Genomic DNA, 57,671 nt, shown 5'->3' with positions numbered 1-57,671 from the left:
TATCAAATGACAAATTATTCCAAATCAATTCATAACCAAGAATAGTAGTATTTTTGAAAGCGCGAAGCCCTTCCTGTGCAATTGTTGTGTGGTCCTGATGGATATCCTTTAATGATGGCATAAGAACTAAATCAAATGTATTGTTATTTCGAATTACAATCAATTCTTCAAGAATCTCCTGTCGAACATAATTTAGTTTTCTTACTTGGTAGTTAAAAATAATGAGTTGGTCAGACTTTATACCAAGATTTTCTGTAGCAGCTTTAACTTCAGTTTTAAGTACATCCTTTGGCAAATAGTTAGGTACTGACTCCTCGGCTGTAGAAAATGCAACATATGTAACTTTTGAACCTTGCTCAATTAGTTTTGCAATAAAACCTCCGGCTCCAAGTTCACCATCATCAGTATGCGGTGCAAGTACCAAAATGTTTTTGAAATTCATTAAACTGTCCTTTCAACCAGTATATCAACGATTCTTTGTGCAGCGTGACCACCACCATACAATTGATGTGTATCCTGGATTTTTCGGCCAATATTACGTGTGGCCGCGTCAATAATTTTATGTTGGTCCGCCCCAACAAGCTCATTAGCTCCTATGTTTATCAACTCTACCCACTCGGTCTGGTCACGCATAGTCACACAAGCTTTTCCGAAGAAGAAGGCTTCTTTTTGGACACCACCACTGTCGGTTAATACAAGCTCGCAATTTTCGAGAAGCCAAACCATTTCAAAATAACCCACAGGATCAATCAGATGAATATTTAGCTTCACGCCTTGCTGCGCAATTAGTTTACGAGTGCGTGGATGTAGGGGCAGAACAACAGGTGCGAGGGTAGCATGTAATTTATTCAAAGCCGCTACAATCGATGCCAAACATTCAGGGTTATCGGTATTTTCTGCACGGTGTAAGGTTGCAAGAATAAATTGTTTCGGCAGGACGCCAGCTGGCGCTGATGCTTGATTTGCAAATAGCTGAGCGGAATCTTGCATCACATCGCCCACCTGCAATACTTGAACAGACTTATTAGCGAAGCCTTCATTGTACAGGTTATCAACTGCGGCATCTGTTGGGCAAAATAAAAGGTCACTGATTTGATCGGTCAAAATTCGGTTAATTTCTTCCGGCATATGCATATTAAAACTGCGCAAGCCAGCTTCAACGTGTGCGACGGGTATGTGTAATTTTGCTGCTGCTAATGCGCCAGCAAGCGTTGAATTAGTATCTCCATACACTAGAACGAGATCGGGTTGGCAGGATACTAAAGCCTGTTCAATTTCAACCAACATACGACCAGTCATTTCGCCATGACTGCCACCATTAATTTGTAGCTGAATATCTGCCTTGGCATGTTGAGCTGATTAAAAAAAATATTAGACATATTTTCATCAAAATGCTGACCGGTATGGAGTAATATTTCATTAATTTTGTCAGTTTTACAGAATGCTCTTGAAACTACACTTGCTTTTATAAACTGAGGCCTTGCACCAATAATAGTGAAAACATTCATCTAAAAAAAACCTTTCTTATTTTCGCGAGTATAAATTTAGGAATATCAGTTAAATTATATGTCCATGTACATCTACATATAACGCATTCACTGTTATCACATAATGGAAATTTTTTATTATTTCGAATTAGATCTTTATCGATTTTGTAAAGATCACTGGCATATGCAGAAATACAATTAGCATTGCCGAACCTTCCAACCTTTAAAATTCCAGCTTTTAAATAATGACCATAAAACTTATCAAAGCCGGCACTACAACCACCAATATCTTTACGTATAAACAATTCATTTTTACCACTTTCAGATTTATAGTAAACTCTAAAAATTGAGGATATGAGAGAACGATTTGTTAAACCTAGTTCTTCTTGAACATAATGTACTGTAGTAAATCCAGGGCTATCGTCAATACAGCCGATTAGCAAACAATGAGCATTAAGATCAATAAGTTTTTTAATTGGAATGTACGAAGTGGACTGCTCGTTATGTCCTTCAAGAATATAATCAGATTTTGGGCCAATTGCTAAAAAAGAACAACATGGATGTTGGCTACGTTTACAGTTTGGGTTTCCAAGAAACATTTTTGAAAGTGCACCAGTAGTAGACGGTGTATTTTTATCAAAAACATAATCATCTTTTAAGTTCCAAAAAGAAAAAATCTTAGTGAATCCTAGCGTGACCAATGTGCCATTTTCACCAACTGACTCTAGCAAAGACTCAATTATTATATTTCGATCTGAACTTTTTAATCTACCGACCTTACTAAGCGATGCTCTAATAAAAACTGTATCACCAGATTTTATTCCAAGATTTTTTAAATCTTCAATTAACGAGTCTTTATCAATCATCGACAAAATCCTTAACCAAAATATAAAGGTCATTTTTGAATTTTATTAAACTATCCTCTCCAATATAACTATCCCAACCGTAGTTTTTAGCTGAATCAACCTCATAACCTTTTTCTCTAACCTGATCATAGTATGGTAAGTATCCAATCATTCCATTGGAGCAACCAAGTGGAAATATTTTATATGAAACAAAGTTTGAAGCCAGGTAGCTATAGTATCTACTTGAAACTTCTGCAGGAATAGAAATAAATAGTATATTATCTATTCGATGAATACTAACAAAAAATGACTTTGTAGTATGACCTGTACTCGATACAAGTGAAAGTTTTCGTTGCAAAGAAGAAATCAAGGGTTGATCATTAACATGAAGTGGCTTAATTGATTGTATCAAGTTAACTATGTCATTACAGAAGCAGGAGAATTTTTTAAAGTCCGGTTGAAGAAAAACTTTTCCATTAAATAATGCTTTGGCACAATCAATTAAACTTCTAGTTGACATAAATTTTCCCGAAGTGTCAGGTCTTAAATCCCCACTCCATCCTTGCAAAAAAATAGCACTAGATTCATTGGTATTTTGATAGTGGTTAACAATCTCTCCGGGATAGTCTGAAGAAATGATTTTAGATGTTGAAAACACAGGATGACAAGATAAACCAAAAATAGATAAAATCTCATTAGAGTTATCAAAAAAAGAAAGTTTATTTAATACAGCACCACCTTGTTCATCTATCTCAGGTAGCATTAACATTTTTTTTTGTTAGGAAAAAACTTCTAATATCTCTTCCTAGTTTCCTTCGATAAACTACAATACCATTAAGGTTTGAGGTACAGCTGAAATTTACGCGGCAGCTAGCCGTATTTTTATTCGCTTCTTCAATACATGTTTTAATGGTTTTTTTTAGTTGCTCTATGAAACCATAATCAAGCTCACCGAAAATATCATATGAAATATTTGGTGCTGAATGGGTGTGAGAAGCAACAACACATACTGACTCAGAACCAACCCCAAAAGTTTCAAATATAATATCAAATATATAATCTCTTAAATCATCTGATATATATAAAACATCAATTGAAATCAGAATAAATCTTCTATCAAAAATAATTATTCCACATTCCAGACATTTTGGACCACAGTGAATACCAGGTCGTCTTTTAGAAAATCCTGCTAAATACTTTATATTATATGTTGAATCTATAATTACTTTTTTGCAATAATTAATTTGCATATCAAGACTCACACAATAAATCTTCGTAAATAGAAATTAAGATTTTTGATTCATTACTCCAGTTAACAGTCGCATTGATTGTATTTACATTCGCTCTCATACTATCAATTACATCTTTATTACTAACAGCCGTCTCAATTGAAGAAACTAGAGAATCCGAACTACCTTCTAAAAAAGTCAAACCAACTTTATTTTTCAGAACAAACTCTGACATTTCTGTCAGATTTGAAACAATGACTGGCTTTCCCGCGGCAATATATTCAAAGAGTTTATTAGGCAAACACAAATCATGATTCAAACAAGTATTTTTTATTGCATGCAGCCCAACATCGGAACTTTTTGTATATTTAATCAAATCATCCTGAGGAACCGCACCTTTATAGTAAACATTTTTTAATTTTAAAGATAATATTGTCTTTAAAATATTTGAAGACATAGGCCCATCACCCATAAATATAAATGCTACATCATTATTATTATTAAGTTCACAGGCTGCCTGAATAATTGTATTGACACCTCTAGTTTCACTCATCAAGCCTTGGTATAAAAATATAATTCTATTTTTTTCAATACCAAATTCGTCTCTAAACAAATCATACTCTCCAGGAGAGGTGTAACTCGGTATGTTTCTAATCGTGTAAACATTTACGTTTTTAAAATAACATTTTAGATAGTTGGAAATCCCATCTGATACAGCAATGATAGCTCTAGCTCTTTTAGCGAGATTAACTTCTAACTTCTCAACGATCTTAAGAATAAAGATATTTCTTTTTTTATGATGAGCCTGGGACCACAATTCATGTGAATCATATATTAGTGGAATATTTTTTATAACAGATAAAAAATAAGCTACTGGCAAAGCATTAACATCATGTGCATGTACTAAATCTATTTTACTTCTCATGCTTTTTAGTAGCATGCTGATGCATGCTGATAAAAATAACAAGCTTCTGAATTTAGTACTTAAACCATAACGTTTAATTATCACTGAATCTCGACTTTCAGTTTTGGGTAAACCCTTACCACTAAGACAATATACGTCTACATCAAAACCATATTCAACAAGGCTAGAAGTTTCATTCCTTACGCGAGAATCTACTCTATACTCACTCATTAGTACATGTACTATTTTTGCCATTTTACCAGCTTCTCCTTACCTTTATACCACGTGATTCAATCATATTTTTTAGTTTTGTCATGATGGAATGTAACACTGTGTGTGTCTTATATTTTGTATGAGAAACTGGTTCAGACTTCAGTATTTTATCCCATTCATTTTTGGTAAAACCCAGTTTTTTAATAAAATACTCTTCGTCTCTCTCTTTTTCAGTATCAGTATCAGTATACAGATCGACTTCCAATTCTTTTAACGCTACGTCTCTTTCAATCAATCCAGCAGCAATTAAGCTAGAAAGATGGCCCTTTCTCTTATCAAATCCAAATTTTTTCGGTAAATAATATGCTTGATAAAACCGAGTAAAAACTGATTCATGATGTTTACCACCATAATCACGCCAACCATACTTATCAATTAATTCTTTTTTTGCTTCAATTGGGTTATAATTTAAATCATTCAGCATTCGATAGTTTCTCACGCCGATGACAAATGGGTAATAAATATATGAACTAAAAAATCCAAGTTTTGGAAAATTTTTCAAACTTGATTTATCGAATCGTCTATTAATATCTTTTATGTGAGATAAATCTCTTGCATCATACCCCCAAGAACTTGGCATAATAGACTCACCAGCCAGATTACCACCAGAAATAAAATCTTTGATTCCAAGTTTTGAAGCTATTTTATTGTTTACGGCAACAATAGCATGATCTTGGGGTATATCGCAGTTAGACACTGAAGCTAAAAAAAAAGCTTCGTTGTAAACTTCTCATAACCCTCCAATCTACAACTACTGTTTCAAGATCAATATCAAGATAGTCTACTAGGTTTTTGATATTACTTACTGCTATATCACTATTCCAGCCAGTATCACAATGCACGGCTAAAATACGAAGTCCATACTCTTTAGCTTTAACTAACGCATAACTACTATCAACACCACCACTTACCCCCATAATCACATCGTATTTCTTTACTTTTGTTTCTTTTTTTTATTTCTTTAACTTTCCTTATAAGTCTTTCTTGTTTACTTTCATTATTGCCTAAAAGTAATATTTTATTGATTGCTAAAGTACAGTGATTACAGACACCATTATCATCAAATACAATATCTGGATCTGTAGTATCCATAACGCAGAACGTGCATTGCTGATATTTACACATCAAATAATTTCCTAATAACTTTTTCACTTGGGTAGTTAATTAAAACAGCTTTTCTATTGCCTTGATATACAAACATATTTCCAGCAGAAACTGAATGTGCGCCTGATTTAATTGCTTCTGATGCATGCTCCATTGTGAAAATTCCACCAGCTGCCACAACAGGTATACTTAATATATTTTTTACTTTATTTATTGCAACTAAGTTAGTACCTTTCATTAATCCATCAAGCTTACATCTCTAATAATCAGTTCACCAACACCTTTTTTCTCTAGCTCTAAAGCTAACATAGCATAATACCTATTTTTTTTAATAAAAGGCGATAAACCATGTATGTAGGTACCGAAAAATTTACTTGTTATAATATCTAATGCAAAAACCAAACTTTGTTTTCCATACTTATTTGATATGTCTTCAATAAGACTAAGATTTTTTAAGGTAGAATTACCTATGATAACTTTATCAAATCCCGCTTTAAAAACTTTATCTGCATCATCAATTGTCCTTATGCCACCACCATAAGAAAGTGGCATAAAAGCCTGACTTGTTATGTCTAACATTTCAGCTACAAAGTCTTCACTAATGATTTTTTTATTTTTTCCTATATCAAAGATTATTAGTTCATCTACTTTTTTTTCATTAAATATTTTAACTGCATTAATCGGATCCCCTACATATGATGGATTTTTGAAATTCTTAGTTCTATATATTTGATTATCAATCAGTGTAAGTGAAGGGATCAATCTAGGCAACATTATCAACCTCTAAATTTTATTAAAATATTTTCTGAAAAATGTCATTCCAAATTGATGGCTTTTTTCTGGATGGAATTGAACTCCCACTAAATTCCCTTTTTTTATAGCAGATGAAAAATTAATTTCTTCATAAATGGTCGTTGCAAGGGCTTCTTGACTTTTTAATGCGTCAACATAAAATGAGTGCACAAAATAAAATCTATCTTCCTCTTCAAAAAAAACATTTTCTTCAACTTCTTTTACATAATTCCACCCCATATGTGGAACTAATATTTTATTTTTGTTATTTTCAAGTTCTGTAAATTTGATGGTTTTACTGTCAAACCAACACAGGCCTGTTTCGTCTGACTCTTCGCTAGATTGAGTCATCAACTGCATTCCCAGACATATTCCAAGAATTGGCTTATCTAGTTCAGCTCTTTTATCTAGTGCATTTCTCATTCCACTGAAATTTATATTCGACATTCCATTTTTGAAGTGGCCTACCCCAGGCAAAATAATGGAATCAAACAAAAGTACATCTTCACTACGATTTATTATTTCTGGTTTATATCCTATATATTTTATTATATTTGAAATTGATGCGATATTACCGCAACCATAATTTACAATTCCTATCTTCATAATCGACTTTTTATCCACAACCAACACCTCATTTTACTAGATATATATATGGCGAGCACTACTGTGGTAAATAAGTAAATCACAGATATTAATATTATAGAATTTAATCCATCAATTACACTTAGATATAAATACATAATTATTAAATACGAAACGAGATACGACATTCTTCTTATCAAATTTTTATATCCAAGTTGCGCTTGATGATAAACCAATAGCAGCCATGAAAAAGCAAAAAATATATTTAATAATAGATATAAATAGGCAACATTTCGACTTTCTTCCAACATTGATACTATTACAAATCCGGCTATATATATTGACAGAAAAATAAGTTCAAATATGAATACTATTTTCTGTTTTCCCAAAATATCAAAAACTCTATCCATCCAATTTATAAGAAGCATAACAAATGTCGAAACCATACACACTGCAAAAAGCGAATCATATTCGATCCACTTTTCTCCAAAAACTATACCAACAATGTATTCACTATACTTTAATAGAATCATTAGAAAAGGGAGTCCAAGCATAAATAATACACTGAGCAACCCTCCTAAAATATACTCAACACTCCTATTTATTTCTTTTTTATCTATACTAGAAAATATTACTGGTCTTAAAACTGATGAAACTAAGGTGTTAGGTGCATTTGCTACTTTTTCAAATTGTGACAAAGCTCCAGCATAAGGACTACCACCAAGAAATATATATATAGTCTTACTTCTAAGACTACTAACTAATGAGTAAAGGGTTAAATATAGCGTGTAAGATTTATAATTTTTTATAGTATTTATTGTATTTTTTATATCAAAAATAGAATCAAATTCTATTAATGCAGATTTTCTAAACACTATCAATTGTATCAACGATACAGTTAATAGAGAAAGAAAAAGCCCGAGTATTAATCCATTATATTTAACACTAAGTAAAATTTGGAATATTATTGTAAATACATTAAACAGTGCAAGCCACATTGAAGCCCTTGCGAATTTTTTTGATCTAACGTCAATAAAATAATTTACCCTAGTATTAACATAAAAGAATACTGACAATATCAACAAACCTAATGATAACCACCCTGCATTAAATGTTAAATAGTAAAATATCATTAAAAATGGTATCAGCAGTAGAGTAATTGAATACACACTAGACATTACTTTCTTCGTGTCTTGCTCTTCACATTTCACCAAACAATCCATCAATCTAAATCCGGATATGCTAGTAGCAATTACGTACACTGCCAAGTATGATGCATAGCTAGTAAAACTTTCAATAGAATACAATCTTGCCAGCACTGGCGTTGACAACAATACAATAAGTTGTGAAGCTATTAACCAGAAGCCTGAGCCTATCATCTAGTCCGTTTCCTATATGAAAGATATGAAATTGCCATTATCAGTAGAATACCTGAACTAATCAAACTGATTGGTAGAGACTTTTCAATTATCTTAAGCGCCATAAGCAAACAAACCGAAAATATAAAATAATTGGTTTCTTTTATAAATACATAATTACATATTACAACTATAGCTCCAACTATTGCAACTTCTATAAATACACCAAAAAAACCTGCATTAACAAAAGAATAAGTAATAAAATTAGTATTAGCATTCATATCCGGATCGTTAATTATTTTTTGCGAAACCAAATATGCAACATTTATTGTTCGATCTATACAATGAAATATATATAGTTTAGTATCACAATACTCATTAAATCCTATTGATTTAGCATATTGAATGTACGCATCATTAATTATTGCAGGGACAGCATAAATTCTTCGTAAGAGATGATCATTAATATAGATGCTATCAAATAAATATTTTTCAAGAATTCCCGTACAAAGTATTCCTATCAATACTAATAGTATATAAATACTACCCACACCCTTACCATTATTTTTTTTATGGAAAAAAATAATTAAATATAAAAATATGGCAAGCACAACTGTGTATCTTTCACCAAACGCACCCCAAAGAACAATAATACTTGCAAGCGACACATAAATTAAAAATCTATTTTTTTCAACCATTGAAAAAACAAAAATTACTGGAAACATCCCTTGCAAAAAAATTGAAACATAATATGATTCTAATTTACCTGGTTGGAAAATATCTTTTGATAAAATCCTTCTAATATGGTATCCATCATAGCTCAAAGAGAAATAACTTTGTGTTTTGTATAACACAAGAATTATTGCAATTATATTAAGCGCTCCAATAATAACCACAATACTTTTGTTAATTTTAAAACTCAAATAATTATTTTTTAAATTATCCACGCTATTAAAAATAGCCAACGCTGTCATAGTTAAAAACACAATTAAAATATATTCAAAATCAACATTTGAATACCTACTTACTCCATTTAGTATCACTACCGTCGGAATCAACCCTATAGTCAATATAAAAACAAGATAGTCACCAGGCTTTCTCAATAGTTTGGGTGTTATAGTTGCCGACAGAATACTAAAAAATATGCAAAAAATAACTCTCAATTCTAAATTTATTATTTTCTCAGCACCCTTGTAACTGTAAAGATCATATAGTGAATAATTATACAAAATCACTATTAAAAGGTAATAAGAAAAATACAAAAAAAAGCTATATATTTTACTCAAATCATTGTATCTCATGTAATTTTAAAAAATCAGATATGATTTTTTTAGATTCCCTTGCATAATGCACAGAACCTATTTCATTAACATGATGTCTATCACTATACACCCACTCCCTTTATAAAGCGGGATAGTGCTAAAAAAATCGATATCATTTAGAGGAATATATTCAACATTATCATACAAAGAAGCCATTTCTTCCAATTGTCGATTTGCATCAACATACTCTAAATCAATTTTTGACTTGGCATTAAAACCAATATCGTTGAATCGTCGCAATCTTGAAGGATTTGAATCAAACATTGCTATTTGTGAAGCAATGTATATTTTTACTTTTGTATTACTATTTTCAAAAAAACTGTTCATTCTAATTTTGAACTCTTCATTTTCTAGTTGATAGCTCCACATTCCAGCAATTAAAATAACATCAGCATCTTGAATATATACTTTAGCTTCTTCTATTTGGTTCAAGCATGACTGCTGAGCCCACTCTGGCAGCTTATGGTAGTCAAAATCAGTTATTGTCACACAACTACTTGCAGTTATAATTCTCGCTTTGAAGCCAAGATTATTTCCCAAATAATCGAAGTAATGATTCAACATCGCAGCATGTGAATCCCCCAAAACTAAAATTTCTTTATCACTACTCAGATCACCACGCATGCAATCACCAACGATTTGCCCGTGGCAGATAGTAGCTGGATCTGCATAACGTCGATATTCGATCGGTAACTGTTCCGGTGTAAATACCAAATTCACTTTTGCCATGACCTGGGATGTACCAAGTACACTCGCAGCCAAAAACAACACTCCTACTGCTTGTTTCTTGCTGGTACGCCTACTTCTGAAGGCCCGTTCGACACTGTAGTAAGAGATAATAGAAAGCAGCAAAGTCAGCAGGATAAACATAAAGCTGATTCCAAAACTCAGTACTTCTACCCCAGTAGAATAACGTAAAAAAGCCAAAACAGGCCAATGCCAAAGATAGAGTGAATAGGATAAAGCACCGATCCATACTAAAATCCTGCTACTAAGAAGTATACCTACCCACCCTTGTGCTGGCTGGCTGATTAATAACACACTGCCTACAACTGGTAACATTGCGGCAATCCCAGGGAAAGGACCTAATAGTGGTTGAGTGATAGTGGAGAGAATAATCAATACCAGTCCAAGTTTACCAATCCATAAACCACCTTTGTTACCTTCGGATATTTTTCTTACAAACAGTGCAGCTAGACCGCCAGCTAAAAACTCTGGCATTCTTGCATATAGGCTATAATAGGTAGCTTGCTCTACTCCCATTACACGCAGACGGTATTCTGCAATAGCTGTCAAACCAAATAATAAACTAGCAAACACCCATTTCAGCCATCTGTCTGAAAGTAACAACACAATAAAAGGAGCAATTATGTAGAATTGAATTTCTACCGCTAGCGACCAAGTATGCAACAGAGGTTGTTCATGGTTCGCCGGGGCGAAGTAATCACCAAAGTCTGCAAAGTAAGTATTGCTATTAAACCAAGCGGCTTTCTCTAAGCCTTTTTTGAATGTATTGAAGTCTTGTGGCAGGAAAAATATGGCTGCAACCAATGCAACTACTACCAGCATCACAAAATAGGCCGGTACTATGCGTTTGAAGCGGCTAGAATAAAAGTATTTCAGAGTTTTCAACAGGCTATAATCTGCCTGTGTTTTCTTCTGAAGCAAAATGCTGGTAATCAGAAAACCGGAGATCACAAGAAATACATCTACACCGATGAAACCTCCAGGAAGCCAGGCAGGGTTAAAATGAAAACCTATGACCGCAAGAACAGCGATAGCTCTTAGGCCTTGAATATCTGGGCGATAATACAAACTACTCATGCTAAAAGAGCGCGAACTACTTTCAGTTGTTCTTGTTCTTTTAAATAAGGGTGCATCGGCAAACTCATCACCTCTTCTGCAATCTCATCTCCTATTGGTAAAGCGACTTCGTTATCAGCCACTGCTGGTTGCTTATTCAATGGTATTGGATAATGTACCGCAGTTGGTATACCTGCATTTTTCAGTTTCTGTTGGATCTGCTCGCGATTCTTAACACGAATCGTGTATTGTGCCCAAGCAGAAATGTTATGACTTTCCACAAAGGGTGTTGTTTTAATACCAGCCTGGTTCAGCAAATACGTGAAGTGTGAAGCAATTTTGTTACGCAGTTCGATCTCTTCAGCAAAGATTTCAAGCTTAGGTAACAGTATAGCCGCTTGTAAGCTATCTAATCGGCTGTTAACACCGACTCGGATATGATGATAACGCCTATCTTGACCGTGTCTTGCAATTTGCCGCATAACCTTGGCCAGTTCTTCATTATTGGTAAAAATTGCACCGCCATCTCCATAACATCCCAGTGGTTTGCTTGGAAAGAAACTAGTACAAGCAATGGTGGTCAAGTTACAGGATTTTTTACCTTTATAGCTGGCACCAAAGCTTTGTGCCGCATCTTCAATCACAGGAATGTTATATTTAGATGCCATGGCATTGATGGCATCTAAATCTGCGCATTGGCCGTATAGTGAAACAGGGATAATGGCTTTGGTGCGTGGTGTGATGGCAGCTTCTAATTTTGTTGAATCCAGGTTGTATGTTTTGGCATCAATATCGACGTAAACGGGTTTGGCTCCCAATAATGCAACTGTCTCTGCAGTAGCAATATAGGTAAAGCCGGGGGTGATCACCTCGTCGCCGGGACCAATACCACATGCCATTTGTGCGATTTGCAGAGCATCGGTGCCGTTGGCCACTGTAATACAATGCTCGGCTCCGGTGAATGCAGCAAGTTTTTCTTCCAGTTCAGTAACTTCAGGGCCGAGGATATATTGCCCGTGGGCAAGAACCTTTTGGATATTGGTGTCAATTTTGTCTTTGATTCGGGCTTGTTGGGTGGCCAGGTCGATAAATTGCATTTTCTCATTCGCTCGCAGAGCGAGCTCCTACAGGTGGTATTTGTTTGGTTAGCTGGTTGCCGTTTAGGGTGTAGATGGTGCCGGTGTGTTCACAAGTGGCTTTGCCTTGCCCATTAAGAGGTAGATCCAACTGTTCACCGTGCTCGCTCATCCAGCCGATCTGTCTGGCGGGTACTCCAACCATGAGTGCATAGGGTGGTACATCTTTATTGATCACCGCACCCGCACCGATGAAGGCATATTCGCCAAGGGTGACACCGCAGACAATAGTGCAGTTGGCCCCTAGTGTTGCGCCTTTTTTGACAAGTGTGTCGCGGTATTCGTTTTTTCGTTCAATCAGGGAACGCGGGTTATATACGTTAGTGAACACCATGCTCGGGCCGCAGAACACACCCTCTTCCAGGTGTACATTGTCATAGACGGACACATTGTTTTGAATTTTACAATGATCGCCGATAGTGACTTGATTACCTACAAAAACATTTTGGCCTAGAGAGACACCCTTTCCTATTTTTGCACCACTGCATACATGAACAAAGTGCCAAATACGGCTGCCTTCACCTATTACCGCACCGGGATCGACTATTGCAGATTCGTGGACTTGATAGTTCATTTTATTTTTACTTCGCTCGCGGAGCGAGCTCCTACAGATTGTTTAAGAAGGGGTGGTAATCACCTGTTAACCCTAAGGGAGTAGCTTCACGAATATGAGAAACGGTATCTATTGCCACTCGGTTTTCTTCTAAGCCAAAACCCCTTCCTTGCAGAATCTCTTCATAGCTTCGTGTGTGTAGATCAGTAAATCCGCCGGAGAATTCAATGTCTTCACCATCACAGGTAATGGATCGGAAAGTACGTTGACCTGTAGCGCGAACCTCTGCTGGGACATCGTTAACATCGATGGATAAGAACCAACGCACACGAGCTTGTTCATATTCAAGGTAGCCAGCAGCCTTGGTATCGCTGCAATAATGCACTCGATTATCTTGTAATTCACCAAAGATAAAATGCAGCATATCGTAAAAATGCACGCCGATATTAGTTGCGATGCCACCTGATTTTTTAGTATCGCCTTTCCAAGATTGTAAATACCAATGCCCACGTGATGTGATGTAGGTTAAATCCACCTCATACTTACGATCTTTTGGACCATTCTGAACCTTGTCACGCAACGCAATAATGGCGGGATGTAAACGTAACTGCAGGATGGTGTTAACTTTTTGGCCTGTATCTTTTTCAATATCCATTAATCCATCAATATTCCATGGATTTAACACAAGCGGCTTTTCACAAATAGCGTCGGCTCCTGAGCGCAATGCAAAACGCATATGTGAATCATGTAAATAATTCGGTGAACAGATGGCTATATAACTTACTTGTCTATCACTTTTTGAGCGACGTAATTTATCAATATGTCGATCAAAGCGTTCAAACTCTGTAAAAAAATCGGCATCTGGAAAGTGGCTATCAATAATACCCACAGAATCATTGATATCGAGCGCGGCAACTAAATCATTGCCTGTATCTTTGATGGCTTTCATGTGACGCGGTGCAATGTATCCGGCCGCACCAATCATGGCGAAGTTCTTCATATGCTAATAACCCCTTTTAAAGACGTAAATCAGATTCGTGTTTAGCCAGCACGAGTTTAACATCGTAAAGAACATGCTTAGGTTTACCTAACGCCCTGATCTTCAGTTCGCCCCATTTTTTAAAGTCTGAGTGGTCCACAGCCAAGACAATCGCATCGTAGACACCATTAATGAGTTCGGTTTCTAACTTAAGGCCATATTCGTGTTCCACTTCGTATGGATCAGCCCACGGATCAAAGACATCGACATTCATATTAAAACTTTCAAGTTCTTTCACCATATCAATGATTTTGGTATTACGTACATCGGGACAATCACCTTTAAAGGTAAAACCGAGCACCAAAACACGTGCTTCATCGATATGAATTTTTTGTCGACTGACCGCTTTTACAAGCTGTGTAGCCGTATATTGTCCCATACCATCATTAATGCGACGACCTGCTAAAATGACTTCTGGTTGATAACCCACTTCTTTAGCTTTATAGGTTAAGTAATAAGGATCGACACTGATACAGTGCCCTCCTACAAGGCCTGGCTTGAATGGCAAGAAGTTCCATTTGGTTCCAGCGGCTTCAAGCACTTCTTGCGTATCGATACCCAGAATATTAAAGATTTTTGCAAACTCATTGATGATGGCAATATTTAGATCACGCTGGGTATTTTCGATCACTTTGGCCGCTTCAGCAACCTTAATGGAGCTAGCTAAATGAGTTCCTGCTGTAATGATGGACCGATAGAGTTGATCCACTAACTCGGCAATCTCAGGTGTAGAACCTGATGTAATTTTTTTGATTTTGGTTAGCGTATTGACCTTATCACCCGGGTTTATTCGTTCGGGACTGTATCCCGCGAAGAAGTCCACATTGAACTTCAAGCCTGAGCCTTTTTCAATAATTGGAATACACACTTCTTCTGTTGCGCCTGGGTAAACGGTTGACTCATAAATCACGATATCACTTTGTTTGATCACCGTAGCTAGCATCGCAGATGCTTTACGTAGTGGAGTCAAATCTGGTGCATTGCTCTCGTCAATGGGAGTGGGTACCGTAACGATGTAAACGTTGTAATCTGCAAGTGCTTTTACATCATATGCATACTTAAGATGACATGCAGTTTTAAGCTCTTCATCAGTCACTTCCAGTGTAGCATCATGACCAGAAACCAGTTCATTAATGCGTTTTTGGTTGATATCAAAACCGAGCACATCGCGGGTTTTGCCAAACTCTACGGCTAAGGGTAAACCTACGTAACCTAGACCAATGATGGCGATTCTGGTGCTTTCAAGATTGAGCATTTTATAAATCCTAGACAATAATATATATTAACTTATTCAACCGTAACCGACTTAGCCAAACTCTGTGGCTTATCCACCTCTGTATCTTTAATCAGCGGGACATGATTCCTTGTTAAATACTAAATAAAATGATCGTTTAAGACCTGATTTTCACGGCAACAAAACCTGAACCACTTTATTTTTTCGGCTATACATCGCTTCAATCTCCCCCTTCAACACCCTTCGCGCCTGTTCCTGCCCATGCACCAGTCGAATCTCACTTGGCCAGTGTTTCATGCGTTTGATGAAGTTGAGCAGGTCTTTCTGGTCTGAATGGGCGGAGTAGCCGCTGATTGTATCAACGCCAGCTTTGATGTTGTAGCACTTGCCATCCAGTTCTACCCAGCCATTTTTTGGCCCGTATTTCTGGATTTTACGGCCTGGTGTGCCGGAGGCTTGGTAGCCGACAAACAACACCTGGTGGCGTGGGTCTTCCAGCATCGCCTTAAGGTAATTAACGATACGACCACCGGCACACATGCCACTGGCGGCAATGACTATAGCGGGACGTGTGCTTTTGGCTAAATACGCCACCGTGCTTTCATGCATCGCATGGCTATCGACTGTATAAAGGTTAGCAAAGTTCAGCGGATGACGTCCGGCCTTCAGGCGCTTTTGCGCTTCCTGATCCCAGTAGGGCTTGAGTGAGCGATACACCTGGGTAAAACGTGCGGCCAAGGGTGAGTCGATGATAATTTCCAGGTCTTTCCATAGGCCGCCCTGGGTGTGAATCAGTCCTTCCAGTTCATACAGCAGTTCCTGGGTGCGCCCGATACTAAAAGCCGGAATCATTACCGTGCCGCCATTGCTTAATGCCGTTTCGATGGCCTGTTGCAAGCGCTGGGCTCTGTCTCGGCGGCTGGGGTGCAGCCGATCGCCGTAGGTACTTTCAAGAATTAAGGTGTCGGCTTTATAGGGCGACTTGGGCGCAGGTAACAGAGGTGACCAGGGGGCGCCCAGGTCACCGGAAAACACCAGGCGCTGTTTTGTTTGTGTCTGTTTGTTACATAGGGCTACTTCTACATAGCAGGAACCGAGGATATGCCCGGCTTTGTGCAGTTTAACGCGTAGGCGCTGCTGTGGCGTATCAACCAGTGTGTGCCAAGTTTTGTAATCCAACGGTTTGAGCTGCTGTTGCACCTGCTGCTGAAACTGTTCAATCAGACGTGCATCTTTGGTAAAACCTATGCGCAGGGCGTCGTCAATTACCAACGGCAGTAGCTGCGCCGAGGGGTGGCTACACAGAATTGGTCCGGTGTAACCGGCTGCCAATAAATACGGCAGACGGCCTATATGATCAATATGCACATGAGTGACAATCAGTGCTTTAATTGTGCTGATGTCGAAGCTGACTTTGAGTTGTTCAAAGCTGTCCGGCGCTTCGTCTTCACCCTGAAACAAACCGCAATCCACTAGCAGGCTGTGCTGCTCATCGATGATGAGTTGGTGGCAACTACCAGTAACGCCGGAGGCACCGCCGTGGTGGGTTAGGGTTGGTTTGTGCATGTTACGTCCTTGTTTTGGATTATTCGTCCGAAGCGAGCTGTTCGCCCGCGGAGCGGGTTGTTCGCCCGGAGACCGGGCTCCTACAATTGAATTTAATCGCTGCCGAAGAGGTCGCGGGTGTAGATTTTGGTGGCGACGTCTTGTAAGTCTTCGGACAGGCGGTTGGCGATGATTACATCGCTGATCTGTTTAAATTCTTCCAGGTCGCGTATTACGCGGGAGTTGTAGAAGCTGTCTTCTTCCATGACCGGTTCATAGATGACTACTTCAATGCCCTTGGCTTTGATGCGCTTCATAACGCCCTGGATGGCTGAGGCACGGAAGTTATCTGAGCCGGATTTCATCACCAGGCGATAGATGCCAACCACTTTGGGATTGCGTTTGATAATGGCGTTGGCAATAAAATCTTTACGGGTGGTGTTGGCATCAACGATGGCACGAATCAGGTTACTCGGAACCTCATCGTAGTTGGCCAGTAACTGTTTTGTATCTTTCGGCAAGCAGTAGCCGCCGTAGCCAAACGAGGGGTTGTTATAGTGGTTGCCAATACGCGGGTCTAAACCGACTCCTTCTATGATCTGCTTGGTGCTCAGGCCATGGCTTTCGGCATAGGTGTCCAGTTCGTTAAAGTAGGCCACGCGCATTGCCAGGTAGGTATTGGCAAAAAGTTTGATTGCCTCCGCCTCGGTCGGGTCGGTGAACAACACCTGTACATCCTGTTTGATGGCACCCTGTTTGAGCAGTCCAGCGAAGGTTTCTGCACGCGCTGAGCGCTCACCAACGATAATGCGTGACGGGTATAAGTTGTCGTAAAGTGCCCGCCCTTCGCGCAAAAATTCAGGTGAGAAGATCAGGTTGTCTGTACCCAGTTCCGCTTTAATACTCGCGGTATAGCCAACCGGGACGGTTGATTTGATCACCATGATCGCCTGTGGGTTAACTGCCATCACATCCCTGATGACCGATTCCACACTGCGGGTATTAAAGTAGTTAGTCTGCGGATCGTAATCGGTGGGTGTGGCGATGATGACAAAATCAGCATCCTGATAAGCGTCGGCTTTATCCAGCGTTGCCCTGAAGTTTAACGGCTTGTTTTGCAGGAAATCTTCAATCTCGGTATCAACGATGGGGGACTGGCGATTATTTAACAGCGCCACCTTTTCTTCAATAATGTCGACGGCAACCACTTCATTGTGTTGTGCCAGCAGCATGGCGTTGGACAGACCAACGTAACCTGTACCGGCTATGGCGATTTTCATGCGCTCTCCTTTTCTTGCGCCAGCTTATCTTCAGCAAGGCTTTGTTTAACCCGAATGATAAATTCAGCAAAAAATGCACTCATCACCCTAACATCAACCCCAGCACTATGCCAAGCGCCAGAATGAGTTTAGGACTGATACCGGGGCCTGTTGATGATTTTATAAGTGGTAACGGATTCGCTGTAGCCGCAAGACTTGTGGAAGTGACTTGAGACAGTTCTTGATTGGAGGCCTGGCCTTGTTGCTGTTTGATTTCATCTGCCAGTTGCTGATGACGCGCTATCAGTGGCTCAGCTACGGCACGATGAAATGCACTTATTGTTTCATGCTGATCCAGCTTGCCCAAGGTAATCATGCGTAAGATATTACTACCCTCCTGGTTGATGCTGCCTCGGGATTCATAGCTGATATCCAGAACCAAGTTTTCAAATTCAGGCTTGTCAATGCGCGCCTTTATACTATAGGCATCTTCTATAAGTGTATGCACAGATGCCATGGGTTCGATAAACACAGTGGGTGTTTTGTAGCCTATCGCTATCAAGGTGGTGAATGCCAGGGTTGGATTGTCGCTCAGGGGTACAGGGAGTTGTGGGCGTTTTGTCAGGGCAAATACCCCGCTCATGATAACCACCAGGGCGAATACAACAAAAAACCAAACCTTACGGGCAATCAAAATTTTAGCGAGATCCACCAGGCTGATTTCATCATCCGCATACTGAGCGTAAGCCGGATGCATGGCTTGCGGGAATTGTGCATCGGGTTTGGAGCTATCCACTTTACTCATTTGACTTGTTGTCCTTGATAATCAAATTACTAACACTCAGGCAGGCTACCGCAGGGCATGTGCATTGAGCACTACCTTGCAAAACGGGCTTGTGCATTGTATTTCCATCGTATTTCTAACATGACAGCGTTGCCCGGTACATCCTTGCACCCGTTGTCAGATCTTTACTATTGTACCCTACTCTTTAAATGCAGGGCGAACCAACCAGAGTTATCCTTTAGTGTCCAGGACAGAGCCCAGGAACACTTCACTAATTTTTTAAAACATCACTTTATGAATACTACTAACCGGCACAACCAGGCGCTGTTGATGCTGCAACAAATTAAGCAGGAGCACCACGCGTTCATCACCATCGAAGGATTCAAACATGGCTTCCAGTTCACGAAACGGTCCTTCAGTAATGCGTACTTTTTCGCCCTTTTGCAGTGAGCACAAGGTCGTTTTAGTTTCACAGCGAGTTTTAAGTGCGGCAATAAGAGCAGAATCGATCGCCAAAGGCAGGCCGCCAAAAGAGACTAACCGGGTCACCCCACGGGTTGAACGGATAGGCTGCCAATCATCGGTGAGTTGATCCAGATGAATGAACAGATAGCCAGGGAACAGGGGTTCATCAAGAGTGACACGCTTGCCTTTACGAATTTTAGCCACTCGTATAATCGGCAGGTAACAATCGTATTGTTGGTTCTGCAGGTGCTCAAATGCACGCTGGGTCTCACCCGGTTTGCACTGCACCAGATACCAGTCGCGTCCATCCATTGATACTACTCCTTGAGAAACGCGTTAAATCTGTGCCAATTGTAACGTTTGGGTAGCCGGGAGTGAAGCATTGCGTTTCCGACTTTACCATTCGCCCGGGGACCCGGCTCCTACAAATGGGGGCAACCTTAAACTGTGTGGGAGCTCACTCTGCGAGCGATAGGGTGTTCGCCCGGGGACCGGGCTCCCACAGACCGGGCTCCTACAGACCGGGCTCCTACAATTTGCCATACTTTAATTCGATACTTTCCTTAAAGATATACCCCTTTCCTCGTATGGCTTTGATCGGGCTGGCGTTAAAGCTCTCCAGCAGCTTGGTACGCAAGCGGCTGATCAGCTTTTCCAGCCGACGTTCATCGTAAAGCATGAAATCTTCACCCAGTGCGCGGATTAACTCAGCTCGTGACACATGTGAAGGGTGTTTTTTAGCCAGCTCAACCAGCAGCACAACTTCTGAGGCTGTAAGCTCAAATACTGCTCCGGTATCGGGTGCTTCTAACTGCTGACGCGCTGCATCAATTTGCCATACACCCTGCGCCCTTTTCATGCAAATGCGCCTTAGCAGGGCACTGATATGCGCCAGTAACTCATCATACTCAAAGGGTTTGGTAAGGTAGGTATCAGCACCGGCTGAAAGACCGTCGATGCGATCAGACAACTCGCCACGAGCCGTCAGCATGATAATTCCGGTTTCTTCCCTGCGAGCACTCAGTTCCCGCGCCAGATCAATGCCATCAACATCAGGCAGGCCAAGATCAAGAATCAGAATATCATAGGCCTCCTGAGTGTGTGCCAGCATGAAAGCGGCGGCTTCACCGAATGATTCGATGTGATAGCCTTCACTAATCAACAGGTAAACAAGCTCTTCTCTGAGCGCATCATTATCTTCCAATACGGCGACGCGATATATGCTCATTTTATGACTGCTCTGTTTTTTATTATGACTGTTCTGTTTGCAAACAACAGCTGAATACAGTTCCGTCATCCAGGGTCTCAACCTGAAGCGTAGCGTTATATTGCTCGGTCAACTGTTTCACAACATACAAGCCAAGCCCGAGGCCTGGAACCGATGCCCTTTCATCGGCACGAAAAAACTGCTTAAACATATGGTTTCGCACATGTTCAGTCAAGCCTGGACCACTGTCCCTGACACTCCAGCACACACCCTGAGCACCTTTTCTTACCATCACATCCACAGGGGCGTCTGCCGGGCTGTACTTGAGCGCATTATCAATCAGGTTGCGCATCACAATATGACAGGCTTTTTCCGGCAACAGGTAATGATCCGGCATCGCCGATTCTGTATAGCAAAACATGATCCGCTTGCGCTCATTCTTATTGAATTCATCGATAACGGTCCAGGTCAGCTTAATAAGATCATAGGTATCCTGCTTGCCAGCCAGGCGTTCAATATCAGCCTGCGCTTTGGAGACACTCATAGTCAACAGTTCACTGATTCTTTTGACAGACTTGCGTATACGCACATACCTCAACCGCGTGGTATTATTTTCTTCTGTCTGATCATGAATTCTGATTAAAGACTGTGCCGCTGAATCGATCACTGTCAGAGGTGTGCGTATTTCATGTGACAGCATGGCCAGGAATGTCTGCGCATCTTGTCTTCGGGCACGTTCGGAAGCGGCTTCATAGCGAGCCAACTCAGCTGCCTGCTTTGCCTCCTCGACGGCTGTTTGAGATTTGCGGATCGACAGCATAATGACGAAGTGCAGTATCAGTTGAAATGAGAGTATTGTAATTGGCGAAATAAAGGATTTAAGCCCACTGCTGCCTATGAAACCATTAACATACATGCTGTTGAGACATGCAAAAAGGCCAAAAGCAACAAAGCCCATCACCCGATATTTCTTTTCTGTGTCAAATGACCTCCAGTCAGGCAACACAATCAGCGATACAGACAAGGGCAATAAGGCTCCTATCCAATTCATATAATTCATCACTTCAACAAATCTGCCAGTGAGTGTCATATAAAATGCGTAGCAGGTATGGAGTATGCCAACAATAAAGATCAGGTCGACTATCCACTTTCGCTTGAAGCTAAAACTAATGAGGCGATATATAAAAAGCAGTGCCAAGATGGCTGATATAATTAATGACAGCTTGAATATTTGATTTTGCTCGATCATTTCCAAAGAAGGCACCAGCCTTCGGGTAAGCCCGATGGATAACGACACAGTGACCAAAAGACTGATCTCATACAGGACAAAATTAATAAACAAAGCACTTTTCAACCAGATGCTGTTTATAAGATTTATGATTAAAATTGTCAGCAGCACACCTATAAGGATTCCCTCAAACACTATACTGATATCGATATAGCTCTCTAAGTTGATTTCCGGTATCAGTTTTACAAGTAGCAGGGAGGTGCTTGTGGTTTTCAAACGAAAATACACATCAGATGTACCCACAGGAAAATACGCCTGAGCCAGATGCAGCCGACTGTGGATATCATGCTCAGGATCAGCAACCTGGTCACCAACTTGCATATGCCGGATTAACTCACCATCCTGCATGATGAATATATCGACCTGATCCAGGTAGGAAGGTGTTATGGAAACACCCCATATTCCGGATGACGCTTGCGGCCTTGTAACCTGCGTATATCCCCAGAACGCCGAGTTGCTGTAACCTTCGCTGAATGAATCTGACGTTGGCTTGAATCGCCCCAACTGTCTTAATTCGACTATTTGATCAAGCAACAGCCTTGCAGAGGTATCTTCATAAATACTCAACTGCCCGCGGTCTAACGTCAGGGTATCCTGATCCAGGATGACCATATCGGCCTCTACTCTGGCTGAAAAAAACACCATCAAGGCAAGCAGGACTATAAAAGGCAGCCTGAGGGTTAAACAAGTGCGCATCAAAACCCGGACTCCCGAATCATAATGGCAATCAGGCGCTCAAGCTGCGGCCATAACCAGCTCCGGCGCTGCCCCTCCAGCACCAGCATTCCGGGTTCACGAACGCTTCCCAGGTACTCATGATCCGCTGATTCAACCAGCCTTAGGCTAAGCCTGTAGTGTGCCGTTTCGGGAATCAGCCTCTCACCACTTTGGCGTACAGCTATGGGCCCGCCTGACATGGATCCCAACTCATGATACGCAAGGGAGGAAACTGCACCTATATCAATTTTTTCAATCACAACAGGAATGGCGGGGTGTTGTCCGGTATTACTGATAAAGAATCCAGTTGTGCTTTCCGTCACCAGATCCAGGGAGCGTTCACTCAGGAAGCCTTCAACCTTGAAGCCACCTGGTTCAAAGAGTGTCAGCAGGTACTGCCCCTCTCCTACCCACTGGCCGGAATGAAGCGTTTCCATATTCGATACGCTACCTGCAATAGCAGCCTTAACCGCAAGGGCTTCCTGTCTGGCCTGCAGGCGTGCCATTCTGGCCTGCAACTGCCCGAGTCGCTCGCGGTTAACGTCTTGCTCGGCCTTGTCTTCCAGAGAGCTGGCCAATCTGGATAAGCGCAGTTCAGCCAGGTTGAGCTCTTCCTGTGTTTGTTGAATACTGTTTTCCAGTTCAGGGGCATAGAGCTGCAGCAGCTCAGCATCTTCAGCGACGCTGTCACCCGCTGTTTTTTTAACTTCGATAATCTGTGCGGCCTCAGGTGCATACACATAGTGCAGGTTTTCAGCTCTGATCACAGCCGGCACCCTGACTTCAGATGTTAAAGGCAGCAGAGCCGCCAATAACAGAATGACGGGTATTGCCCAGCACAGGAGTCTTATTGGGGTGAATGTAAAGTCTGACCAGCGTTCCCGCCAGACCTTGAGTTCCTTAATTACCGGCATAAGAATAAACCATAAAATCTCTACAACAAATAACAGAATACCAAGCACTTTAAAAAAGAAATGGTACACAAGCAGGGCAATACCCAGAAACAATAAGAAACGGTATACCCATGTAAACCAGGCATAGAAGATCAGAGTGCGGGCCTTGGAGCGGGTCATGGGCTCCGGCATAGGGTCATCAATTCCCCAAAGCCAATAGCGCAGTTTCCAGCGTCCCAGTGCAAAGGCCCGTTGCTGCAGGTTCTCAACACCGATCAGATCCGAAAAAGCATAATAACCATCAAAGCGTAAAAAAGGACTGACATTGACCAGCAGCGAGGTTATCCAACTGGTGGTTGCAACAAAAAAGGCGGCGCTACGCAGGGTACCATCCGGTAGCACGCCCCACAGAAAACTTGCCAACATGGCCAGATAGAGCTCTGTTCTGACCCCGGCTGTGACAATGCGCAGCCGATCTTTACGCGAGCGTAGCTTCCAGGCATCGGTTGTATCTGTATACAGCACCGGAAACATGACTAAAAAGGCCACCCCCATCGATGCAACCCGACAACCCAGTCGGCATGATACCAGTGCATGCCCCAGTTCATGCGCACTTTTTACCAACACCAGTGTGATGGCATAGAGCAACATCCCTTCAAGACTAAAGAAATGCAGGAAGGTACCGGTAAAACTGTCCCACTGTCTGATAATCAGGAACAAACCGATAAGACCACTAAGCAGAACAAGTTTCTCAACCAGTCCGGTAAACAGCCAGCTCAGGTGTGGCATTACCCTGGCCAAAAGCGGATCAGGCCTTAGCAGAGGAATGCGTATAAACAGGTAGTTGTGCAGTAACCAGCTCCAGACACTTTTTTTGTTTTCCAGCTTTTGTCGATGAAAATAGTCCGATGCCTGCTCAGTACGCGCCAAAACAAGGTGATTGGCAATCAAAAAATCAGCGAATGCCCGAATCTCTTCAGGCTTGTACTCAAACCCTTTTTGATTCAGCCACGCCGACATTTCCGTTGGCGTAGTACCGGGCTGCCAGTAGCGGATCAGCTCCAGTGCCGGTTTAACAAGACTGAAATAGCGATTGCGTGCTACATCGTGCAACAGCCATCTGGGGGCTCCATCCTCATCATGCGCTCCAGGCAGCAGCTTTAGATTCTGCCTGAGTGTCGGCAAACGTGCCTCTACCATCCCACCCATTGCCTCAGACTGGTCAGAGGTCGCCGGAACAGATAAAAGAACACACTGACACGATCCCCATAAATTTTTGCCGTTCCCTTCAAGCCAATTCTGGGCGGTGTCTGATGCTGTGCATCCAGATCTGCGATGAGTCGGTAGGCCATATCCTGGGTCTCGGTTTGACGGGGTTCATAAGCGGCATGTCTCAAGCTGGCCGACCAGGCATGAATGGGGTCATTATCAAAAAACACCCGGATATCAGCACCTGACAAGAGCACTATCGAGTCTTTGACCGGCAACATGATTTCCAGCTCGACACGCTGCGGATCAGCCACCAGCATGATGCGCTCACCCACTTTCACCGGCCTTCCACGCCACTCCATCGGGTCGTCCAGAACCGCTACACCGGTTATATCCGATACAATGCGTGCCTTTTCCAGCCGGTCCACGGCACGTTCCCATTGTAACAGGCGCAGCCTGACCTGGGATTCCAGTTCAGCCAGACGTGATTTATGACGCGGGTCCATAAACCCACTTTGCTGCACCGTTTTGAGCTCTGCCTGAGTTACCAGCAGTTCCTGATGAGCTATGGATTCTTCACTGCGCAACTCACCACTCTCCAGTTGTGCCAGGGTCTCTCCCTGATTCACCATCTGATTGGGCTGCACAAGCACCTGTTCAACCACGCCATCCAGCGGTGCGGCGACCACATGGGGCTTAGCAGGAATTACCTGTACCGGTGCAAGCGTACTCAGCCGCACCGGCAGCGCCATCAAAACCACCAGGCCCAGAAGGATAGCCACTACAACCTTGCGCTGTCGTAATCTTGGCCAGAATTGACGCAGGGGTTGCTGCCGCCTTAATGCAAACAGCGCATGTCCGGCACTGCTGCCAATATGCTGGCAAACACCTCGTTCACCTTCAGACCAGCCCTGCTCACGAAACAGTAGCAGAACTCCAGCCGCCTCCCCCCGCGCGCATCAATTACCAGTGGTTGCCAGAGCAGGTAGTCTGGCGTACCGAACTCCTTCCATTCCCTGGCCAGGCTATCCGGAACCTCTGTGCGTTTCACTACCCTCTGGGATAATGCCTTTTCATCAGCAAGAAGTGCCTCACTTAAGCGTTCAATCCAGTTGATAAAGGGTGAGGTGTAGTCAACCGCGGGTATATCCGAGGCCGCTTCTACTCTGGGCCGACGCAGGTTTTCGCCGACAAGCAAAAGCGCCTGAGTATAAGGTACACAGGTATGAGTCTGGTTTACCAGGGTATAAAACAACTGCGCAAGGTCGGATGCCTTGCGCAGTTGTTGCTCCAGCCCTAACAGGGCTGCAACAGAATCACTCACGGACTCTCCTTATGCAGATTGCAGCAGGGACATCAACCGTTCTCCATACTGATTTTGAGCTGCCAGCTCGGTTTCCAGTTGCTCAGACAGTGGAATAAAACTCACATCGGCTTCGGCTTCTGGCTGCTCCTGCAGCTGTTGTCTCAGCAGTTTTTCCAGATCCAGCTTGAGCTCAAGCACCCGAATCTGACCATCGGTGCCCATGGCCTGAATCCGAATAATGACTTCCCGCTGACCTGTCGGTGGATTGTTGATCGTCACTGACCCGGTTGCCGGGTCCAACGTAATCCATCCTGGCAGGCTGCTGCCATTACCCAGACTTCCACTATACTGCTGGCTACTGGCATTAGGACTGGTATCCTGAATATCGATGACCAATTCAGTACCCGAGGTACGCATAATACTTGTGACCGCCAGGGATACAACACCAAAGGCTTCCTGCTGAATATCACTAAAGATGACTTCACCTGAATCCGTCACTATAACATCTACCGATGCTCTCAGACTGGTGTTGCCATCAGGATTACGCGTCTCGGTTACTACAGCACCTTCTTCAGAGAATACGATACGCTCTGACCCGGTATCAGCCTGCACCCGATCGGCTTGTGGCTCACTCAGCCCTTCAAGCCCATCAAATCCGGTGTTGGAATCTCCACTTGAGCCAAAATCTGTACTGGCACCCATGAAACCGCTGTTATCAGCAGGATCAGACGAGCCACCCGAACTGACAAGCGCTGCATTACCGACAAATCATTACTGATCGGCTGAGGGTCTGCATCAGGCGGTGGCAGTGGTACATCTCCCCCCCTGTCACCCCACCGTCATCGGATATGACCGCTGTAACAGTCAACTCAAACCCACTCTTAACTGTCGCACCTTCGGCATCAATCGCCGTCAATTTAATCTGGAAAATACCTGACTTCTGGGCTGCACCAGTGATAACACCGGTTTCCGGATTGTAACTCAGTCCGGCAGGCAGGCCTTCAATCAGGAAGTCGAGATCTTCACGACTCAGTGAGCTGTCCTTATCACTGAACAGCACACTGATATCCAGACGGTACTGTTCACCCATCTGTACGATAGTCTGCTCACGAGTCAGCTGCGTCGATGTCACTTCCGGCGCATCATTCGTGCCGGTCAGCGTGAAAGTCAGAACCTCTGAATGGCTGGCGTCTTGTTCATCGGTTGCGGTGACCGTGTAACTGAAGGTAATAGTGTCGTTTTTATTCAGAAAATCCAGATTCAGTGAGCTTGCATCAAACTCCCAGGCGACCTGACCGTTATTGGCAGCGTCCTGAACACCGGTGCTGAACGCACTGACCAACTGCGCAGCCAGACCATTCGGCAAGGCGCCAACAACTGAACTGTCATTGCGTGACCAGACAATATCATTGTTGGATACGTAGCTGACATCAATCAACACCTGGTTTTCATCGGCATCACTGAATGACACCGTTCCTGACTGGGTAAGTGTTTGTGCCTTGGCATCCACTGCTTCAATAAAGTCAGTTGCTGCACTGACCTGCACAACCGGCGTATCATTGCTGCCAGTTATGGTAAGTGTCAGCGTATCGGTTGCTTCCAGACCACCCGAGTCCGTTACCTTAATTGTGTAACTAAAGGTGATGGTTTCGCCCGTGGCGAGGAAGTCCAGATCGGCATCTTCTACATCATATTCCCAGCCTACTGTATCGGGGGCACTGAGGCCCGTGGTTCCGGCTGCTGAAATGAAGCTGAAACCACTCCAGAGCAGGGTTTCCAGGCCGGCATTCAGAGAGCCGCCACTCCAGACCATATTGCTGTTTTGGGTAAAGCTGAGATCGAGCAGATCAGCATTATCCATATCATCAAAGTTGATGACCCCCTGTGCCTGCAAGTGCTGGGCACTTGCATCAATGGCCTCGGCAATATTATCGGCCGCAGAAACCGCTACCTCAGGGGCATCGTTAGAGCCATTGATGGTAATTGCCAGTACGCCGACATCAAACAGTTCAGTTGAATCCTTGACCGAATAGTTGAAGTGTTCGGTCAGGGTTTCACCCGGGGCCAGTGCCTGCACATCAAGGTTGTTCTCATCCAGGGTATAGGTGAAGTTACCGGAAGCATCCATCACAATCTGACCATAGCTGCCGGTCAGAGTGAAGCTGCCAGATGCAGATGTTGCTTCAATGCCAAAGCCCTCCAGGGTTCCGGTTCGAAGGTTAGCGAGGGTCAGCGTATCGCCTGCATTCTGATCAGTATCATTATCCAGCACATTGCCACTAACCGGCGTTGATGCTGGTGTGGCATTTGCTACACCACCGGCTTCGGTCATAGTAACTGCGTCATCATTGGCAACCGGCGCTACGGCTCCCAATTGGATATCTATGGCTACTGACGTAACAGTTTCCGAATTGTTCATATCATCGGTGTAGGTTGCCTGCACCCTGACTTTATGACCCCCTTCATTGGCAGTAGACTGATAGGTGCTGAAATTGGCGCCCGATATGTTGCTCCAGTTGGTGCCTCCATCAGTGGAGACCTGCCACTGGTATGCCGGGTCAGCTGTTGTGAGACCATCCGGATCACTGAGCGTGGAGGACAAAATACCGCCCACTGCCTGAGAACCCGCCACTGTAATGCTACCCGCATCATCCACATCAGCTACCGACAGAGCATCGGAAGTCGGGTTTTCAAACACGTTGCTGTCATCGGTATAGAAGGACTGTACACGCACCTGTTTACCCGCTTCCGCCTGAGTCAGTTGCAGAGAGGCTGATTGAGCCGCTGGGCGCGCTATATCCTGCCAGGTTACACCATTGTCAGATGAAACCTGCCACTGGTAATTCGGTGTATTGTTGGTTAATCCATTGTCGTCACTGGTGGATGCAGTAAGTGTCTGCCCCTGGGTCGGTGTACCTGTGATCGTTATCTCACCGGCATCGTTGGCGCTGTAAGCGGCAACGTCCTGATCACCACTGGCTGATGCGTCATTTAGGAACAGCGTGAAGGATGTGGTCTGGGTGGTCCCCCCTCCACTTCGGTACCTCTGATCAGAATATTCAGATAGGCATAGCCGCCTGGTGGGTTACCGTTCAGGGTCAGGTTACCGGTGCCATCCTGAGCAAGTATCAGGCCGAAGTCCGAAGCCGACGTTTCCACGCCGTTTTCGTCCAGGATAACGGCCTCGTAATCTATGCCATCCACACGTGGAACATTAGCGTTCGTTTCTGAACCCGTCAGAGTGCCATCGGGATCATTAAAGGGAGCAGCAAACGTCAGGCCCAATTGAGTTCCGGCTGTAACCGTCTGATCCGCCAGAGGTGAGGTAACCAGCACAATGGCATCGTTTGGATTGGCTATTTGTAATGTCAGTGCCAGCGCAGCGGAAGTGACCGGTGAGACACCATCATCAACAGTTGCGATTACTTCTATTGAAAGATCCGTGCTGCCGTCAGGTGGGTTACCGGTAAAGGTCCCGGTTGCTGTATCAAAGTTTAGCCAGCCAGGCAAAGCATCATGATTACTCAGGAGTGCCGAATAGCTTACTGTACTGCTATTCGAAGCTTTAATATCAAAAGCGTTTGCCGGTAGTGTATAGACGCCACTGCCCGCACCATTAATAAGTGTACCCGTCACACCTCCATCTTTGGGAGTTGCTGCGGTATCTGGAGCCGTTGCATCATAAACAACCAGTTGGAACTGGGTTGACGCTGTCTGCTGAGAATAACCACCTTCCTTATCATCAGTAGCAACAATTTTTATTAACAGGTCGCTCACGCTGCCATCACCAGACAACTTCACATTGTTGTTATCAAAGATCAGTGCCGGGCCTTGCGTACCATCAATAAGGGTCTCCACGCCAGTTGCAGGATCGATGATATAGGCAGAGTAGCTCAAGCCTTCCGGACTGTCGCTATCATTGAATGTGTTGGCAGGAATCTGTAGCTCCCATGCGACTCCCCCGGCATCAATGGAAGTCCAGCTCATCTCATTGACCACTACCGGTGCCTGATTGTCAGCCGTATCGGTCAGGGTTAGAGTGAAGGCACTGGTGGCCTGTTCGGAGCCGTCATCCAACGCACGAATTTCAATAGTCAGATTCTTATCTGCCCAGGTTGCGCTTGGATCACCGGTCAATGTCCGCGAGTCGACATCAAAAGTGAGCCAGTCTGTCGCACTACCTTGGTTTTCGGTCACTGAAGCTGGTATTTCATAGGGTGTGACTGACACACCATTTTCTTCAGTTACCCAGGCGCTATAAGTAAGCCCGGTGCCTTCAGCATCGGTGAAGGTGTTGGCTGGCACTTGCCAGGTCCAGCTTCCCTTACCTGAAAAGCTCTGCCCGGTCAGCGCGTTAGCTAGCAGAGGGGTATCATTGGCGCCATTAAGGGTAATGGTAAAGTCCTGCAGAGCAACACCACCATCATCATCACTGACCTTGAACTGGAAAGTATCTGTAACAACCTGATCCTGGCGCAGCGCGTTGATTGCATCCCATTTATCTGGCGTGTAGGTCCAGCTATTGTTATCGGTGGTATCCAGCACCAGAGTGCCATAGCGACCGGACAGTTGCCAAACACCTGATGAGGTTTCTACTCCGCCTCGAATAACCAGTGCCAGCAGACTGGCATCGGTTTCAATATCACTAACCTGTAACTGGCCTGTCAGCACGCCCTGCGTCACAGTCAAAGGATTGGAGGCAGAATCTACTTCGTTGGTTTCAGTCAAGGTTGTGCTGTTCGCTGTATTTTCAAATACGGGAATATCATTGACCGAGGTAACCAAAATGGACAGATTACGTGTTTGAGTGCTTAAACCATCGATTGGCTGAGCCGATGTTGTATCATAAATCACCCGATCAGCGTCCGTTGTACCTGATGCCAATCCGGCACGCGTCTGGTCAACACCACGCAAACTCAGCGAAGCCGGTTCGCCGTGGTAATCCGTAGCCGGGTTAAAACGAATACGGGTATCCGCTGCCAGCAACAGCGCTTCTGTTTCACTGACACTGCCAATATCACGCCAGGTTGAACTTCCCGAAACCTGATATTGCCATACACCCTCAGTTGCATCGCCGGCCAGAGGATTATCGGTAATGAAAACACCACCCAGCATATCGCCGTTATCCACGTCGGAGAACACGCCACCAAACAGCTGCGTCACTGTTCGACCTTCATTCACCAACTGGTCTTCAAGTATCGTTGGCAACTGTGCATCCCCCGCCAGCGAAGACGGATCATTCACGGCGGTGATGGTCAGATTCATGGTGTCAGAATCAGTCACTCCATTGATATTTCGGGTCGTCAGTGTGATTGTTTTAGAGGTAGACGGATTATCAGATGTATTCTGATACTTCACATTCATGCCTAGGTTTGTGATGACCTCATCGGTGACAGCCGCCTTCTCAACCCGAATGTTATCTATGTACATGGAGGCACCAGCAAGGGTTCCTCCGGTACGGTCGAAGGTACCGGACACAAATACAAAGCTGTAGTTGCCATCCGTTGGAACCGCAACAAACTCGGTACCGGAACCGCGCGTTCCCCAATCAGCAAACACCAACTGAGCACTGCCGGTATCAGCATTCATCAGATAGGCAACAACATGATAGTCGTCGTTAATATTATTGGCCTGCCAGTCGAACTGCAGCACCATGCCTGCATCAGCTGCAAATACATCACTGTAAGCAGCTGGCCCATGCACAACACCATAGCTTGTTGTTGTAAGGCGTGCCTCTTCAAGCCGCAGCCTGCCCCCGTCTATCTGTACTACAGGGCTGTCATAGGTACCAAAGGTAGTACTGGAGGAGTGTCTATCGTTGTCATCCCGACCGGGAGTCTGAGATGGGTAATATTGACTGCCAGGCTCGGGGATAGTCCAGGATTTGCCATTGCTAAAGGTAAATTTAGTGGAACCCAGATCAACGTGGTTGCTAAAGGCATTCCAGCCACTATTAAATGGTTGCGAGAAGTCACCATTGGTCACCGGTGATGTACCCGGAATGGTGGCGTTATCGAAATTGATCCTCAGTGCACGACCATCCTGGCCATTGTAGAAATTATCAATATTGCCGATTTTAAGCAGCGGCTGTCCCGCTCCCATCCCGACATAAACAGTACTGCCCTGAACAGACACCTGATCTTTAACAGTCGGGTTAGCCGAACTGTCTAAACGCAGAAAATCCTCGGCCTGCTTATTGCCGGTTACTTCAAACTGGATATAGCCGGTGCCATAGTTCTGTCCATTAGTAATGGTAATACCGTCTCCTAAGGAGATTTCACCCTGTTGCTCGGTATAGGACTGGTCACTCAGACCTGTAACGGTAAGCGTGTGATTGTAGCCCTGGACCGCCCGACTCAGTGTTTCTATCACGCCACTATTGGCTTCCAGCTCCCAGTCACCTCCCTGTTGCTGAGAACCGGTCAAATCAGTAGAGGCTGCCACATCGGCACTGGTCAGTTGGGCTACCAGATCGATAAACGACTGGCCAGCATTGTCAGCGCCGACAGAGCATCCATACAGCATCAAATCACCGTCTTCGGTCAATGACTGCCCCAGTGTCGACAGCAATTCGGCATTGGCCTGCAGGTTTTCGCCATTCAGCGTCAGTGTACCCAATTGAAGTTCACCGACATCCCCGTGGCTGTATAGATGAATCGCATCAATATCGGTCTGGCCCTGCAAAGCGCTAAGCATTTGTTCCAGGCCGTTCTGACTGGTATCAAGCAGGAAAACTTCAACGTCACTACCCAGCCCTTCAACCAGTGCCTGATAATCTTCAACACCTGTATCAACAAATGCCACTTCGCGACGGGCACTTTCATTGCCGGTTGGTGCGGGTGCGGCAAAATGCACACTTTGCTCGGCGGAATCACTGTGAACGGCGTCATCCTGAAATGCTACGTCGGTGGTCATTTCAACAGTGGTGGCAACAGCCGCACCATCGAGCAATATACGTGGTTCAAGTGCTGTAATCAGTGGCTTGCGGTGAAAGCGCAGTGGACGTGAGGTTTTCTTATTCATGGTCTCATCCTTTCATTTACGGCGCAGTCAGCTGGCCGCCAGGCATCATTCATCGGGCAGGAGGAACGTCAAAATAGGCCGTTGCACTCATTCCCGGTATCAGGTTCGAATTATTATTCAGGGTTGCCCGCAACATGATTGTCTGACTAACAGTATCAATCGTCGGGCTGATAGCGGTGATCTCTGCATCGGCAGACACCGAAAGTTCATCCACTCGTAAACGCATAGGTAGCCCTGGTTCAAGCCATGTTAACCAGGCTGCCGGTACAACAACTTCCGCTTCAAGCTGGTGATCACCCACCACCTCTATCAGTTCCTGTTGCTGGCGGATGTTCTCATGGGCATTGGTCATCAAACTCACCACACGGCCATCCCAGGGCGCACGGATCTCACATCTGGCCGTATTCAGATCTGCAATTCGCAGCTCAGCCAGAGCCTGGGCGTATTCTGATTGAGCCAATACCACATCAAGCTCTCCAATGGAGTTAAGTGTACTCAGCTCTCTGGCATTTTCATGTTTGATTCGAGCAGCACGGGTTTCTGCGCTGACCTTGGCTTTTTGTGCCTCATACAGCTCACAATCAAGCTCGACCAGAAGGTCGCCTTTGACAAAGCGATCCCCTGGCCGTAGTGGTAGCTGGATAACTTTTGCAGCTAACTCACCGGAGATCACCGCACGGTCGACTGCCTTTATCACCGCCATCGCTTCATGTGTATGTTCAGAAGCGAAAGCAGAGGCAGCCGATGCAGTCACTACACCCACCGCTATTAGTTTGATCAATGGTCGTAATGACTGTAGCCGCATCAGATCACCTTACCCTGTTGATCTTCAACCTCAGGCAGCCCCGCTTCTGTCTGTTCATCAGCCGGTATGGCAGGCAGGTTAATGATGCCATCTTCCCACTGCTTGAAACGTATACCTACCTGCTCGCTGAGATCGTGTAAGGACTGCATTGAGTAGTCCTCCGGCAGCAAATCCATACCCATGGATACGTAAACACGACCATAACTGTTTTGCAGATCGGCGTAAGCAACGTCGCGACGCAGCTCCGCCAGCACTGTATTCAGCGACTCACGGATAAGATCCAATTTGGAGGTGCGGTTCATACGCGCGGCATTCTGTGTTTGTTCACTGATACGCTGAGCAACTTCAAGATAATCACCTGCCAGATCGAAGCCTTTGCGTGCCTGCTCATAGCGAATACGTGATAGATGCACCTGTGTCAGAACGACCATGGAAGAGGCAAGTCGCTGCTCCTCTGCCAGGGCCTCACGTGTTTTAGCCATTTTGCGTTCAGTGCTGACTTTAAATACATCGAACAGATTCCAGCTAATCTGGGCACCAAAACTGGTCCAGTCCTGATGTAACAGGTAGTCGCTGCTATCATTGTAAATACCTGCAGTCAGATTAATTCCCGGCAGCATGTCGATAATCGCTGCACGAGCCTCAGCGGCTGATATACGCTTTTGATAGTGAGTTTCTATCAACTCAGGACGTTGCTGCAGGGCAAGCTCTTCCATTTCCCCGATGCCAAGCATCAGCTCGGGAACATGGAAAGAAGGGGTATCTACGTCAGCAAGATTGAATTCAACACCAGGCTTCAACCCCATCAGGCCTGCCAGTTCTGTCTTGGCACCCATTAAATCCTGACGCAAGGACTGCAGTGCCCGTAAAATATCCAGTAATTCCCGCTGGTAGTACAAGGCTTCCAAAGGCGGCTGCAAGCGCTTGCTTTCAACCTGACGTGAATCACGCAATGCACCGGCAGCATCATCAATCAAAGGATTGATTTTACCCAGCAGGCGCTCTGCTGATACCGCTCTCCAATAAGCAGCACGCACATCCTGGGTAATATTATGCAGTACCTTGCGCTCGCGTTCTTTGCTGATTAAGTATCGATCGGCATATTGGCCGGCACGCACATACGAAAGCCCGAAATCCAGTATATTCCAGGTAAAGGCTACATCGTGTGTACCACGCTCCTTATCCTGTGAAACAGAATAGCTACCACTGGCAGGCGTCAGTTCGCCGGTTACCGGATCAAGCGTTGCACTCTGTGATGCCGCAAACTCATCCCGCTTGGAGTAGCCCGCTGATGCGGTAAGGCTAGGTAGCATTTGGTGCCATGCAAGATCTACCTGGCCCTGTGCCAATGCAGCTTCCAGTGCTTTCAATTTCTTATCACGATTATTGAGAACAGCACGTGCGATGGCTTCATCCAACGTCACAGAGCCCTCAACAGCCTGATCACGAGACAGCAACTGAATATCTGTCTGAGCAGTAGTCACCAGTTGATCAGAAGGAATTTTATTTGGAGTTACCGAACACCCACTGATTACGAGGGCAAGAGAAGTGGCAAGCAGAGTCTTTTTATACATTGTACATCTGTCCTTTACACCGAACTGAGAAGGGAACAATTATTAGCTATGTTTTATATCAGAATTTATCGGTGCAAAGCTGACCAAAGCTGACATTTTCCAGCTATTTCCATAAAACAGCGAAAAAGATGCACCTAACTGAAAAGTCTGGATTCTGGTTGGTAAATTTAAACAGGCCAGGCAGGATTTTCCATTTAATTTGCTCGCCTGTAGGAGCTCGCTCCGCGAGCGATAGGGCTTTCGCCCGGGGGACCGGGCTCCTACAAATTACAAAACGTGTAGGAGCTCAATGAGAAATCCAAGGGAAGAGGGCTCGACGCTCCTCGTCATTCAATTCCCCAACACGTCGGATATTGCGTTCAGGTATGCCTTCAGCATCAGGATGGCGCTCAATCGCATCAGCAACACTTGCTTCTCTGAGCAGATGAAGTAGTGGAAAAGGCGCTCTGTTTGTCAGATTTTCGGAATCATCAGACTGCGTGCCACCAAACTGATAGTGCGGATGAAAACTGGCAACCTGATACTGATCTACACGATCAATTGACACCAGGCACGCATCCGCCAAATCCAGAAAATCATTGTAATCAAGAAAGTCTGGCCAGAGGTTCGGAAATGCCAGAATGGTCGTTTCCAACGTTTCAGGCTGGCTTGCTTCAAGACCTTGCAACTCTTCAACCATAAGCGCCAGCGCCTCTTCCTCTGTTGTAACCGTGCTGACCCGTATGCGTATCAGCCTTCCCGATAAGGCTTGTGTGCAAATGGACATAGATTAAGACCTATCACCACCTGCTCCAGCCATTGCCGCACAAGCTCGGTCGCTTGCGGGATATCCTGCGTTGATACTGTCATGTCGAGAAAAGACCTCTGCATTGATAATAAAGATATTGTAACTTAAATTGCATTTATAAAGGCACCGTTTTGACGTACAATTATTTCATGTTTTTTACATCGAGGGTATTTAGCATGAATGTAGCCACAGATACCAAACAAGACCGTATCAATCTCCGCTTGAAACCCAGTGCCAAGAAGACGCTAGAGCGTGCTGCGAGCTTTGAAGGAAAGACCGTCAGCAATTTCATCCTGACCAGTGCGTTGGCTCATGCCGAAAAAACCATTCATGAGCATGAAGTCATGAACTTGAATAGCCTAGACTCTGAAGCCTTCTTCGATGCATTGGTCAAGCCAGTCCGCTTCAATAAAAAACTGGCTGCCGCCTTCGAGGAGCATGAGCAGCGTGTCACCAGCAAATGACCGATTGTTCAAGTTTGATAATACGACCACTGGATGGCGATCACGACAGATCTGGATTCCATTGTGGTGTAGCCTCACTGGATGACTACATTCAAAAGCAGGCCCGCCAAGATGTGAAGCGCCGTATCAGCCGGGTATTTGTGGCAACTACGATGGAGCAGCCGAATAGTATTGTGGGCTATTACACGCTCTCCACCCTGTCGATTGAACTCAGTCAGTTGCCTCAAGCCCTCGCTCGAAAACTCCCACGACATCCTGTTCCAGCAGCCTTACTTGGCAGGTTAGCGGTAAATCAAGCAGCTCAGAGCCATGGGGTGGGACAAATGTTGTTGGTCGATGCCATCAAGCGAACGCTAGCCGTCAGCGATGAGATTGCCATTTACGCCATGGTAGTCGATGCCATTGATGAGCGAGCACAGCACTTTTATGAACAATTCGGTTTCTCGCTTCTCAGCTCAGGAAACCAACGCCTATTCCTTCCACTAAAATTCATCTAAATCTGTGAAACGATATGATCGATATGAAACACCTGTTCCCGATTTGGGAAGCCTTTCGTACCGCCACCGACATAGCCCTATCCGCAACGAAACGCACTATGCTCGAATGACCGAAATGCTTGAAGCCTTGTTAGACGAAGCCCAGGGTGACGAAAGCCACCCTGCCATGGAGCTGGTTGACATAGTGGGGGATTTGATCAAGAACTACGAAGCTGAGCACCACCCGCTGCCTGAGGCAACAGGCGTTCAAGCCCTAAAATTTTTAATGGAACAAAAGGGCCTCAGGCAAAGCGATCTCACTGAAATAGGTACGTATCAGAGATTCTTACCGGCAAGCGCGAGCTCAATATTCGGCAAGTACGCGCACTAAGCGAGCGCTTTGGAGTTTCGGCAGCGACCTTTGTGTAACGAGCAAGCGATAGAGTGTTCGCCCGGAGACCGGGCTCCTACAATATTGGATAATCCCCACCTGTAGGAGCTCGCTCTGCGAGCGAAATCTTTAGGAAGGAGAATTCGATGAAAAAATATAAGGAAATTGGTCGGGACGGCAGGATTTGAACCTGCGACCCCTTGCACCCCATAAATAAATTTCTTAATTTCATGGTATCCCAGCAAATCCCACAACAATTCATAAGGAATATATAGTTCAATAACTTAACTTATATTTTTCTTTTTTTAAATCCCAAGACTTTCCAATAAATACCAGTTAAGCTAATCTCAAACGGTCACGGAACGGTCACGGGGAAAGAGGAAAAATGGCAACCATTACGGATCGACAGATCAATGCAAAACCTGATACCAAAGATCGCTGGTTAAATGAAACAGTCGTCAGAGGTCATGGTGTATTAGTCGCTCGGATTACACCGTCCGGCTCAAGGTCATTCTATTTCCGCTACACCGATAGTCATGGCAAACGTGACCGCATGCCAATAGGAAATTATAGCCGAGACGAAAAACCTGGCTGCATGACATTAACGCAAGCACGCTTAAGAGCAAAAGAGCTTGCTGGGCTGCATAAGAAGGGCATAACCGACATACGGCAACACTTCGAAGCCGAAGAGCAGATGCAAAAGGCCAAGCTTGAAGCCAAATACATCAAACTAGAACGGGAAAACCAACTTCACAGAAGCCGGATGACGGTGAGTGACCTCTTCACACATTGGTTAAGCGTAGATCTAATCAGACGCAAAGACCAAGGTGCTGAAATGAGACGCTTATTCACCAGGGACATACTACCTAAGATAGGGAACCTGGCTGCTGAGGATGTACGGCGCCGACATATCACTGAAATAACGGATGTCTTTTTAGCCAGAAACACTCCACGCATGGCCAAAGTGGCTTTCGCAAGTATCAGGCAGATGTTCAAATTTGCCGTTGTAAGGGAAATTGTAGATGCTGATCCAACAGCTGCCATTAGCAAATTCAATATAGGTGGTCAGAGTGTTGAACGCGATAGAGTCCTATCTGAGGATGAACTGAAGTTACTTGTTAAACTCCTGCCTGAGTCAGGGCTGGCGCTAACAACAAAGACCGCCGTATGGATAGCCCTATCCACCGGCTGTAGAGTTGGTGAGTTGATGACGGCTGAGTGGTCAAACATAGACTTGGATCGGCGCGAATGGTTTATGCCAACCACTAAAAACGGAAAATCACACACAGTACAGTTATCAGCATTCGCCGTAGAGCAGTTTCAATTTTTGTATGAGATTACAGGAACTAGCCAGTGGTGTTTTCCAAACAGACACGATACAGGGTCACTTTGCCCAAAGACTATAAACAAGCAACTGCAAGACAGGCAACGACAGCCTGATCAGACTAAATTAAAAGGACGCACTCAGAACAGCCAAGCACTTCGGCTACCTGGTGGAAAGTGGACACCGCATGATCTACGAAGAACGGCTGCAACGATGATGGTTGAATCCGGAATATTGCCAGAAGTGGCGGATCGCTGCCTAAACCATACGGAGCAAAACAAGATCAAAAGAACGTACCAGCGATACTCATATACTAAGGAAATGCGGCATGCTTGGGAGCTGCTGGGTGATAGGCTGGAAAAGATAATTGAAGCTGTCTGAACGATTTTGAGTGAGTCTCGACTTGATCTTTAACATCTGCTACATGTACATGCTGTGAGCTGAAAGATACAAAAATTCAAACTGTTACAATCAATACAGTGAGTATACCCAACCTGAAAAGCACTGGGCATAAAGATGGAAAAGATTAAACACGCACAAGGTTGAAAACTACCGACGGTGCCGGATGATAAAGCCGCCTACCCACAAGACAGGGTTCAGCGCTATTTCCATGCTGATCAGCCCAAACCAGTTGTGGGTATCAGATTTCACGTATGTCTCGACCTGGCAAGACTGGCTCTATGTGGCTTTTGTGATCGATGTTTTCGCGCGTCGGATTGTGTGCTGGCGGGTCAGCAACCGTATGCAGACGGATTTCGTTCTGGATGCACCGGTGCAGGCCTTACATGAACGTCAACACATCGGGCCGGAGGCTGATCCATCATAGTGACAGAAGTAGCCAGTAGTTTCTATTCGATACACTGAGCGCTAAGCCGAGGCCAATATAGAGCCTTCTGTGGGCAGCAAAGGACAGCTACGACAATGCATTGGCTGAGACTCTCAATGGCTTGTACAAGGCTGAGGTGATCCACCGCCGATCATACACCGATTAAATGGCCACGCTGAAATAGGTGCATTGGTATATACCTCCAGCTGAAGCTGAGGCAAACTACTATCAGCACCAAACTGGTCAGGCTATAGTGACCTGACTTAAAGCAAACTGCCTCCACAAAAAACCAGGTACGATTCAACATCAGGTTTATCGGGCAGTACGCGGTCCGTGATACGGCAGAGCCCTTCGACAACGGACTCCAGGTCATCACCGAGTTGATCCAGCCGACCCAGCATGGAAATCGTGCGCTGCTTCGGGCGGCCGTTCTTATCACGATAGGCTTCCACGAGCTGCACGTATTTGCGGGGACCGGATTTAGTAACTTTGACAAACATGCCATGACCATATCAGCTAGAAGGCGCCATGAAAGGAAATAGTTATCCACATACGTGCCATTACATTTGATTGCAAGACACCGGCGCTGAAACCCGCAAAGTTACAGGTGTGGGTATCGAAAAAGAGGCATTAATCAGTGGGTAACTGTCGAACTCGGGAGATATGGATCTAAATTGTCTATATTTGAATATATGTAAAGTTGATGTACAGTAAAGTAACTATACGTGACCTGTAATCTCAATATCACTCAGATTTAAGTCACTATCATCAATAGGATTGAAGATAAAGTGGGTTTTTTAGTCATTTATAAAGGGGATGCGGTTGGAAGCGTCCAAATTCCCGACTCAGACTTTGAGAATGTTACGCCACCACCGAGGGTATATATTTGCCCTCATTGTGACTTAACTTTTGAATCTTTGCAGTTACTTCAAGACCACAAAATTTTGGCCCATCCACTTAAACGCCCTTACCTTCTGATACACGGTGCAGCTGTAGGCAGTGACGCTATCTCTCTAAAACAACAACTTTATCGAAAAGACTTAGCGGTTGAGAATGCTGAGTGGGTATCTTTAGACGAAGTTGAATATGATGATCCAAGTGAAATGCTAGACGCTCTGGTTGCAAATCAATCGGGAAGGAGAGTTGTTAAGCTTTCGTATCAATCCTATCAGGTTGAAGTTAGTTTGATATTTGACTTAATATCCGATGAGGAATTAGATGCTGTTGAGCGATGTTTTCAAGAAGTATTTAGTGGCCAGGAATTATCAAGCACTAAGCTTAGGCAGTTTGACACAAAGCTACATGAAGTCAAATGTGCTAACGCTTATGCTGGCGGGCTGGGATGTTACGTTTCTGGGGTTATGGCAAAAGATCGAGTCAGAACGAGTGGCCTAAAATTTGAAGAGTTCAATATCAAGTTTGGTGAAGCATTAGATGCTCTTAGTCATATTGATACTGAGTTATCGAAAAGCATTAAATCTGCAATCCTTTTTTCCAGAAATCAATTTAATCGATCAATGGAAATATCTTTCCTTCCACAGTTATCAGCTGTATCCAGGTTTATGATTACAGGTAGCTTTAATGAAATTGATATTGACTCAGGCTCTGAATCAACGCTTTTACCAATCGATTCGATTACTGAATCTTTAGTGATGTTTTGCACTAAGGGTGAGTCCTATAGAAGATCTAGCGTAAAGTCATTAGAAAACATGATTAAGACATCAAGTATCAGTTGGATGATCAACATAAGGTAAACTTTGCATTGATGTGCCACTGTCTAGATGTTTCAGAACATGACAAAGCAATGGAATACTTTCGAAAAGTAAAGCATGCCTCAACCTTTAAAGAAGTAGCAGCAGAAAAAGCAGGTTTATTTAATGACAGACAAAAGTGAAACTCCATCTATTGTTATTGAAGATTCAGTTCCAAGAGCAATTAAGCCGGATGAAGAAAAAGGTGATTTGAAAAAAACAGATGCTAATGGTATCAATTCGACTAACGATTCTGCATTGCCTCCGACAGAATTGTTCGATTACATTGCTAATCTTTATCAGGGTCAGAATTTTAACAAAGCTTACAAAAATGCTTTCAATAAAATTGATCTTGAATCTAGACTAACACCCGATCAGCACGAACAACTGCTACAACTTTCAAAAAATGGAGACAAAGACAATAAACTACTTATCTCCCTAGCCGAGTTTTTGCTTGAAGGACTAGGCGGGGTATCTTTGCGCGATACAGTCATGAAGCATATTGAATATGTAATTAGTGACGAAGGCGATTTAAGAAAAGTCCAAACGAAATATGTATTTCAAGTCTGGATGGATAAATGCGATATTGCTAACCGTGTCAGCTTCATGATGGATCAGATAGATAAGATTAATAACGGCACTGACAAAAATGGAAAACCAAAACCCCTGACGGATTCCCGTAAAAACATTATTAAGTGCATTGCCTCAATTTGGCTGTTTTATAGAGGGTATGCTGACTTAAAACAGATTTTGAGAGAATTATCGAAGGAAACATTTGGAGTTGACACAGTTGCATCTGAATCAGTAGAGAGAAGAGCTCTTGGTTTCGCAGCTAAAATGGCCATATCAAATAGTCGTGATGGCTTTGCTTTTTTTATCAACTACTTCAGTAGACAACAGTCTATCCTTGCAAATGATCTGAGTCATTCTAGATCGCATGTAGAGACTTTGAGGCTGAAAGTTCAGACTTTGACCGAAGAAATATCACAATTAAAGGTAGAAGCTGACACCACAAAGAAACAAATTCAAGACTTATCAAGCAAAATCGTTAGCCTTGAGGATGAATTAACCTTATCAAAAGAGAAAGCTAGTCACCAAGGAATACACCAAAGAGATGAGCTGGCCACTCTCAAAGGGAATATATCAAGCTTTCTAGAACAAGAGTTGTCTCCGCTGTTGCGAAGTGCTTTAGCTGCAAATTCAAGAACACCAGCAAAGACTAGAGTAGTAGATATTAAATTGGACGATACATTGCAGCAAGTTGAAGGAAAAATACAATGGCTAAAACAATAGGAATAGATTTCGGTACCACTAACAGTTTAATCACTGTAATTTTAACCGAAAAGGCGAGGTATTTTTTAGACGGTAGTAACACCCCCTACCCTTCAATCATTACGTATGACAGTGGTGTTCCAGTTGTTGGTAAAGCTGCAAAATCTCGATTAGAGAATGCCGGGGTTAGCAACGTTGGTGATATAATTAGAGCACCAAAGAGGCTGCTTGGTAAGGGTTCTAAATACATTGAAGGAAAGGAATATCAGCCATCAGAAGTTGTGCGAGATGTAATACGCTACCTAAAAGAATCAGCCTTAAAGTCATCTGAACAGGATGTCGTTGATCATTGCGATTTTGAAAAAGCGATCGTTTCTATTCCTGTTGCAATGGATGGTCGTGCAAGAAGTGAACTTCGAGATGCATTCTTGCAGGCTGGAATTAACATTGTCCAGTTTGTTCATGAGCCCTAGCTGCACTATATGCTCACTTCCGTGTCGATGGAAACATGACAAATGCTTTAGAAAAGTACCATGACAAACTTGTTCTTGTTTATGACTGGGGTGGTGGAACATTAGACTTAACTTTATGCCATATCTTGGATAATCGCATAACACAGATTGCTAACGAGGGTGATAACGAAGTTGGTGGTGATTATGTAGACGAGGCTATTGTAGATTATGTCTTAAATACCGAACTCAAGAAACGGGGCTTAGAGACCACACCACCTGTTCAGGTTGGTGCAAGAGCAAGACTCTTAGACTTTTGTGAAAAAGCAAAAATACGACTTTCAACACGCAGCATTGAACATATTTACGTAGAAGACTTTTTCGCATTTGATGACGACACTGATCCAGATATTGAAATTGAACTTGCTAGAGAAGATCTCGATTTAATTAGTGAGCACCTCATAAACAGAGGCTTATCTAAAATAGATGAACTACTGAAAAAACTTGATATTGATCAGCGACGGATTAGTCTGTGTTTGGCAACTGGCGGTATGATTAATATGCCGCGGATAAAAGAGAGACTCATCGAAAAGTTCAGTATCGATAGACTTAATTGTTCTGATAGGGGCGATAGAATCATATCTGAAGGATGCGCATGGATTGCTCACGATAACGCGAGACTTACTTTAGCTAAACCGATTGAAGTGCGTGAAGCAAGAAACTCTTATCTCAAGATTTTCCGCGCAGGTACCCCTTTACCTATTGTTGGACAGGGAATTACTGAGGCAATAATACTGTATTGCGTTGACCCTAGAGATGGTAAAGCAAAAATTCAATTATGTCGTCCAGAAAAAGCGCAACAGATGGCTGCAATGGATTCCAGAGTTACCTATGACAATTTGGTCGTATCAGTTGACACAGAATTGAAGCCATTTGTTGAACGTATTGAGTTGCAACTTAATATAGATCATAACTTGATACTTTCTGCAAAAGCAAAGTCGGGAATCAGTCAAAAAATAACAGAGTGTGAAGTCTATGATTTGGAGTTCGGGCTATCGCTGCCGGGAAAGTCACAAGGCGAGACAGTGTCAAGTGAACTAATCTGCTCGCCACATATGCCTATATACTCAAAACAGCATAAAGTAGTTTCCACGTCAAATGTGTCATCTACTATGACAAAAAGTAAAATTCCAGGTGAGTTCTTGAGATCTTATGACTCTAGAGCATTTGATCCTGAATTTGGCGATGCAACTCAGCTCCAACACCAAGAGAGTTTTTACTATATACCCTGTTCAACCTGTAAGAGGTACTGGAATCATCCTGATTGTAAGTGTGCGTCAGATTGATTGTACTCTAGCATTAGAGTGCTAACTCACTATCGCCATTCAAGAGAACCTGGCAACAGATTATTACACAATGGTAGGAATCTGATCTATCAACCAATACGGATGTTAAACTTTTGCACGGTAACTAGTTTTCAAATATTTCCTGTGGATTCTGACTTTGTTGATACGGGTATGTTGCTTGAAGTCCTTCAGTCGTGCCGGCTGCTCTGCAATGTGCCAGTCGGCTTGATGAGGATTCGAGACGCATCCATGGAATCAACTTGTCAATTCAGTCCAGGAACTGCTGCTTGCGAGTCTGACGGCGTTATTGCATAACTCGCTGTCCACGAATGTCAATTGCTGATCTATCACTATGTCCTCAACTGTGCGCAGTCGGCATCATCGCATGAGGCTGACTTATTCCAAGCTTCCATAGTCAAGCATGCCAAGGATCTTCTCAATTTATGGAGTGGTATTTCAAATTCAGCAAAAACTTAGACTCTCAACCCCCCTACTAGACAAAGCAACATCACTGGAAAATCCATCAGGTAAATAAATTGATGAGGTGATGTTATATGAATATTGAATTTCTTGGTCCATTGGATAGGGTTACGGGGTCATGTACTTGGATGCATGATGCATCAAATGGTTGGAACTTTCTTGTCGACTGTGGCATTCAGCAAGGAGAAGGTGATCCCGATGTATGGAATAATGGTATAGATTGGCCATTCGATCCTGCCGAACTTAAATTTGTGTTATTAACGCACGCACATATGGATCACTGTGGACTAATCCCACTGTTATACAAAAAAGGATTTAAAGGAAAAATTATCTGCACACATGAAACTGCAGAGATTGCCAAAATAATGCTAGCTGATGCCGTTAAGTTAGGTGCATCTTATAGTAACGAGGATATCAACAGCATCAATTGGTTCGAGCCTCGTGGAAAATCATTGATTGGTGGTAACTTACATGCAGTTGATAAAAACCTTTTTATCAACTTCTATCGAACAAGTCACATCATAGGTGCTGTAGCAATTGGTATTTACTGGGGTCCTGTCGGCACAGGTGAACAAAAGAGTATTATTTTTTCTGGTGATATAGGTACTTCACTAGAAAACGAGGAAAATTTGCCAATAATTCGTCATATGATGCATCCTCGTGAGTTTAGCTATGCAGTTATTGAATCAACCTATGGAGGAACAAAAAGACCTATTGAAGAGTTATCACCTAAATTCCGCTGGCAGCAGCTAACTGATATATGTAACCATATTGTTGATAAAAAAAGCACCACTCTATTGCCATCCTTCTCACTAGGGCGCATACAAGATCTTCTGTTTGATCTTCACTGGGTGTTAAACAGTGAGCGAGATAAATATTCTGATATTGATTTAATACTAGACTCACCAACAGCCAACAAGCTTACACCCATTATTTTAGAAGCTATTGAGCGAACAGATTTTCTCGGTAAAAACCTAAAAAAGGCTAGGCAAATGTGGCTGGGAAAACAAATATTTCGTTGGTTCGAACTTGATGATACTGATCCAATTCAGGTAGACAGAGCTATTGATATTATTCGGATTTGCTTAGGAGCCTCACCAAAATTTCCAGAACTCGCCAATAAGTTTGGAAATTCAATAGCCAAAAATTGGAAACCAAGAGTAAAAGTAATAAAATCCCATGAAGATAGAGCTACTATTAAATTAAATCACCCTAGTATAATTATTGCTAGCGCAGGAAGTTGTGATGGTGGTGCAGTTACTAACTGGATACCTAAAGTAGTACGTGATGAAAAAAATATTTTGGGCTTAGTTGGGTATGCCGCTCCTAAATCAATAGCTTCTGAATTTAACTCTTTAAAAAATATTGAAAATAGCGAACGTAAACGCCATCGTGGAAAAATATATATAGAATATACAAATACTGAAATTCCTTACCGGAAAATTTTGTGTAAGATATCTACGGTTTCCGGATACTCAGCTCATGCTGATCAAACAGGTCTACTTGGTTGGATTTTTTGGACCTTTAAAGGAGAAAGTAAAATTACAGCTCCAAATATTTTTATTCAGCATGGTGACGACCATGAGCGTGTAGCTCTTAAAAAATCAATAGTAAGTACTGCTGGAGAGCGGGATATTACTGTAAAAATTCCCTCGCTATCGAACAGTAAATTTACAATTTAAAATTTAAAAAAATGGGGTAAAGCTTTGAAGCCTTACCCCATCTAAGCTATAAAACCAGCGTATTTATTTTCAAAATAAGCACGGTACTCATTATAACGCAGAAGAGACTCTTCCATTATCTTGTAACTCTCAACTGACCTGAAAACTCTTAGATCATAAAACAACTGCAAAAAAAGCTTATCTAAAATTATTGATACAAAACCTATATCAGCAACCAAAGCCGGATCACACGAAAACTCTTCACTAAAATTAGTAACAAATTTATAAAATTTTTCGGGGCTGGGGTATTTTGATTTTTTCCAATCCTTAAGTAAATCTTTTTGCTTATCAATTTTAGCATATCCGTTAATAGTATCCTCTTCATTTTTCAGTGGGATAAATGAAGATAGCTTAGCCATACTTATAGGTGAATTACTAACCAGCGGCCCATCATTCCCTGCCAACCAATCCAAGTAAAGTGAAAATGGACTGTCAATATAAATATCACTTCCATCAAATCGTAATTCTCTAATAAAATTACATACTAATCCATCAACAAACCAATCAGGTCTTGCATAAACCATCTCTGGATAACTTGATCTTATTGAATTAAGCAATCCAATTTCAAAGCAAGCAATGGAAGAAAAATAAAAATCAAGTTTCAAACTACAGATCATTGACGATTTAGTTTCAGTGGGAAATTTTATATTTTTATTTTCTGAAAGAACTTTTACAATTTCAATCACTTCATTTTGAATGAGAGTTTCTTTAGACAAAGTCTCAAAATACAGACTCCGTCTATCTTCTTCACTTATTGATGCATTTGACAAATGTATCAGCAAATCACTCTCCTTTTCCATCCTCTCTATAATAAACTGAATTAAAAAAGAAAACTCACCCAATCCACGTTTAGAGTTTTTTATTCCATCAATCAACCCAAGCCACCCATCGGCTGCACCACCATTGAAATTCTTAGGAAACCGGACCGATTTTTTTCTTATATAATCAGGGATTTTTTCAAAAAAATAACTAATAAATTTATGTTGCGTTTTTTTGCTAAGCGGCATTAATCCATTAAAAAATTTAGGTATTTTAAAAATAGTAGCTCGGCTAAAGGGCATTGGCTCATTTTGTTTATGGCTTGATAGCATCAGAGATACTAACAAGTTTGATTCACATCCTATAAGTTCTAAAAAATCTTTCATGGAAGGAAGTAAGGGCGTAATCATTGACTCAGGCTTAAGCGAGTTTCCTTCTAATGAGTCAATGTAGTTTATTGCTTCTTCAGCACTACCCAAATAGATATAGTCTCTTGAAGCAACTTTATTACTCTCACTACACACTCCAGCCATCTCCATTTATTCTTAAATTAAATGCTAGTGATTTTACGCAAAGATTCATCTCACATCTATCAAAAACATGTTAAATTTCTTTGCTCATTTTTAAATATTTAAGAATGGGATTACATTATAAGACAACTCATTTAAAGTCGATTAGAACCAAGGTAAACTGCACGCTTCAAAATCTTCACAGCTAATTATATTGCTAACCGATAGTAAGATAATAGTCACTTACACTTGGACTACGATCCTTGTCGAGATAAGTGCTTCCAGGTGGTTTTTGAGGGTTACAGGTATACTTCCCCCTTCAATAATTACACCCGCTTCCATATTTTTTTCCATAGCATGACCCGTAAGATTAGCGCTTGTGATAAAGCATGATTGTGCATCAGCAACTGCCACTTTAGCATGGACCCTACCATCGGAAAACGGATCGGTCTTGTCTCTCCAAACATACATATTTGCGGATGGAACCAGTATCCTCATCTTAGCTATAGCATCGAAGGTAATGCTACCACCGTTAGCTTGGGACAACTCAAGCAGCATTGATATGATAACTCCGCGATCATTTGCTGCGTTCAATGCTTTAACGATCGTTGACACATCGTAGGCCACGAAGCTAGTGATGAACAGATTCTTCTCAGCAGAGTTGATAACCTGTAGAAGTGCTTGCTCTGTACGTCGAGCCGATACGAAAGGTGTAGTCGGTCCAGTCCACACAAGCTCAGTGGATTGTACAGAGGCTGCTTTAGTGTAAACGTGGCTGGCAGCGAGAAGCATTGATGCCAGTTCGTCTGGACCTACCCTTGTTTTTTTCCAAGCTGCCGCAAGTTGCTCAACCACTGCACCCGCTACCGGGGTTCCGACTATGCATGATAACGCCGTCACAGCCTTGCTGGCTTCGGTACGACGAGCAGCCACTGCTACGGCTTGTACCTTTTCAGGAGAAACCAAAGAGACCAAGGCTGCAATGGCATCCAAGAGTTCATTCATATCAGAAACCATTGAAGAAAGCAGCGTCAGCGCGCTCTAGTGTCGGTAAGAGTAACGATCGATCCAAATAGCGATTACCTCTCTCGCAAGATGTCTCAGCCACCAAAGAGCATGCGTGGCAAGCAGCGCCATGCAATGAGCGATCTTTTTCAGGGTCATGTTCCGAGCAGAGTGGATCGGATGAGCAGATCTTCGATCGATTCAGTGCTTGCTGCAGAAGGCGACCAAGGTTTTCTGGTTTTCCAAGGTCAACAAGGCCGCCTAGCGTGCCATCGGAATCTGCTGCTGCGGTATAGATGAGGATACCTGCCTGCGGGCTATCGCCCAATGTGTCGGCATAGATGCGTTCACGAATGCTCGCGGCGTTGTATCCGCATTCAAGCGCCAACTCCCGAATCAGAAGATGAGATAGAGTATGCAGCATCGCATAACGAATACCGGGGTAGCCTTCATTCGGGTCGAGATGACGAGAATTGCGCCACCCTTTGTGACCACCACGGAGCATCTGGTCGACCTTTTTCACGCCATCCAATGCCTCCCATTTGACGAGTGCAGCTTCGTCAAACTGCACGAAGATTCCTTCGCCGTGAACCTGATTGGCAGGTACCCAGTCTGGCTTGCTTCGCGACAGGCTGGCCATTTGGGGGCGTTCATTCGGGTCTCCTGACTCTTCAGGTGCTTCGACCCGAGTGAAGCCCAAAAGGGCATTCACTTCGCGCAAGCGCTCAAGGAGTAGAACACGACTGATATGGCCGTTGAATCCTGCTGGAGTACCGACTTTTTTGCTCATAAAGTGCGGGTAGTCCGTGGGTGGGTTAGCTTCGGTCAGCACGCCCCACTCAGGCCCTTTGATATCAGCTTCACCAACGACCTCCTGTCCGTCGCCTTTACGGTGCGCTTCAATGGCCGACCAAATCGACGCTGCTGGATACTTGTCGATACCTGGCAGTGCCACGGTTTTCTTCAAGGTTTTCACCGTCACCGACACTTCGGCTTCAGATTCCAAATCTTCGAAAAACTCCCAGCCATCCTGTATCAATTGACTTAAAGGGTCTTTCGTTTGTGGAATTGCTAGAGCCGAGAGAGTGATTGGGAACCAGCTGTTCGTGGCTCCCAAAAGAACCGCGCGGGCTTCCTCATCGCATTCATGGTCGAAGTGATCCAGATGTGGATGGCGCCCTCGACAACCCGGTAGGTTCTCTTTTCCAGCTTTACCAAAGGCGTGCGCCATACTTCGGGATGCCCCGCAAGCATCACACTTCACCCAAAGATTTTCGGTTTGTAGCGATGCGCCGCTCTCGAAAAAGCGCAACGTACCCTTGCACGAACTGTTACCACCATGGACGAAGTAGTGCCAAGGGAAATCATCAAGGTGGCCATCGCGGCAAGCCAATAAGAATCGAGCAGGAACGGCATCTGCATCTTTGGCTGGTTGATCACCTTTAGAACCACGACAACCTTTGTGCACAAAGCGAGTTCGCTCAGGTCTGAAGCGGTTCTCTTTGATCTCGAACAGACCCGCATCAAAGGGCGATAGCAAACCGCACTTAACGCAACGCATCCAGCGCGGGAAAGGTCTCACAGGCACGCCAATGTTAGCCTCAGCCGACCATGGGTCGACAAGGTCGCTTTTCTGAAAAGGCGGCATCCGCAGATTCTCGACCTGTGCCCCCAGCACTTTACGAACTGCGGCCAGCAGTCGCGCCTCTTGAATTGGCTGGCATCGATCCTTTTCCCATCTATCAATACCAAGCGTCACCACAGAAAGGCTCGGCAGGTCGATCAAGGCACCTGGCCATAAGTCCACAATAACTGGCTTGGGCGTACTTCGCCGACTGGCGTTTTATCATTGATGATCATATTCAATCCTCATCCTTTGTTGCGGGACGAGGCTTCCAATCGTGATCGTCCGTGATATGGCTCGTGTTCATAATCAGGCGCACGCCAGGCTCTACTTCCCGCATCGACATCGGCACGGTCCAGTTGTCCCATGCTTGAATCCCTGGCGACTTTATCAACGCAACAGTCTTGTCTTTCTCAGGCCCACGCTTCTCATAAGCTAAGATCCGTCCACCCTTGCTGACTTCTTTCGCCCATTCGTCGGCGCGCTCTTTCAGTTCAGTCTCAGCTAACTGCTTACGTGAGTTATCTTCGGCAACGTTCCCCGCGCGATTCGCCAATACCTTGATGGCATGCGTCATCTCGGCCTGGTTGGACATACTTAGTTGGCCAGCGCCTTCGTTTGCGCTGAACACATCGTTCTCAAGGCGCATCAAACTCAGCATCGCGCCTGTCAAACCACGGTCCATCGCCCGAGGCGAGAATGGCGTTACCGATTGTGCTTCGACATGTTTGTAGAACGTGGCATGGTAGTGCTCGAAGGTTTCGTAATGCGATAGGTCTCGCGGTCTTGCCCATGTGAGCACCGTGCAGACCAAGCCCGGGAAAGAACGCCCAACACGGCTGGTAGCCTGAATGTATTCAGCGGTTCCCTTGGGTTGCCCGTTCACGGCCATAAGGCCAAGTCGATTTACATCGACCCCAACAGACAACATATTGGTTGCCAGCACCACATCAATGGCGCGAGTGTCCCCGTCTTGCCACTTAGTTACGTATTTTCCGGCGACAGTGTCAAACTCAGATTTAAACTTCACCTCTAAGTTGTCAAGATATTTGGGGATGTCTTGGCTGGAGACCCGCGAGGTCAGCTCTCGAATGTTGCTCACGCTGCGTTGCGCTAACGCAGGTCGCTCCACCATACTCATCTGAACGCGGTAGGAACGTGTCTGTACATCGTCCTCTGCCAAGCGTTTCATGCCTCCCAATTCACGCAGAGAGTTGAAGTAGCCGACCATAGTCATGTAAGGGTCAGCAGGCTCACCAAAGTGATCGAATAGTTCCTGTGCCGCTGTCAGGAATGCGGTGTAGACGCGGATTAGCATCGCCGGACGCGAGCTACCGGGTGAACACACGCCGAGGTAACGACGGCCCGGTTTGTCTTCGATTGGACGTTGCACCGAGAAAAAATTATCTTCCACATCCAGACCGTGCGGTGGAAACACCGAAACTCGTCGCATGAAGACATTATTCACTTGCTCCTTGGCCTTGCGCACAGTTGCTGTGGAGGCAATGATCTTCGGCTTAACCGTCTTACCATCAAGCGTCCAGCCGGACAGTTCATCCACAGCTGTCTCATACAAACCCACCATAGTGCCCAGTGGTCCACTGATAAGGTGAAACTCATCCTGAATGATCAAATCGGGTGGGCGTATCGGATGAATGACCTTTACCTTCGAGGAAGGAAGCCCCTTGCCGGCTTGGTGATTACCATTGCAATCGGCACCTTGCCAAAGTAGGCCGTGGCGCTCACATTCCTGACCCACGCGTCCAAACAGCGTGCGCACCTGTCCGCGCCAAGCCATCATGGCGAACTTGTCTACGGTAGCAATCATCATGGTGGGGGGGCGGTGATACATTTCTTCGTCCACCACCAGTACGGGAAGACCTGGATGAGACTGCTTGCTAGATTTACCCTTCGAAAAGTCACAGCGACCTTTTTTGTCGCCACAATAGACAAACGTTCGCCCGCGCGCCTTATAAACCTCAACGTCTCGCCCTGGCGCCACTTCTGAACCACACCATGGGCAACTGGTGAGCTGTGCAGGTGATGCTGCACCGGCATTGTATTTACCGGGGTTGCGTACATCTTCAATCGCTCGATGGCTGTCCTCAGTCGTCCCCGGTGTAACCTTGTTGCCAACCCATAGGCCAATGGTGAACGGTTCCGTGCCGAGGGATTTATCGCATTGATCCAACGCTTCACGGCGGATTACCTCCATCGCGCAGATCAATGCGGTTGCACGCTGAAATTGCTGCAAGGTCAGCAAGCGCAGCGTGTAGCGCATAATCACGGCCAAACCGCGAGAACTATCATAGCCACCCAAGTTGCCCTGCATACGTCGAATAGCCATGGTGAATGCTGCAACACCCAAATAGGCTTCCGTTTTACCACCACCCGTTGGGAACCACAGCAAATCGGCATAGGCTTCAATGGCTGAACTCGATCTGGATGACTCGGGTCGGCCAACGATGGAATTGAAAGCAGAAGAAACGCCAACTGGAATGGACGCCAACTACGATTTTTTAGTACATCGAACTGATCAATAGTGACATCTTCACCTCGGCGCATGGCCAGTGCATATTGACTACGCACGCGTTGCGTCGCCATGGCTTGGTTGGCGAACCGAAATGCCGCCAGCGCTTTTTCGTCATTCTTTAGCGTATCAACCCCTTGCTGCAAACGTGTATGGATCTCCTGGCAGCTGTCCATCGCTTGTTGCGATTGGGTATCGTAGCCAGTGATTTCGGAACCTACCCGAGCGCGCTGTTCATCTATCCACGCGGCGTAGTCCTTGGTTAGCATACTCAAGGCGTCGACCAGGGGATCGATTTCCAATGTCGCTAGGCGCCGCATATCAAGCAGGCCACTGCTAACCATCTCACGCATCGCTGAGCGATCGCTTGGATCAAGGCCCGGCGTTTCGGTGACCTGCACTTCGTACTGTGGCATAACCGTGGTACGCACTTCGGTCGCCAGCGTCACATCGTCTGCGGTTTCGGCATGGACAGCAACACCATGGCCCACGGCAAATTCCACGCGATTACGGTAGATCATCTCCAGCGCTTCGCGCTCTGGGTCCATACCGTCTGCGTCAAGTACTGGCCGGCGGCGGAAGATAGCGCGCTTGGCGGCTTCTTTCTCCGAGCGCACGATAAGCTCCGGCTGGAATACCCACGCCGTATCACGGTTGGTGTCCGGCTCTTCTTGTGCATTCACCAAGAACAAGGTAACCAGTCGATCGCCATTGGTATTCTTGGCTCGCACAGAACCCTGTACACGCACTTCAGGAAACGCTTTATCAGGAGCCTGATGCGAAATAATTCCTTCTGTTAGCGGTAATACAATTTTGCCGCCACAGGGAATGCGCTGCCACACTTTAGCCTTCTGACCATTGGATTTAAGTAATTCATGATCACTGTTGGGAACACGCTCATAACGACCCCAGCGCGCCTCAATCTCAATTTTATCGGCGTCACCATCCACACAAAACGTCATGCCTAAACTGCTGGGCACCAGGGACTGATTGCTGGCAGCATCAATCTCATCACCCGAATCCGACTCTGGCTCTACGCGTCCCGTAGCTGTTCCAAATTCTGCACCTGGCTCATGCCGTCCAGGTGCTTTGGGTTCGGTGGGCTCTTCTGCATCCTCGTTGGCTAATGGTCCATCCAGCCCCTCAATACCCCCTTGGGCGGCCTCACGTGGGGCCAGTTTGCCAACCAAGTAGCGGTCGCGCACTCCCATATCTACAATACGTTCATTGGGGCCACCAGCTGGCCCCAGCAAATCATCCATCACGGCCAACTGCATTAGCTCGCGGATATATGCCTGATCCTCAATGGCTGGCACTTCGGCGATAGTCTTGTGCAATGCCTTAGGAAGAGCCTCCAGAAAATCAGTCCATTGGACACGTCCGACACTGCCGGTGGATGGCGGAGTGAACGATGTTAGACCAATCGAAACCGCTGGTTCGACCAACAACATGCGGTCGAAGTAGATCGTGGTAGCATCCAGATCAGACCTAACCCTCAGTACCCGCCCAACCCGCGTAATATTCCCAGCAGTGTTCAGCACCAACACCCAGTCGTCCTCGACGATGGCTTGATAAAGTGAACGCTCGCCTTTCAATCGTAGTGTATAAGGCACCAGAGTGTGATTAGCAGCGGGATCCAGATCAACAATGATCCATGCATTGGTTGTTGTTGTCATACGCTGATTTCCCTAAATTCTATCTACGATTTTTTCAAGTTTGTCGAGTGATTTACTCTTTTCGATGTACCCAGAATACGCTTCTTGGGCACCATGAATTAGAGTATCGTAGTGAACGATGCGACTGCCTGGAGAGATGGAGGTCATTGACGACTTCAGGCGCTCAGGATTAGACGACTCCTCATCCACCGTCTTGCCCAACACAAAAATCACCTCTATATCAGGGGTTGACTGATTTTGCTCTCGTAAAATCTTTGTCAATTTATCAACATAGGTTTGACCTTGCTCGACCAGTTCGAGCAGGCCCATCTTGCGGCCAACTTTCTTGAGTTCGACGATGACGTGCTTGCCCGCATTGGTTCTATATGCTATGTCAACGCGACCTAAGCGTTCTTTTTCGGTCATGTCATCAATTATCACTCCGGCTTCTAGCAGACGCGATTCCATGATTGGGCTATCTGTTGCCCTTTCCCACGCGGGATCTAACAACCAAAGGTGGTCAAACAAATATTGTTGTAGCACTCGCTCTTTTGCGTCCGCATCAACAATGTTCTGGAAGTCGCGAATCGCATCAAGACGCGATTTAACTATATCCCTGTAGAGAGAAGCTTCCAGTGAATCTCTATCGGCAAGGACCGCCAATAATCGTTCTGCACTTTCAATACTGGTAACAAATTCCTCGGTAGACCCACGAAGCTTCATTCGCTCAAAGGCCAAAATCCCATGCCGATACATGAGTTTCCTGTCTTCTTCCTCATCCACCGGTAGCGCACTAAGTTTGGCAATCAACGTCTCAGCGCTTTTTTTGTAACCATCGGGTAGCGTATCAAGCCATTCTGCGAGTGCGGGCGAAGTCTCTTTGGCTTTCTCGACCTCATGTTTCTTGCGCCACTCCGTCCAGCGCTTCTCGACCTGCGTCAGACGTGATTTCAGGAACGCGATTAGCTGCCCATATCTGGGGTCATCCTCCTGAACACGTTGGCGATCGCTGGTGGCGATATCTGGCGCGTCATCGGCGTCAAGAAAATCCGCTTCGATCTGCCCGGTGAGGTATTTGGTATAGAGTCGGCCATCATTCAGTTTGTCGAGGATATTTTCATGGAATAGCCGACCGCGAGCGAACACGACAATGCCGTTGAGGTTACCGGCATCCTCACTGTCGAGTTGCTTCGGAAATCTAGCAGTGCCGATCCAGCCGCTAACCTTCCATCCGGTGTCCCATGTATCAAAACGATTCGGGAGCGATTCCTGCTCCAGCAGTTGGGTAGCGGGAGTCAGGTCGAGCGGGTCATCACCAAATTGCCAGAGAAACTGGACCATCGGCAAGTCACCACGATCAGACGACGTGATGGCCTTCCCATCCAGATCTATTTTGAATCCATGCGCCTCCCCGATCACGGAGAAGCGGCGAGCCAGACGCTTGCGTAAGGCCGCCGCTCCACGCCCTAGCCGCTGCCGTTTGATGTCGTGCAAAACAATCCGTGTGCCCTGCGACACACGGATTTTTTCAGTAGGTAAGGATTCCGGACTGTAGAACGGCTCCTTTTTCTGGACGGATTCGTGGATTCCATCCACGGTCATACGAAGGCCATGTGCTTCGCCATCTTTGGCAGACTCGACCTCAATGACGTTGGCGATCGAGAATAGCGAGAGTTTCCCCAGCCCTTTGCGTCCCATCACCGGTCGCCCCTTAGCGGTCGTCTTGCCATGCTCGACATCTTCATCACGCCGCCGGTAACCGACTCGCAGGTACTTACCGTTCATATCGTCGACCGACATACCGATGCCGTCATCGACGATCTCAATCCAATTGCCGTCCGGATCAATCTTTATGTCGACGGTCTCGGCATCAGCATCCCAGGCGTTCGCGACGGCCTCAGTCAGTACCGCAGCGATGTTGCTGTAGAGGTTGATCCCGAGGTGATCAAGCACGTTCAGGTCGACCGTCATTTTGTATGTATCTGTCATATGCTCCCCATCAATCATCAAACGCGCCAACGCCATCAGGATTTATGCCCGCTTTGAGCATCTCGAATTCTTTCAAAAATTGATCCACTGCTTCGCGTGCTATGTCTGGAACCGTGTCCGACTTTCGCAGGTCTATCAAACGTTGCGCACAGACTTCCGTATCCAAGTACCGCTCCAACCACGCCGGATTCAAGCGCGGTTGAGGGCACACGGCCCAATCACCCATCGTCTGCGATCGTGTTTGCGAGCAGAACTTCGGCAGGAATGTCAGCAGAGCATCATTTGATGAAGTTGCCGCTTCACACCATGACCTTGCCTCGGCAGGATCGCCCCAGAGGCACCATGCGCCAATAAACGAACCAGTTGCGAATGCGCCAGCAATTCGCTCTGACTAAGCTTGGTTTTCAAGCCGTAAAGCCAGCAGGCTTTCAGATCATCAAGTGTGGTTGTGTCAACGAACGCCTCTTCGCCATTCCCCGCATACTTTTTAACCTCGTCGGAGAGTGCCGCGATCAAATAGCGCTGCACTCCGAGGGCACGCCCTTGGTCTATCGCAGTCTTGAGCAGCTCATGC

49 protein-coding genes and 3 pseudogenes (2 of these 52 cut by a window edge) are annotated in these 57,671 nt (G+C 44.7%); 10 read left to right on the top strand and 42 right to left on the bottom strand.

Translation table 11 applies throughout. The features are described from left to right. The 34 genes and pseudogenes from LH51_RS01305 to LH51_RS01160 form a co-directional block, all read right to left on the bottom strand. Window positions 1-442, bottom strand: the 5' portion of a protein-coding gene (locus LH51_RS01305) for a PIG-L deacetylase family protein (RefSeq protein WP_036519045.1). It extends 191 nt beyond the left edge of the window; 442 of the gene's 633 nt are visible here — the first part of the coding sequence; it begins with the start codon at window positions 440-442; its stop codon lies off the left edge, out of view. Continuing rightward, window positions 442-1,287, bottom strand: a complete 846-nt coding sequence (gene wecB / locus LH51_RS01300; protein ID WP_235263390.1) for a non-hydrolyzing UDP-N-acetylglucosamine 2-epimerase — start codon at window positions 1,285-1,287, stop codon at window positions 442-444. The genes LH51_RS01305 and wecB overlap by 1 nt, the downstream gene beginning before the upstream one ends. Window positions 1,288-1,295: 8 nt before the next feature. After that, the gene (locus LH51_RS21885) at window positions 1,296-1,508 is read right to left on the bottom strand and encodes a hypothetical protein (RefSeq protein ID WP_235263388.1); all 213 of its coding nucleotides are present in this window, start codon (window positions 1,506-1,508) and stop codon (window positions 1,296-1,298) included. Continuing rightward, complete coding sequence (locus LH51_RS01295; protein ID WP_036519043.1) at window positions 1,505-2,353, bottom strand: AAC(3) family N-acetyltransferase; 849 nt, start codon at window positions 2,351-2,353, stop codon at window positions 1,505-1,507. The genes LH51_RS21885 and LH51_RS01295 overlap by 4 nt, the downstream gene beginning before the upstream one ends. Beyond that, a complete protein-coding gene (locus LH51_RS01290; RefSeq protein ID WP_036519041.1) occupies window positions 2,346-3,101 on the bottom strand; it encodes a hypothetical protein in 756 nt (251 codons plus the stop codon). Before LH51_RS01290 ends, LH51_RS01295 begins: the two co-directional genes overlap by 8 nt. Next, entirely contained in the window at window positions 3,085-3,594 is a 510-nt protein-coding gene (locus LH51_RS20330) for a hypothetical protein (protein ID WP_144244130.1), read from the bottom strand. The genes LH51_RS01290 and LH51_RS20330 overlap by 17 nt, the downstream gene beginning before the upstream one ends. Beyond that, entirely contained in the window at window positions 3,584-4,720 is a 1,137-nt protein-coding gene (locus LH51_RS01285; RefSeq protein WP_036519038.1) for a glycosyltransferase family 4 protein, read from the bottom strand. The genes LH51_RS20330 and LH51_RS01285 overlap by 11 nt, the downstream gene beginning before the upstream one ends. A 1-nt stretch (window position 4,721) precedes the next feature. Then, window positions 4,722-5,435, bottom strand: coding sequence for an N-acetyl sugar amidotransferase (locus tag LH51_RS20325; protein ID WP_144244129.1), 714 nt, complete (start codon window positions 5,433-5,435; stop codon window positions 4,722-4,724). After that, entirely contained in the window at window positions 5,428-5,655 is a 228-nt protein-coding gene (locus tag LH51_RS20320; protein WP_235263396.1) for a 7-cyano-7-deazaguanine synthase, read from the bottom strand. Before LH51_RS20320 ends, LH51_RS20325 begins: the two co-directional genes overlap by 8 nt. Before the next feature lie 200 nt (window positions 5,656-5,855). Continuing rightward, window positions 5,856-6,080 carry a nitronate monooxygenase gene (locus LH51_RS23300; protein ID WP_052063335.1) on the bottom strand — a complete coding sequence of 75 codons (225 nt, stop codon included), beginning with the start codon at window positions 6,078-6,080 and terminating at the stop codon, window positions 5,856-5,858. After that, window positions 6,080-6,616 carry a HisA/HisF-related TIM barrel protein gene (locus tag LH51_RS01275; RefSeq protein WP_052063334.1) on the bottom strand — a complete coding sequence of 179 codons (537 nt, stop codon included), beginning with the start codon at window positions 6,614-6,616 and terminating at the stop codon, window positions 6,080-6,082. Before LH51_RS01275 ends, LH51_RS23300 begins: the two co-directional genes overlap by 1 nt. Before the next feature lie 9 nt (window positions 6,617-6,625). Beyond that, window positions 6,626-7,258 carry an imidazole glycerol phosphate synthase subunit HisH gene (gene hisH, locus LH51_RS01270; protein ID WP_052063333.1) on the bottom strand — a complete coding sequence of 211 codons (633 nt, stop codon included), beginning with the start codon at window positions 7,256-7,258 and terminating at the stop codon, window positions 6,626-6,628. Further along, window positions 7,237-8,598 carry an oligosaccharide flippase family protein gene (locus tag LH51_RS01265; protein WP_081960606.1) on the bottom strand — a complete coding sequence of 454 codons (1,362 nt, stop codon included), beginning with the start codon at window positions 8,596-8,598 and terminating at the stop codon, window positions 7,237-7,239. Before LH51_RS01265 ends, hisH begins: the two co-directional genes overlap by 22 nt. After that, window positions 8,595-9,863, bottom strand: coding sequence for a hypothetical protein (locus LH51_RS01260; protein ID WP_144244127.1), 1,269 nt, complete (start codon window positions 9,861-9,863; stop codon window positions 8,595-8,597). Before LH51_RS01260 ends, LH51_RS01265 begins: the two co-directional genes overlap by 4 nt. A 72-nt stretch (window positions 9,864-9,935) precedes the next feature. Then, complete coding sequence (locus LH51_RS01255; RefSeq protein ID WP_200881828.1) at window positions 9,936-11,723, bottom strand: acyltransferase family protein; 1,788 nt, start codon at window positions 11,721-11,723, stop codon at window positions 9,936-9,938. Then, a complete protein-coding gene (locus LH51_RS01250; RefSeq protein WP_036519030.1) occupies window positions 11,720-12,799 on the bottom strand; it encodes a DegT/DnrJ/EryC1/StrS family aminotransferase in 1,080 nt (359 codons plus the stop codon). Before LH51_RS01250 ends, LH51_RS01255 begins: the two co-directional genes overlap by 4 nt. Window positions 12,800-12,803: 4 nt before the next feature. After that, window positions 12,804-13,412, bottom strand: a complete 609-nt coding sequence (locus tag LH51_RS01245) for an acyltransferase (RefSeq protein WP_036519026.1) — start codon at window positions 13,410-13,412, stop codon at window positions 12,804-12,806. 31 nt (window positions 13,413-13,443) lie between these two features. Next, complete coding sequence (locus LH51_RS01240; RefSeq protein ID WP_036519022.1) at window positions 13,444-14,391, bottom strand: Gfo/Idh/MocA family oxidoreductase; 948 nt, start codon at window positions 14,389-14,391, stop codon at window positions 13,444-13,446. A gap of 16 nt (window positions 14,392-14,407) precedes the next feature. Next, complete coding sequence (gene tviB, locus LH51_RS01235) at window positions 14,408-15,685, bottom strand: Vi polysaccharide biosynthesis UDP-N-acetylglucosamine C-6 dehydrogenase TviB (RefSeq protein ID WP_036519019.1); 1,278 nt, start codon at window positions 15,683-15,685, stop codon at window positions 14,408-14,410. Between the two features lie 150 nt (window positions 15,686-15,835). After that, on the bottom strand, window positions 15,836-17,230 hold the full coding sequence (locus LH51_RS01230) for an MBL fold metallo-hydrolase RNA specificity domain-containing protein (protein WP_036519016.1): 1,395 nt from the start codon (window positions 17,228-17,230) through the stop codon (window positions 15,836-15,838). Between the two features lie 92 nt (window positions 17,231-17,322). After that, window positions 17,323-18,489, bottom strand: a complete 1,167-nt coding sequence (locus tag LH51_RS01225; RefSeq protein ID WP_036519014.1) for a nucleotide sugar dehydrogenase — start codon at window positions 18,487-18,489, stop codon at window positions 17,323-17,325. Window positions 18,490-18,571: 82 nt separating this feature from the next. Then, window positions 18,572-19,273 (bottom strand): hypothetical protein, encoded by a 702-nt coding sequence (locus tag LH51_RS01220; RefSeq protein WP_036519011.1) that lies wholly within the window; start codon window positions 19,271-19,273, stop codon window positions 18,572-18,574. A gap of 258 nt (window positions 19,274-19,531) precedes the next feature. Then, a complete protein-coding gene (gene rfaH / locus LH51_RS01215) occupies window positions 19,532-20,029 on the bottom strand; it encodes a transcription/translation regulatory transformer protein RfaH (RefSeq protein ID WP_036519008.1) in 498 nt (165 codons plus the stop codon). Window positions 20,030-20,246: 217 nt separating this feature from the next. Beyond that, complete coding sequence (locus LH51_RS01210) at window positions 20,247-20,945, bottom strand: response regulator transcription factor (protein WP_036519066.1); 699 nt, start codon at window positions 20,943-20,945, stop codon at window positions 20,247-20,249. A 22-nt stretch (window positions 20,946-20,967) separates the two neighbouring features. Beyond that, window positions 20,968-22,908, bottom strand: a complete 1,941-nt coding sequence (locus LH51_RS01205) for a sensor histidine kinase (RefSeq protein ID WP_036519005.1) — start codon at window positions 22,906-22,908, stop codon at window positions 20,968-20,970. After that, window positions 22,908-25,022 carry an HlyD family efflux transporter periplasmic adaptor subunit gene (locus LH51_RS01200; RefSeq protein ID WP_036519003.1) on the bottom strand — a complete coding sequence of 705 codons (2,115 nt, stop codon included), beginning with the start codon at window positions 25,020-25,022 and terminating at the stop codon, window positions 22,908-22,910. Before LH51_RS01200 ends, LH51_RS01205 begins: the two co-directional genes overlap by 1 nt. Next, window positions 25,016-25,813 carry an HlyD family efflux transporter periplasmic adaptor subunit gene (locus LH51_RS21085; RefSeq protein ID WP_036519001.1) on the bottom strand — a complete coding sequence of 266 codons (798 nt, stop codon included), beginning with the start codon at window positions 25,811-25,813 and terminating at the stop codon, window positions 25,016-25,018. Before LH51_RS21085 ends, LH51_RS01200 begins: the two co-directional genes overlap by 7 nt. 56 nt (window positions 25,814-25,869) lie before the next feature. Then, window positions 25,870-26,355 carry a hypothetical protein gene (locus tag LH51_RS21080; protein WP_036518999.1) on the bottom strand — a complete coding sequence of 162 codons (486 nt, stop codon included), beginning with the start codon at window positions 26,353-26,355 and terminating at the stop codon, window positions 25,870-25,872. 9 nt (window positions 26,356-26,364) lie between these two features. Continuing rightward, window positions 26,365-27,039 carry a hypothetical protein gene (locus LH51_RS01185; protein ID WP_036518997.1) on the bottom strand — a complete coding sequence of 225 codons (675 nt, stop codon included), beginning with the start codon at window positions 27,037-27,039 and terminating at the stop codon, window positions 26,365-26,367. 55 nt (window positions 27,040-27,094) lie between these two features. After that, the gene (locus LH51_RS01180; RefSeq protein ID WP_036518994.1) at window positions 27,095-29,071 is read right to left on the bottom strand and encodes a VCBS domain-containing protein; all 1,977 of its coding nucleotides are present in this window, start codon (window positions 29,069-29,071) and stop codon (window positions 27,095-27,097) included. Window positions 29,072-29,328: 257 nt separating this feature from the next. Beyond that, window positions 29,329-33,360, bottom strand: coding sequence for a DUF4347 domain-containing protein (locus LH51_RS01175; protein WP_036518992.1), 4,032 nt, complete (start codon window positions 33,358-33,360; stop codon window positions 29,329-29,331). A 49-nt stretch (window positions 33,361-33,409) separates the two neighbouring features. Beyond that, entirely contained in the window at window positions 33,410-34,165 is a 756-nt protein-coding gene (locus LH51_RS01170; RefSeq protein ID WP_081960605.1) for an efflux RND transporter periplasmic adaptor subunit, read from the bottom strand. Further along, window positions 34,165-35,739 carry a TolC family protein gene (locus LH51_RS01165; RefSeq protein ID WP_052063331.1) on the bottom strand — a complete coding sequence of 525 codons (1,575 nt, stop codon included), beginning with the start codon at window positions 35,737-35,739 and terminating at the stop codon, window positions 34,165-34,167. The genes LH51_RS01170 and LH51_RS01165 overlap by 1 nt, the downstream gene beginning before the upstream one ends. Before the next feature lie 286 nt (window positions 35,740-36,025). Beyond that, a pseudogene (locus tag LH51_RS01160) lies at window positions 36,026-36,588 on the bottom strand (DUF1415 domain-containing protein). A 114-nt stretch (window positions 36,589-36,702) separates the two neighbouring features. On the opposite strand from LH51_RS01160, the gene LH51_RS01155 reads away from it, so the two are divergent. From LH51_RS01155 to LH51_RS19780, 5 genes and pseudogenes are all read left to right on the top strand, one after another. Next, a complete protein-coding gene (locus LH51_RS01155) occupies window positions 36,703-36,990 on the top strand; it encodes a type II toxin-antitoxin system TacA family antitoxin (RefSeq protein WP_036518989.1) in 288 nt (95 codons plus the stop codon). 14 nt (window positions 36,991-37,004) lie between these two features. After that, complete coding sequence (locus LH51_RS01150; RefSeq protein WP_235263386.1) at window positions 37,005-37,487, top strand: GNAT family N-acetyltransferase; 483 nt, start codon at window positions 37,005-37,007, stop codon at window positions 37,485-37,487. Between the two features lie 106 nt (window positions 37,488-37,593). Further along, window positions 37,594-37,857 (top strand): helix-turn-helix domain-containing protein, encoded by a 264-nt coding sequence (locus LH51_RS21075; protein WP_200881827.1) that lies wholly within the window; start codon window positions 37,594-37,596, stop codon window positions 37,855-37,857. Between the two features lie 385 nt (window positions 37,858-38,242). Then, window positions 38,243-39,562, top strand: coding sequence for a tyrosine-type recombinase/integrase (locus LH51_RS01140; protein WP_036518983.1), 1,320 nt, complete (start codon window positions 38,243-38,245; stop codon window positions 39,560-39,562). A gap of 174 nt (window positions 39,563-39,736) precedes the next feature. Continuing rightward, a pseudogene (locus tag LH51_RS19780) lies at window positions 39,737-40,269 on the top strand (DDE-type integrase/transposase/recombinase); the annotation flags it as partial. 40 nt (window positions 40,270-40,309) lie between these two features. Here LH51_RS19780 and LH51_RS01130 read toward each other — a convergent pair. Continuing rightward, window positions 40,310-40,507, bottom strand: a pseudogene (locus tag LH51_RS01130) (IS1634 family transposase); the annotation flags it as partial. A 288-nt stretch (window positions 40,508-40,795) separates the two neighbouring features. Here LH51_RS01130 and LH51_RS01125 point away from each other — a divergent pair. The 5 genes from LH51_RS01125 to LH51_RS01105 all read left to right on the top strand — a co-directional run bounded on the left by LH51_RS01125 (window position 40,796) and on the right by LH51_RS01105 (window position 46,987). Further along, on the top strand, window positions 40,796-41,761 hold the full coding sequence (locus tag LH51_RS01125) for a C2H2-type zinc finger protein (protein WP_036518978.1): 966 nt from the start codon (window positions 40,796-40,798) through the stop codon (window positions 41,759-41,761). 123 nt (window positions 41,762-41,884) lie between these two features. Next, window positions 41,885-43,051 carry a hypothetical protein gene (locus LH51_RS01120; RefSeq protein WP_036518975.1) on the top strand — a complete coding sequence of 389 codons (1,167 nt, stop codon included), beginning with the start codon at window positions 41,885-41,887 and terminating at the stop codon, window positions 43,049-43,051. Beyond that, window positions 43,036-43,503, top strand: a complete 468-nt coding sequence (locus LH51_RS01115) for an Hsp70 family protein (protein WP_036518972.1) — start codon at window positions 43,036-43,038, stop codon at window positions 43,501-43,503. Before LH51_RS01120 ends, LH51_RS01115 begins: the two co-directional genes overlap by 16 nt. Window positions 43,504-43,538: 35 nt before the next feature. Next, window positions 43,539-44,825 carry an Hsp70 family protein gene (locus LH51_RS01110; protein WP_036518969.1) on the top strand — a complete coding sequence of 429 codons (1,287 nt, stop codon included), beginning with the start codon at window positions 43,539-43,541 and terminating at the stop codon, window positions 44,823-44,825. A 554-nt stretch (window positions 44,826-45,379) separates the two neighbouring features. Further along, window positions 45,380-46,987 (top strand): MBL fold metallo-hydrolase, encoded by a 1,608-nt coding sequence (locus LH51_RS01105; protein ID WP_081960604.1) that lies wholly within the window; start codon window positions 45,380-45,382, stop codon window positions 46,985-46,987. Window positions 46,988-47,028: 41 nt separating this feature from the next. Here LH51_RS01105 and LH51_RS01100 read toward each other — a convergent pair whose 3' ends face one another. The 7 genes from LH51_RS01100 to LH51_RS01075 all read right to left on the bottom strand — a co-directional run. Continuing rightward, entirely contained in the window at window positions 47,029-48,318 is a 1,290-nt protein-coding gene (locus LH51_RS01100) for a hypothetical protein (RefSeq protein WP_036518966.1), read from the bottom strand. Window positions 48,319-48,537: 219 nt separating this feature from the next. After that, window positions 48,538-49,299 carry a DISARM system phospholipase D-like protein DrmC gene (drmC, locus tag LH51_RS01095; protein WP_036518963.1) on the bottom strand — a complete coding sequence of 254 codons (762 nt, stop codon included), beginning with the start codon at window positions 49,297-49,299 and terminating at the stop codon, window positions 48,538-48,540. 1 nt (window position 49,300) lies between these two features. Next, window positions 49,301-51,106 (bottom strand): DUF1998 domain-containing protein, encoded by a 1,806-nt coding sequence (drmB, locus tag LH51_RS01090; RefSeq protein ID WP_268746504.1) that lies wholly within the window; start codon window positions 51,104-51,106, stop codon window positions 49,301-49,303. Between the two features lie 55 nt (window positions 51,107-51,161). Further along, on the bottom strand, window positions 51,162-53,333 hold the full coding sequence (gene drmA, locus LH51_RS21070; RefSeq protein WP_235263384.1) for a DISARM system helicase DrmA: 2,172 nt from the start codon (window positions 53,331-53,333) through the stop codon (window positions 51,162-51,164). Window positions 53,334-55,141: 1,808 nt separating this feature from the next. Continuing rightward, window positions 55,142-57,115: a BbrUII/HgiDII family restriction enzyme gene (locus LH51_RS01080; protein ID WP_036518959.1), complete on the bottom strand. Its 1,974-nt coding sequence runs from the start codon at window positions 57,113-57,115 to the stop codon at window positions 55,142-55,144. After that, entirely contained in the window at window positions 57,108-57,263 is a 156-nt protein-coding gene (locus LH51_RS21060; RefSeq protein WP_200881823.1) for a hypothetical protein, read from the bottom strand. The genes LH51_RS01080 and LH51_RS21060 overlap by 8 nt, the downstream gene beginning before the upstream one ends. Window positions 57,264-57,364: 101 nt before the next feature. After that, on the bottom strand, window positions 57,365-57,671 hold the final stretch of the coding sequence (locus LH51_RS01075; protein WP_200881822.1) for a KAP family P-loop NTPase fold protein. It continues 1,577 nt past the right edge of the window; 307 of the gene's 1,884 nt are visible here — the last part of the coding sequence; its start codon lies off the right edge, out of view; it ends in the stop codon at window positions 57,365-57,367.

Source organism: Nitrincola sp. A-D6 (assembly GCF_000764495.1).
Classification (GTDB): domain Bacteria; phylum Pseudomonadota; class Gammaproteobacteria; order Pseudomonadales; family Balneatricaceae; genus Nitrincola.
The sequence above is the reverse complement of the archived record's forward strand: the minus strand, read 5'-3'. Positions and strand labels throughout refer to the sequence as shown.

Bases quoted from the DNA above. Each gene is read 5' to 3' on its own strand.
- LH51_RS21885 (WP_235263388.1), bottom strand. From the start codon at position 1,508: ATGAATGTTTTCACTATTATTGGTGCAAGGCCTCAGTTTATAAAAGCA.
- LH51_RS01165 (WP_052063331.1), bottom strand. From the start codon at position 35,739: ATGTATAAAAAGACTCTGCTTGCCACTTCTCTTGCCCTCGTAATCAGT.
- LH51_RS01170 (WP_081960605.1), bottom strand. From the start codon at position 34,165: ATGCGGCTACAGTCATTACGACCATTGATCAAACTAATAGCGGTGGGT.
- LH51_RS01245 (WP_036519026.1), bottom strand. From the start codon at position 13,412: ATGAACTATCAAGTCCACGAATCTGCAATAGTCGATCCCGGTGCGGTA.
- LH51_RS01200 (WP_036519003.1), bottom strand. From the start codon at position 25,022: ATGGTAGAGGCACGTTTGCCGACACTCAGGCAGAATCTAAAGCTGCTG.
- LH51_RS01140 (WP_036518983.1), top strand. From the start codon at position 38,243: ATGGCAACCATTACGGATCGACAGATCAATGCAAAACCTGATACCAAA.
- tviB (WP_036519019.1), bottom strand. From the start codon at position 15,685: ATGCTCAATCTTGAAAGCACCAGAATCGCCATCATTGGTCTAGGTTAC.
- LH51_RS01155 (WP_036518989.1), top strand. From the start codon at position 36,703: ATGAATGTAGCCACAGATACCAAACAAGACCGTATCAATCTCCGCTTG.
- LH51_RS23300 (WP_052063335.1), bottom strand. From the start codon at position 6,080: ATGAAAGGTACTAACTTAGTTGCAATAAATAAAGTAAAAAATATATTA.
- LH51_RS01265 (WP_081960606.1), bottom strand. From the start codon at position 8,598: ATGATAGGCTCAGGCTTCTGGTTAATAGCTTCACAACTTATTGTATTG.
- LH51_RS01205 (WP_036519005.1), bottom strand. From the start codon at position 22,908: ATGCGCACTTGTTTAACCCTCAGGCTGCCTTTTATAGTCCTGCTTGCC.
- LH51_RS01290 (WP_036519041.1), bottom strand. From the start codon at position 3,101: ATGTTAATGCTACCTGAGATAGATGAACAAGGTGGTGCTGTATTAAAT.
- wecB (WP_235263390.1), bottom strand. From the start codon at position 1,287: ATGTTGGTTGAAATTGAACAGGCTTTAGTATCCTGCCAACCCGATCTC.
- LH51_RS01100 (WP_036518966.1), bottom strand. From the start codon at position 48,318: ATGGCTGGAGTGTGTAGTGAGAGTAATAAAGTTGCTTCAAGAGACTAT.
- LH51_RS01185 (WP_036518997.1), bottom strand. From the start codon at position 27,039: ATGGGTGCCAGTACAGATTTTGGCTCAAGTGGAGATTCCAACACCGGA.
- LH51_RS01275 (WP_052063334.1), bottom strand. From the start codon at position 6,616: ATGTTGCCTAGATTGATCCCTTCACTTACACTGATTGATAATCAAATA.
- LH51_RS01250 (WP_036519030.1), bottom strand. From the start codon at position 12,799: ATGCAATTTATCGACCTGGCCACCCAACAAGCCCGAATCAAAGACAAA.
- LH51_RS01220 (WP_036519011.1), bottom strand. From the start codon at position 19,273: ATGAGTAAAGTGGATAGCTCCAAACCCGATGCACAATTCCCGCAAGCC.
- LH51_RS01225 (WP_036519014.1), bottom strand. From the start codon at position 18,489: ATGAAAATCGCCATAGCCGGTACAGGTTACGTTGGTCTGTCCAACGCC.
- LH51_RS01110 (WP_036518969.1), top strand. From the start codon at position 43,539: ATGACAAATGCTTTAGAAAAGTACCATGACAAACTTGTTCTTGTTTAT.
- rfaH (WP_036519008.1), bottom strand. From the start codon at position 20,029: ATGGATGGACGCGACTGGTATCTGGTGCAGTGCAAACCGGGTGAGACC.
- LH51_RS01255 (WP_200881828.1), bottom strand. From the start codon at position 11,723: ATGAGTAGTTTGTATTATCGCCCAGATATTCAAGGCCTAAGAGCTATC.
- LH51_RS01285 (WP_036519038.1), bottom strand. From the start codon at position 4,720: ATGGCAAAAATAGTACATGTACTAATGAGTGAGTATAGAGTAGATTCT.
- LH51_RS01295 (WP_036519043.1), bottom strand. From the start codon at position 2,353: ATGATTGATAAAGACTCGTTAATTGAAGATTTAAAAAATCTTGGAATA.
- LH51_RS01240 (WP_036519022.1), bottom strand. From the start codon at position 14,391: ATGAAGAACTTCGCCATGATTGGTGCGGCCGGATACATTGCACCGCGT.
- LH51_RS20320 (WP_235263396.1), bottom strand. From the start codon at position 5,655: ATGGGGGTAAGTGGTGGTGTTGATAGTAGTTATGCGTTAGTTAAAGCT.
- LH51_RS01115 (WP_036518972.1), top strand. From the start codon at position 43,036: ATGGCTAAAACAATAGGAATAGATTTCGGTACCACTAACAGTTTAATC.
- LH51_RS01105 (WP_081960604.1), top strand. From the start codon at position 45,380: ATGAATATTGAATTTCTTGGTCCATTGGATAGGGTTACGGGGTCATGT.
- drmC (WP_036518963.1), bottom strand. From the start codon at position 49,299: ATGAATGAACTCTTGGATGCCATTGCAGCCTTGGTCTCTTTGGTTTCT.
- LH51_RS01120 (WP_036518975.1), top strand. From the start codon at position 41,885: ATGACAGACAAAAGTGAAACTCCATCTATTGTTATTGAAGATTCAGTT.
- LH51_RS01230 (WP_036519016.1), bottom strand. From the start codon at position 17,230: ATGCACAAACCAACCCTAACCCACCACGGCGGTGCCTCCGGCGTTACT.
- LH51_RS21075 (WP_200881827.1), top strand. From the start codon at position 37,594: ATGACCGAAATGCTTGAAGCCTTGTTAGACGAAGCCCAGGGTGACGAA.
- LH51_RS01175 (WP_036518992.1), bottom strand. From the start codon at position 33,360: ATGAATAAGAAAACCTCACGTCCACTGCGCTTTCACCGCAAGCCACTG.
- LH51_RS01210 (WP_036519066.1), bottom strand. From the start codon at position 20,945: ATGAGCATATATCGCGTCGCCGTATTGGAAGATAATGATGCGCTCAGA.
- LH51_RS01080 (WP_036518959.1), bottom strand. From the start codon at position 57,115: ATGATTGATGGGGAGCATATGACAGATACATACAAAATGACGGTCGAC.